This is a genomic window from Tychonema sp. LEGE 07196 (assembly GCF_963890365.1).
Lineage (GTDB): Bacteria > Cyanobacteriota > Cyanobacteriia > Cyanobacteriales > Microcoleaceae > Microcoleus.
In genome coordinates, this window is sequence record NZ_CAWPRX010000097.1 from 1 (window position 1) to 57362 (window position 57362).

Annotated in this window: 58 protein-coding genes (1 of these 58 running past the window's edge); 23 read left to right on the top strand and 35 right to left on the bottom strand. The window is 46.4% G+C overall.

Translation table 11 applies throughout. The annotated features are described in order from the left end of the window. Positions 1-158: 158 nt before the first annotated feature. Positions 159-2411 carry a transglycosylase domain-containing protein gene (locus AACV78_RS11805; RefSeq protein WP_194009019.1) on the bottom strand — a complete coding sequence of 751 codons (2253 nt, stop codon included), beginning with the start codon at positions 2409-2411 and terminating at the stop codon, positions 159-161. 57 nt (positions 2412-2468) lie between these two features. Between AACV78_RS11805 and AACV78_RS11810 the strand changes: the two genes are divergently transcribed. Beyond that, a complete protein-coding gene (locus AACV78_RS11810; RefSeq protein WP_194009018.1) occupies positions 2469-2675 on the top strand; it encodes a hypothetical protein in 207 nt (68 codons plus the stop codon). A gap of 180 nt (positions 2676-2855) precedes the next feature. Here AACV78_RS11810 and AACV78_RS11815 read toward each other — a convergent pair whose 3' ends face one another. The 6 genes from AACV78_RS11815 to AACV78_RS11840 form a co-directional block, all read right to left on the bottom strand. Next, complete coding sequence (locus tag AACV78_RS11815; RefSeq protein ID WP_006635506.1) at positions 2856-2978, bottom strand: photosystem II reaction center protein J; 123 nt, start codon at positions 2976-2978, stop codon at positions 2856-2858. Between the two features lie 69 nt (positions 2979-3047). Then, complete coding sequence (locus AACV78_RS11820; RefSeq protein WP_194009017.1) at positions 3048-3170, bottom strand: photosystem II reaction center protein PsbL; 123 nt, start codon at positions 3168-3170, stop codon at positions 3048-3050. A 9-nt stretch (positions 3171-3179) separates the two neighbouring features. After that, positions 3180-3317, bottom strand: coding sequence for a cytochrome b559 subunit beta (gene psbF, locus AACV78_RS11825; RefSeq protein ID WP_194009016.1), 138 nt, complete (start codon positions 3315-3317; stop codon positions 3180-3182). A gap of 20 nt (positions 3318-3337) precedes the next feature. Then, entirely contained in the window at positions 3338-3586 is a 249-nt protein-coding gene (gene psbE, locus AACV78_RS11830; protein WP_194009015.1) for a cytochrome b559 subunit alpha, read from the bottom strand. A gap of 56 nt (positions 3587-3642) precedes the next feature. Beyond that, positions 3643-4659 (bottom strand): photosynthesis system II assembly factor Ycf48, encoded by a 1017-nt coding sequence (locus AACV78_RS11835; RefSeq protein WP_194009014.1) that lies wholly within the window; start codon positions 4657-4659, stop codon positions 3643-3645. Beyond that, positions 4646-4981 (bottom strand): rubredoxin, encoded by a 336-nt coding sequence (locus tag AACV78_RS11840; protein WP_194009013.1) that lies wholly within the window; start codon positions 4979-4981, stop codon positions 4646-4648. Before AACV78_RS11840 ends, AACV78_RS11835 begins: the two co-directional genes overlap by 14 nt. A 161-nt stretch (positions 4982-5142) precedes the next feature. Between AACV78_RS11840 and ndhC the strand changes: the two genes are divergently transcribed. From ndhC to AACV78_RS11865, 5 genes are all read left to right on the top strand, one after another. After that, the gene (ndhC, locus tag AACV78_RS11845; protein ID WP_006635500.1) at positions 5143-5505 is read left to right on the top strand and encodes a photosynthetic/respiratory NAD(P)H-quinone oxidoreductase subunit C; all 363 of its coding nucleotides are present in this window, start codon (positions 5143-5145) and stop codon (positions 5503-5505) included. Further along, positions 5496-6221, top strand: a complete 726-nt coding sequence (gene ndhK, locus AACV78_RS11850) for a photosynthetic/respiratory NAD(P)H-quinone oxidoreductase subunit K (RefSeq protein ID WP_194009012.1) — start codon at positions 5496-5498, stop codon at positions 6219-6221. The genes ndhC and ndhK overlap by 10 nt, the downstream gene beginning before the upstream one ends. Then, complete coding sequence (locus AACV78_RS11855) at positions 6214-6717, top strand: NAD(P)H-quinone oxidoreductase subunit J (RefSeq protein WP_194009011.1); 504 nt, start codon at positions 6214-6216, stop codon at positions 6715-6717. Before ndhK ends, AACV78_RS11855 begins: the two co-directional genes overlap by 8 nt. A gap of 395 nt (positions 6718-7112) precedes the next feature. After that, a complete protein-coding gene (locus tag AACV78_RS11860; RefSeq protein ID WP_194009010.1) occupies positions 7113-8207 on the top strand; it encodes a hypothetical protein in 1095 nt (364 codons plus the stop codon). 56 nt (positions 8208-8263) lie between these two features. Next, complete coding sequence (locus tag AACV78_RS11865; RefSeq protein WP_228042198.1) at positions 8264-8593, top strand: DUF4926 domain-containing protein; 330 nt, start codon at positions 8264-8266, stop codon at positions 8591-8593. Between the two features lie 37 nt (positions 8594-8630). Here AACV78_RS11865 and AACV78_RS11870 read toward each other — a convergent pair whose 3' ends face one another. Both AACV78_RS11870 and AACV78_RS11875 read right to left on the bottom strand, forming a co-directional pair. Continuing rightward, the gene (locus tag AACV78_RS11870) at positions 8631-9050 is read right to left on the bottom strand and encodes a helix-turn-helix domain-containing protein (protein ID WP_194009009.1); all 420 of its coding nucleotides are present in this window, start codon (positions 9048-9050) and stop codon (positions 8631-8633) included. Next, a complete protein-coding gene (locus tag AACV78_RS11875; protein ID WP_194009008.1) occupies positions 9034-9333 on the bottom strand; it encodes a type II toxin-antitoxin system HigB family toxin in 300 nt (99 codons plus the stop codon). The genes AACV78_RS11870 and AACV78_RS11875 overlap by 17 nt, the downstream gene beginning before the upstream one ends. Before the next feature lie 274 nt (positions 9334-9607). Here AACV78_RS11875 and AACV78_RS11880 point away from each other — a divergent pair, with 274 nt between their 5' ends. Next, entirely contained in the window at positions 9608-10987 is a 1380-nt protein-coding gene (locus tag AACV78_RS11880) for a class I SAM-dependent methyltransferase (RefSeq protein WP_228042199.1), read from the top strand. Between the two features lie 17 nt (positions 10988-11004). Here the strand turns inward: AACV78_RS11880 and AACV78_RS11885 are convergent, their stop codons facing one another. From AACV78_RS11885 to AACV78_RS11910, 6 genes are all read right to left on the bottom strand, one after another. Next, complete coding sequence (locus AACV78_RS11885) at positions 11005-12270, bottom strand: ABC transporter permease (protein ID WP_194009006.1); 1266 nt, start codon at positions 12268-12270, stop codon at positions 11005-11007. A gap of 477 nt (positions 12271-12747) precedes the next feature. Next, the gene (locus AACV78_RS11890; protein WP_194009005.1) at positions 12748-14565 is read right to left on the bottom strand and encodes an efflux RND transporter periplasmic adaptor subunit; all 1818 of its coding nucleotides are present in this window, start codon (positions 14563-14565) and stop codon (positions 12748-12750) included. A 249-nt stretch (positions 14566-14814) separates the two neighbouring features. Beyond that, positions 14815-15417, bottom strand: coding sequence for a hypothetical protein (locus tag AACV78_RS11895; RefSeq protein WP_194009004.1), 603 nt, complete (start codon positions 15415-15417; stop codon positions 14815-14817). Beyond that, the gene (locus tag AACV78_RS11900; protein WP_194009003.1) at positions 15414-15707 is read right to left on the bottom strand and encodes a hypothetical protein; all 294 of its coding nucleotides are present in this window, start codon (positions 15705-15707) and stop codon (positions 15414-15416) included. The genes AACV78_RS11895 and AACV78_RS11900 overlap by 4 nt, the downstream gene beginning before the upstream one ends. Positions 15708-16108: 401 nt before the next feature. Then, entirely contained in the window at positions 16109-17377 is a 1269-nt protein-coding gene (locus tag AACV78_RS11905; protein WP_194009023.1) for a M16 family metallopeptidase, read from the bottom strand. Between the two features lie 487 nt (positions 17378-17864). Further along, positions 17865-19130: a M16 family metallopeptidase gene (locus AACV78_RS11910; RefSeq protein WP_194009002.1), complete on the bottom strand. Its 1266-nt coding sequence runs from the start codon at positions 19128-19130 to the stop codon at positions 17865-17867. Positions 19131-19468: 338 nt separating this feature from the next. On the opposite strand from AACV78_RS11910, the gene AACV78_RS11915 reads away from it, so the two are divergent. Continuing rightward, entirely contained in the window at positions 19469-20497 is a 1029-nt protein-coding gene (locus tag AACV78_RS11915; protein WP_194009001.1) for a hemerythrin domain-containing protein, read from the top strand. 385 nt (positions 20498-20882) lie between these two features. Here the strand turns inward: AACV78_RS11915 and AACV78_RS11920 are convergent, their stop codons facing one another. The 4 genes from AACV78_RS11920 to AACV78_RS11935 form a co-directional block, all read right to left on the bottom strand. Next, on the bottom strand, positions 20883-21743 hold the full coding sequence (locus AACV78_RS11920; protein ID WP_194009000.1) for an SDR family oxidoreductase: 861 nt from the start codon (positions 21741-21743) through the stop codon (positions 20883-20885). Positions 21744-22241: 498 nt separating this feature from the next. Further along, positions 22242-24815, bottom strand: a complete 2574-nt coding sequence (locus tag AACV78_RS11925) for an MSCRAMM family protein (RefSeq protein WP_194008999.1) — start codon at positions 24813-24815, stop codon at positions 22242-22244. 318 nt (positions 24816-25133) lie between these two features. Next, complete coding sequence (locus AACV78_RS11930; protein ID WP_194008998.1) at positions 25134-25328, bottom strand: hypothetical protein; 195 nt, start codon at positions 25326-25328, stop codon at positions 25134-25136. Between the two features lie 147 nt (positions 25329-25475). Further along, positions 25476-27476, bottom strand: coding sequence for an SdrD B-like domain-containing protein (locus tag AACV78_RS11935; protein ID WP_228042200.1), 2001 nt, complete (start codon positions 27474-27476; stop codon positions 25476-25478). A gap of 223 nt (positions 27477-27699) precedes the next feature. Here AACV78_RS11935 and AACV78_RS11940 point away from each other — a divergent pair, with 223 nt between their 5' ends. Next, on the top strand, positions 27700-28386 hold the full coding sequence (locus AACV78_RS11940) for a peptidoglycan-binding domain-containing protein (protein ID WP_194008997.1): 687 nt from the start codon (positions 27700-27702) through the stop codon (positions 28384-28386). Positions 28387-28612: 226 nt separating this feature from the next. On the opposite strand, the gene AACV78_RS11945 is transcribed toward AACV78_RS11940, so the two are convergent. Then, positions 28613-28840: a hypothetical protein gene (locus AACV78_RS11945; RefSeq protein WP_194008996.1), complete on the bottom strand. Its 228-nt coding sequence runs from the start codon at positions 28838-28840 to the stop codon at positions 28613-28615. A gap of 888 nt (positions 28841-29728) precedes the next feature. After that, entirely contained in the window at positions 29729-31426 is a 1698-nt protein-coding gene (locus AACV78_RS11950) for a DUF1565 domain-containing protein (protein ID WP_228042201.1), read from the bottom strand. A gap of 402 nt (positions 31427-31828) precedes the next feature. Between AACV78_RS11950 and AACV78_RS11955 the strand changes: the two genes are divergently transcribed. Next, entirely contained in the window at positions 31829-32911 is a 1083-nt protein-coding gene (locus AACV78_RS11955; protein WP_194008995.1) for a thiamine phosphate synthase, read from the top strand. Between the two features lie 180 nt (positions 32912-33091). Further along, the gene (gene thiS, locus AACV78_RS11960) at positions 33092-33304 is read left to right on the top strand and encodes a sulfur carrier protein ThiS (protein WP_194009021.1); all 213 of its coding nucleotides are present in this window, start codon (positions 33092-33094) and stop codon (positions 33302-33304) included. 237 nt (positions 33305-33541) lie between these two features. Here the strand turns inward: thiS and rpmA are convergent, their stop codons facing one another. From rpmA to AACV78_RS11985, 5 genes are all read right to left on the bottom strand, one after another. Beyond that, the gene (gene rpmA / locus AACV78_RS11965) at positions 33542-33838 is read right to left on the bottom strand and encodes a 50S ribosomal protein L27 (RefSeq protein WP_194008994.1); all 297 of its coding nucleotides are present in this window, start codon (positions 33836-33838) and stop codon (positions 33542-33544) included. A gap of 27 nt (positions 33839-33865) precedes the next feature. Further along, positions 33866-34258 (bottom strand): 50S ribosomal protein L21, encoded by a 393-nt coding sequence (gene rplU / locus AACV78_RS11970; protein ID WP_194008993.1) that lies wholly within the window; start codon positions 34256-34258, stop codon positions 33866-33868. Positions 34259-34613: 355 nt separating this feature from the next. Next, complete coding sequence (locus AACV78_RS11975) at positions 34614-34829, bottom strand: hypothetical protein (protein ID WP_194008992.1); 216 nt, start codon at positions 34827-34829, stop codon at positions 34614-34616. Between the two features lie 337 nt (positions 34830-35166). Next, on the bottom strand, positions 35167-35679 hold the full coding sequence (locus AACV78_RS11980) for a DUF3122 domain-containing protein (RefSeq protein WP_194008991.1): 513 nt from the start codon (positions 35677-35679) through the stop codon (positions 35167-35169). Positions 35680-35789: 110 nt separating this feature from the next. Further along, positions 35790-36734 (bottom strand): hypothetical protein, encoded by a 945-nt coding sequence (locus AACV78_RS11985; RefSeq protein WP_194008990.1) that lies wholly within the window; start codon positions 36732-36734, stop codon positions 35790-35792. A 464-nt stretch (positions 36735-37198) separates the two neighbouring features. On the opposite strand from AACV78_RS11985, the gene AACV78_RS11990 reads away from it, so the two are divergent. Next, complete coding sequence (locus AACV78_RS11990) at positions 37199-38749, top strand: NB-ARC domain-containing protein (RefSeq protein ID WP_194008989.1); 1551 nt, start codon at positions 37199-37201, stop codon at positions 38747-38749. Positions 38750-38764: 15 nt separating this feature from the next. Here the strand turns inward: AACV78_RS11990 and petJ are convergent, their stop codons facing one another. Continuing rightward, positions 38765-39142 carry a cytochrome c6 PetJ gene (gene petJ, locus AACV78_RS11995; protein WP_194008988.1) on the bottom strand — a complete coding sequence of 126 codons (378 nt, stop codon included), beginning with the start codon at positions 39140-39142 and terminating at the stop codon, positions 38765-38767. 74 nt (positions 39143-39216) lie between these two features. After that, positions 39217-40704 (bottom strand): glycerol kinase GlpK, encoded by a 1488-nt coding sequence (gene glpK, locus AACV78_RS12000; RefSeq protein ID WP_194008987.1) that lies wholly within the window; start codon positions 40702-40704, stop codon positions 39217-39219. Between the two features lie 100 nt (positions 40705-40804). Here glpK and AACV78_RS12005 point away from each other — a divergent pair, with 100 nt between their 5' ends. Beyond that, positions 40805-41389 carry an endonuclease dU gene (locus AACV78_RS12005; RefSeq protein ID WP_194008986.1) on the top strand — a complete coding sequence of 195 codons (585 nt, stop codon included), beginning with the start codon at positions 40805-40807 and terminating at the stop codon, positions 41387-41389. Positions 41390-41502: 113 nt separating this feature from the next. On the opposite strand, the gene AACV78_RS12010 is transcribed toward AACV78_RS12005, so the two are convergent. Continuing rightward, the gene (locus AACV78_RS12010; RefSeq protein WP_194008985.1) at positions 41503-42711 is read right to left on the bottom strand and encodes a hypothetical protein; all 1209 of its coding nucleotides are present in this window, start codon (positions 42709-42711) and stop codon (positions 41503-41505) included. A gap of 660 nt (positions 42712-43371) precedes the next feature. Between AACV78_RS12010 and AACV78_RS12015 the strand changes: the two genes are divergently transcribed. The 5 genes from AACV78_RS12015 to AACV78_RS12035 all read left to right on the top strand — a co-directional run bounded on the left by AACV78_RS12015 (position 43372) and on the right by AACV78_RS12035 (position 47070). Continuing rightward, positions 43372-43527 (top strand): hypothetical protein, encoded by a 156-nt coding sequence (locus AACV78_RS12015; RefSeq protein WP_194008984.1) that lies wholly within the window; start codon positions 43372-43374, stop codon positions 43525-43527. A 70-nt stretch (positions 43528-43597) separates the two neighbouring features. Beyond that, on the top strand, positions 43598-44083 hold the full coding sequence (apcA, locus tag AACV78_RS12020) for an allophycocyanin subunit alpha (RefSeq protein ID WP_194008983.1): 486 nt from the start codon (positions 43598-43600) through the stop codon (positions 44081-44083). A gap of 176 nt (positions 44084-44259) precedes the next feature. Beyond that, entirely contained in the window at positions 44260-44745 is a 486-nt protein-coding gene (apcB, locus tag AACV78_RS12025) for an allophycocyanin subunit beta (protein WP_006634930.1), read from the top strand. A gap of 332 nt (positions 44746-45077) precedes the next feature. Then, a complete protein-coding gene (locus AACV78_RS12030) occupies positions 45078-45281 on the top strand; it encodes a phycobilisome linker polypeptide (RefSeq protein WP_006634929.1) in 204 nt (67 codons plus the stop codon). Between the two features lie 568 nt (positions 45282-45849). Beyond that, positions 45850-47070: an FtsW/RodA/SpoVE family cell cycle protein gene (locus AACV78_RS12035; RefSeq protein WP_194008982.1), complete on the top strand. Its 1221-nt coding sequence runs from the start codon at positions 45850-45852 to the stop codon at positions 47068-47070. Positions 47071-47426: 356 nt separating this feature from the next. Here the strand turns inward: AACV78_RS12035 and AACV78_RS12040 are convergent, their stop codons facing one another. Next, a complete protein-coding gene (locus tag AACV78_RS12040) occupies positions 47427-47603 on the bottom strand; it encodes a helix-turn-helix domain-containing protein (RefSeq protein WP_333418825.1) in 177 nt (58 codons plus the stop codon). 190 nt (positions 47604-47793) lie between these two features. On the opposite strand from AACV78_RS12040, the gene hslO reads away from it, so the two are divergent. The 3 genes from hslO (at position 47794) to AACV78_RS12055 (ending at position 52367) form a co-directional block, all read left to right on the top strand. Further along, positions 47794-48693 (top strand): Hsp33 family molecular chaperone HslO, encoded by a 900-nt coding sequence (hslO, locus tag AACV78_RS12045; protein ID WP_194008981.1) that lies wholly within the window; start codon positions 47794-47796, stop codon positions 48691-48693. A 203-nt stretch (positions 48694-48896) separates the two neighbouring features. Beyond that, positions 48897-50093: an RNA-guided endonuclease InsQ/TnpB family protein gene (locus tag AACV78_RS12050; protein WP_194008980.1), complete on the top strand. Its 1197-nt coding sequence runs from the start codon at positions 48897-48899 to the stop codon at positions 50091-50093. A gap of 207 nt (positions 50094-50300) precedes the next feature. Further along, a complete protein-coding gene (locus AACV78_RS12055) occupies positions 50301-52367 on the top strand; it encodes a hypothetical protein (protein WP_194008979.1) in 2067 nt (688 codons plus the stop codon). Positions 52368-52489: 122 nt separating this feature from the next. Here AACV78_RS12055 and AACV78_RS12060 read toward each other — a convergent pair whose 3' ends face one another. From AACV78_RS12060 to AACV78_RS12080, 5 genes are all read right to left on the bottom strand, one after another. Then, positions 52490-53245, bottom strand: coding sequence for a tRNA(His) guanylyltransferase Thg1 family protein (locus tag AACV78_RS12060; RefSeq protein WP_194008978.1), 756 nt, complete (start codon positions 53243-53245; stop codon positions 52490-52492). Next, positions 53226-53711, bottom strand: a complete 486-nt coding sequence (locus AACV78_RS12065) for an AAA family ATPase (protein WP_194008977.1) — start codon at positions 53709-53711, stop codon at positions 53226-53228. The genes AACV78_RS12060 and AACV78_RS12065 overlap by 20 nt, the downstream gene beginning before the upstream one ends. A gap of 6 nt (positions 53712-53717) precedes the next feature. Beyond that, on the bottom strand, positions 53718-54191 hold the full coding sequence (locus AACV78_RS12070) for a TspO/MBR family protein (protein ID WP_194008976.1): 474 nt from the start codon (positions 54189-54191) through the stop codon (positions 53718-53720). Positions 54192-54425: 234 nt separating this feature from the next. Beyond that, positions 54426-55007, bottom strand: coding sequence for a hypothetical protein (locus tag AACV78_RS12075; RefSeq protein ID WP_194008975.1), 582 nt, complete (start codon positions 55005-55007; stop codon positions 54426-54428). 39 nt (positions 55008-55046) lie between these two features. Next, positions 55047-56456 (bottom strand): RNA-guided endonuclease InsQ/TnpB family protein, encoded by a 1410-nt coding sequence (locus AACV78_RS12080; RefSeq protein ID WP_228052071.1) that lies wholly within the window; start codon positions 56454-56456, stop codon positions 55047-55049. Between the two features lie 451 nt (positions 56457-56907). On the opposite strand from AACV78_RS12080, the gene AACV78_RS12085 reads away from it, so the two are divergent. Then, positions 56908-57222, top strand: a complete 315-nt coding sequence (locus AACV78_RS12085; protein ID WP_194008974.1) for an FmdB family zinc ribbon protein — start codon at positions 56908-56910, stop codon at positions 57220-57222. A gap of 117 nt (positions 57223-57339) precedes the next feature. Continuing rightward, positions 57340-57362 carry the 5' end (the start) of an NAD-dependent epimerase/dehydratase family protein gene (locus AACV78_RS12090; RefSeq protein WP_194008973.1) on the top strand. Its footprint extends 802 nt past the window's final position, so the window shows 23 of its 825 coding nt (coding positions 1-23); the start codon lies at positions 57340-57342; its stop codon lies beyond the right edge, outside the window.

The following is a 57362-nucleotide window of genomic DNA, read 5'->3' on the forward strand; positions in this document are numbered from 1 at the left end:
TTTTTGCAAGAGTTCTAATGTTTATTTGCACAACAGCTTATCAAATAAACTTTTACTCTGGTGGGGAGTAGGGGTTGGACAGGAAAGCCAGCCCTCAACATACAATTTAAATGCACAACTGACAACTAACAACTAACAACTAACAACTAACAACTGACTTAACGCGCCACCTGCCGCATATATTCCCCCCACAACTGAGCAGCATTTGCACTACCTCCTGCAGTCGGAGAATTATCATCATTCCCCAACCAAACTCCCGTCACCATTTGCTGGCTCGGAATATAACCGACAAACCACAAATCTTTATTATCATTAGTCGTGCCTGTTTTTCCAGCTTCTCCCAACCCCAAAGCAGCACTGCTCCCCGTACCTCCCCGCACCACACCTTGCAGCATATCAGTCATGGTATCCGCTACAGCTTCAGAAACTAACTGCCTGTTGGCAACGCCATCTTTTTGATAGTCATAAATCACCCGACAACTGTTAAAATCATTTCGATCTTTGCAATCGCTGCTGTCAATAATTCGCTTAATTACGTGGGGGCGGTTTCCCAAACCGCGGTTCGCCAAAACTCCGAATGCACCCGTTAATTGCAATACGTTAACTTCACTTTCACCTAACACCAAACCAGGAGAAGAACGCAGCGGAGATGTAATGCCCAAACGTCTGGCCATTCCCACTACATTGTCTAAACCGACATCTTGTGCTACTCTCAAAGCAATTACATTTTCCGACTGTGCTATGCCCCGATACATATCAGCACTGCCGCTGGTTCTTTCGCAGCCGCTGTAAGTTTGTCCGCCCCAGGAAAGCGGCTCGCAAGAATAGGTTTTGGTGGGGGGAATTCCGCGTTCTAGGGCTGCTGTATAGGCAAAAATCTTAAATGTAGAACCGGGCTGTCTCAATGCTTGGGTAGCTCGATTAAACTGACTTTGCAAGTAACTTACGCCCCCAACTAATGCTAAGACTTCCCCGGTGGCAGTATTGAGAGTTACTACGGCTCCTTGAGAAAAACCTGCACTGGCTCCGGCATTTTCTACGGCATTTTTGAGGGAAGATTCGGCTACTTTTTGCAGGCTGGGATTCAAGCCTGTTTCTACTATAAAATTGCCTTCTCTGGCTAACTGTTCTCCCAGCAAAAACTCCAATTCGTCAAATACATAACTGTAGAAATAAGGAGCGATCGTACTTTGCAGATATTGGCGGGCTTTGGGATTGATGTCGATTCTCGATCGCCTCGCGCGATCGGCTTCTTCCTGAGAAATTGTCCCCAGTGCCCGCATCCGTTCGATCACCCGATCGCGATACTGCACAGCCAACTGATAATTTTGAATCGGATTGAAGCTATTTGGTGCAGGCAAAATACCCGCCAAAGTCGCCGCCTCCGACAAAGTTAAATCCTTAGCGGACTTACCAAAATAAAACCGAGACGCATCCTCAAAACCGTACAGGTCAATTCCCAAAAACACGCGATTCAAATAAGTCAGCAACAATTCGTCTTTGCTGTAATAATTCTCCAGTTTCAAAGCTACTACGGCTTCCCGCAACTTGCGTCCTGCGGAATCTTGAGTTCCCACATAATCGCGAAACAAACTCCTCGCTAACTGCTGCGTCACTGTGCTGCCGCCTTCGCGAATTCCTCCCCCGCGAACATTGGTCAACAGCGCCCGCAAAACCCCGATCGGATCTACGCCCAAATGCCAATTGTAGCGGCTGTCTTCGGAAGCAAGTACCGCCTGGGATAAATAAGGCGAAAAATCCTGCAATCCCTTTAATTCTACGTGAGCGTTATTCTGAGGAGGGCGCAGGGGAGTTTGTCCGTCGCGGGCGTAAACAATCACGGGGCCGTTGATGCTTCTCGGCAGAGGCCGCACTTGAAACTTGGTCGATTCAACACCTACCAACACCGCAATCAAAGCGGTGATGCCGCTGACTCCGTAAAAGCTGTAGCGCACAAGTTCCAAATACCAAGGCGGCGGATCTACGTACTGAACTCTGACGGCGGCGGCGAGTTCCGGCGGGCCCAAGGTGAACACGTCTCCGTGACGCAGGGACATACTTTTAACTCGCCTTTTGCCGGAGTAAATGCCGTTGGTTGAGTCTTCGTCTTTGATGACAAAAGGAGTCCGCCGCCGAGTATCCCGCGACAGGGATAGGTGGACGTGACTGACAACGGGATTGCGAACTACAATATCTGATGATTTGGACGATCGACCTAACAAATATCGATCGCCCAATAGCGGATAAACCTCAGCTTTAGCTGCACCCGCATCTTGTACCCACAGTTCGGGTACTTTGGCATTCGGTTTCAGGGCTAGCTGGTTAAAATTAACCTTGGCAATAGTCTGGACTGCTTGGGTGATCGCACCCAAGACGGTTTGAGGTTTGCGGGGCGGCTGCGGTGGGGTCATATTTCGCTATGGACTACGATCGAGCGATCGGCTCTTGCACTATTCTACTCGCAACTTTTGGCTAATTCCCAAAGCAGGCCCGATGAGATAAAAATCCAGTTTTTATGGATCTATCTCGAAATCAACCGGATTTCGGGCGAGATGGCCCCGGGGGCTCAGAAACCTGGTTTCTGGGAAAATCTCGGTTTGGTGGCGAAATATCTCGAAGGAAACCCGGTTTCGGGCGAGATTTTCTCGTGGGTTCGTAGTGTGGACATGATATGAGAGCGTGATTGGTTAACCCGTCCCTACAAGTTTATTGACCAAAAGCAGTTTTATATCATAAACTTGCCAAATAATCAACACTTTTTCTAATATTTATCCCGGATTTACCAACCAAATTCGCATAATTAAACCCCCCTTTTTTTTAGGGGGGTTTGAGGCGTAAAATACGCGAGATTCTCCTTACATCGAAGAACCCAAACCGGCATAAGCGCCGTAGAAGAAAAGGCTCACAATGCTCAGAACACCTAGGCCTGCGACAGTAGCTACCAGCCACAAAGGAATTCTGCCACTTTCACTAAACATAGCCATCACCTCATTAATTCACAGCAAAACAAATTCATCGAACTGCAGACATCAAACTAGCGTCACCAGTTAGTTAAAGAAATAACTGGAGAACAAAATACCCAGACAAAAAATCATCAACAGACCCAAATAAAGGGAAGTCCGATTTAACTCGACGGGTTGTTCGTTGGGATTAGGAATGCGTTCAGGCATCGTAAACTCCTATGGTTGAATAAATTGCATTGCTGCGATCGCGCCCAAAAAGAAAATTGTTGGGACACCTAAAGTATGAACTGCCAACCAGCGTACCGTAAAAATCGGATACGAAATCGGCTCATTGTTTGGCGTTCTGCTAGTCATTTTTCCAACTCCTTGTTAAATTACTTGGCAATGAACTGATCTACTTGTTGTTTAGCTTCAAAGCGATCTGAGACAATCGGGATTTCTTGGCGCTGCTCTGTGAAATACTGGTTGGGGCGAGGAGTGCCAAAAGCATCGTAAGCCAAACCGGTTTGCACAAACAACCATCCAGCAATAAACAAAGCCGGAATGGTAATGCTGTGAATTACCCAATAACGGATACTTGTAATAATGTCCCCAAACGGACGCTCTCCAGTTGTACCTGACATTTAGAATCCTCCTTTCAACAACAAATCGACAGACAATCTCTATTACTATTCTACTATCAAGCAGCTTGTGCTGAACCTTGATATTTCAGTAGAGTGCCCTTAGCGCCGAGCACAAATCCGCGATCGGGCCCCATGAAGACAATTTTGTAAAAATTAGCGGGAACATCCTCAACTTCGCGGTCTTTTTGCCAAGTTTTCCCGCCATCTAAGCTGCACAGCAAATTGCCGCCGCCGCCGGCTACCCAAACTTCATTATCAGTCCGGTAAGCCATGTCTAGCAAACCCCAACTAGCCTTGCGATCGGGAAAAAACGGTTCTCCCCAACCTTCAGCACTCTCCGGGTCCTCAAACTGAATTTGACCGCCGCGGGCGAGCATCCACAAACGTCCGTCCTTGGTAAAGCCCATATTTTGCAGGCGGCGAGAACTGTTGCGGTTGCTAGGTTCCCAAGCTTCTTGTCCGGGTTTCCACACCGAATAGAAATTGCCCCTTGAGGAAACTGCCACATATTGGCCGTCTTCAAAACGGTTGATGTTGCGAACTACCCCAAAGGAATCCTGAACGATAGCTTTCCAATTTTTGCCACCGTCAGAAGTCCGGTAAATCGCCCCCACATCCGTCGTCATCTCGGCAGACTTCGGGCCCAAGGCGGCGATCGTACTTGGAGAACCCGGTAACTGAGCACTCAAAGCAATCCGCGTCCAAGAGTTGCCCTCATCGGTAGTGTGGAGCAAAACCGAAGGCTGGCCGACAATCCAGCCTTCGGAACCGGAAAAGCTCACCGACGAAAAACGCGACCTCGGCTCATCAAGATCCAGACCGATCTGCTTCCAGTTCGTGCCGCCGTCAGTCGTTTCAAACAGATTCGCCTCCGAACCGACAACCCAGCCGCGATCGGGATTGCTGCCGGTAAAGGCAACATCCTGCAAATTAGCTTCCGTCGGCAAGGATATCACCTGCCAGGGGTTGTAACTCACAGAACCGATCGTGCTGCAACTCGTACAAATGAGCGCAGCCGCCAATAACATTACAATTCGTTGCCAAAATCTCACAATCGTCCTACTGCAAACCATACATACTAAGTAAAAACAAGAAACCAACGACCAAGCCGCCAAAAATCAGCAAACTTTTCTGACCTTCGGTCATACCGTTGACACCGACACCGTAGCGCTGATTTGCCTTAAATCCCGAAACCCCTTCCTGCTGACCGAGATTTTGAAACATGGACTTGCGCGCCGCGCAAACGGGACAGACCCAAGTTTGGGGCAAATCTTCAAAAGCCGTGCCAGGGGCAATGTCAACTTTAGGATTTCCCTTTTTCGGATCGTAGACGTAGCCGCAGGCGCGGCACTCGTGCCGATCGAGGGTTTTAGTCTCAGTGGCTGGATCGCTCATAGCTCCAAAAGGGTACGTAAGCTAATCTTAAAAGATACATTAAAAATTATTGCAGAATATGGACGATTAATCTCAACTAATTCGTAATTCTAGCTACGCAGAATCCATATAATGTAAAGATAGAGTTACAAACCCTTTCACCGAGGCAGTAATTATTCACCGTGTTTGCACTCAGCGGCTACGAGTATTTTTTAGGCTTCCTGCTAATTTCGAGCCTAGTACCTATCCTCGCCCTCACGGCGTCTAAGGTACTACGGCCCAAAAGTCGTCCCTACGACCGACGCACTACCTACGAATCTGGCGTCGAGCCGATCGGCGGAGCCTGGATTCAGTTCAACATCCGATATTATATGTTCGCCCTGGTCTTCGTCATCTTCGACGTAGAAACTGTCTTCCTATATCCTTGGGCGGTAGCTTTCAACCAGCTAGGACTCTTGGCTTTTATCGAAGCCTTGTTTTTTATCACGATCCTCGTTATTGCTCTTGTATATGCATGGCGCAAAGGAGCCTTAGAATGGTCTTAAGTTCAGACACATCACAAAAATCGCTAATTGTCAATCCGGCAGAGCGCCCGCAAGTCACATCCGAATTATCAGAGAACGTCATCCTAACCACGGTTGACGACATCTATAACTGGGCGAGACTTTCGAGCCTGTGGCCGCTGCTTTACGGCACGGCTTGCTGCTTCATCGAGTTTGCAGCTTTGATCGGATCGCGCTTCGACTTCGACAGATTCGGCTTAGTACCCCGATCGAGTCCCCGGCAAGCCGACTTGTTAATCACCGCCGGCACAATCACCATGAAGTACGCCCCCGTTTTGGTGCGGCTGTACGAACAAATGCCCGAACCCAAATACGTCATCGCGATGGGCGCTTGCACCATCACCGGCGGAATGTTCAGCGTAGACTCCCCCACAGCAGTCAGAGGCGTTGACAAACTGATTCCCGTAGACGTGTACATACCAGGCTGTCCCCCGCGTCCAGAAGCGATTATTGACGCAATTATCAAACTGCGGAAAAAAATCGCCAACGACTCGATGCAGGAACGTGGCAACTTGCAGCCCACCCACCGCTACTACACCAGACCCCACAAAATGAAAGTAGTAGATGACATTTTGGACGGCAAGTATTTGTCAGTTCCCGGCCGGATAGCCCCGCCGAAGGAATTGACGGAAGCAATGGGAATGCCAGTACCGCCCGCCCTGCTTGCAGGACAAAAACAGGAGGTACAACGTGGCTGAGACAGAATCTGCGATTGTGGAAGCCGGGAAGGTTTCTCAGTGGCTGACTCAAAATGGCTTTGAACACGAAGCTTTGGCGGCCGATAATTTGGGCGTGGAGATATTAAAGGTCGATCGAGAATTCCTAATTCCGATGTCAACAGCACTGTATGCCTACGGCTTCAATTATATGCAGTGCCAGTGCGCCTACGACCAAGGGCCGGGAGAAGATTTAGTCAGCGTCTATCACTTAGCCAAGCTGACAGATAACGCTTCCCACCCCGAAGAAGTCCGCGTCAAAGTATTCATTCCCCGCGAAGATCCGAGAGTACCATCAGTCTACTGGATTTGGAAAGCGGCAGATTTCCAAGAGCGGGAATCCTACGATATGTACGGCATCGTCTACGAAGGACATCCGAATCTGAAACGGATTTTGATGAACGAAGATTGGGTAGGCTGGCCGTTGCGGAAAGATTACATTTCCCCTGATTTTTACGAACTGCAAGACGCTTATTAAGGGAGTTTTGCGAGGGCGGGTTTAGTGCATAAAATTGGACTTTTGCGGTTAAGTTTTATGTGAAACTCGCCCTCTGTTTTTTTATTAACTGCTTCCTCGCCTCTGCCGGGGAACCGATGTCCAAAAACGCAATTTTCAAAAAATTATTCGTATGGTTTACGAAACTGCGGGTTTAATAGCATTACTTAAGTATCGTAATAATTTACCTGCAACTTCGCAGGGGTAAGAACAAACCGGATGATAACAGGCTCGAAGCACAGACAGTTGAGCTTAGGCAAATAAACAAGCAGTTACAACAAGGAAATAACCTATTTACCGCCTTTATAGTTCAAATCCTTGCAAGATTTAAGCAAACAGAGGCAGAACTCAAGGCAGCTACTACTGAGAACAATTCTTTGAAGCAGACGGTTCAAAAGCTACAACAACAGTTAGCAAGCGTTGAGAGCGAAAGAGATGAAGTAAGGAAAATTTCAACAAATCTTCGTATTGAAAATGTTTACTTTGAACAAAAAATTGAAGAACTAGAAGCTCATAAAAAAGTTCTTATTCAAGAATTGGGTGGTTCTCTCAGTAGTCAAGATATAGAGTTTATAACGTGGGAATTTTTAATCGAGAAAGTTAAAGAGGTTACTAGACAGCTTAATGAAGTCATAGCCCAAAATCAATCACTCATTAAAACAAATACGGATTTACAGCAAGAAAGAGACGTTCTGAGAAGAGACTTAAATCAAGTTAAAGATAATAATACTAGATTGACGCAAGATAATCTACAACTCCTAGCTAGCAAAAATTATTTAGAGTCAGAACTAAGACGATCACTAGACCTAATTCAACCTTTAGAGATAGATAATAACCAGCTAGAGCAAGAAAAAAAACAATTAGAAATAAAACTTTATGAGTTAAATTCATTAAACTCCAATTCACGTCAATTAGAAACAAAAGTTAAGGAACTAGAAGAGAATGCCAGAGAGCTAGAAAAAGCCAAAATAAGTTTCGAGCTACAGCTTAAGGACGAGAAAAATAGAGTTGCACTTCTTCAGCAAGAAATTGAGAGTAGGATAATTATAACTCCGGATGAGGAAATTAATCGGCTGCTTGCAAAAATAGCTCAACAAAAGGAGTTCATAAAAGAGCTACGAGAAGAAATTGAGAGTTTGAGGATTATAAATCCGGATGATGATGGAATAATCTTCTTAGAAGATTATAATGATTTAAGTTTATTAGAATATTATAATGATTTAGTTTATTTCGTTCAAACATCTTTAGGAACTTCAGGTATAGAGGAATTAGAGGATTGGGGAAAAACAGAAGAATTTTACATAGAACTTATCAGTAGACTTTGTTTTATCGATACTATACTCATAACAAAAATAAAATCCTTGGAATATAAATTCCATCCCGTTTATAAGGAATATACTGCTGCGAGTTTAGATATTAGCTTTAGCTATCCCGGTGATTTTTTGTTTTGGAGTAATGGCGAAATGTGGTGAGAACTAAGTTATTTCTTCAATAATAAGTTGTAATTAAGAGTTTATCAATATAAAAGATGAGTTCCAACGATCGCCAAACAAAACTAGAATACGGGAATTTTCCGACACCCTATTATAAGTGCCTGGAGGTAATAAAAGTGGCAAAAAATACAATTAAATTACTAGATGTTGTTGCCTTGACAGTTGACATTCCTGAATACAACCTGTGGCGCGGACAAGTAGGGACTGTGGTTGAACTGTTGGCTGATGGTGCAGCGTTTGAGGTTGAATTTAGCGATCGCAACGGACGTACTTATGAGTCTGTCGGGCTGCATCCAGAGCAAATCATGGTGTTGTACTTTGAGCCAGCATCACCCGATCGCAAACCCGAAATGGTTACAGCATAAATAAAACAACTTGCGGGCTTTTTGCTTACTTTTGCGGTTAGACAGGGTGCGAGCGCAATTCGAGAAACAAACTAATATCTACTCCGAAAAAATCAGCTAGTTTTCTGGCTTCATCTATGGCGATCGCCCTTCGACTGACAAGAATCTTTTCAACCTCTGTTTCCGTCCCCAAAAGTGGAATTAAATCCGACTTGTCCAAATCTCTTGCATCCATTAGATGTCGCAAAATTGAGGCAGCATCCCCCGCAGGAATTGGATAAGTTTCAGCTTCAAATTTTTCAATCAACGTTATCAAAAGCTCCAGAAATAGCTCTTCCTCCGGCGATCGCATAGGGCGGTGTTCCAGTTCGCTAGCGAGAGCGAGTGCGGCATCGTTTTCTGCTTCATTTGCGATCGGTTTTGGTTGATACCGAATCAGTAAATTTGTATAAGATTTTGCATCAAAAGTACGGATCATTTTTCCACTCATCCTTATCATACTCAGCGTGAGTCAAAACATATTTGATGTAGATTCTTTGAGAAACGTAAACCAGATCGACTATCAGCCGATATCGATTTCCTTTTATATTAAATACGGTAAAATTCCCTACAGCCTCCGCTTTTGGATAAGTCTGCTGAACATCAATTAGGTTTTGCCATTGGGCTTTACTTGACACTCTATACCACTCATAAAGTGCCTCACAGGAATCTGCATGGCTTTCACAGAAATCTCGCAGAACTTTTCGGCTAATAACACGCATCTGAGCCTTTTTTTCCAAACTACACCAGATTTTGTTCGTGACTTACGTACTTGTCATATTATAAACATTTGTAAGTGCGATCGCAACATCATAGCCGTAGAAATTCTTTACAATGGCGACTTCAGTATGGCAGAGTAATTGAGCGTGCCGGACAACAAGACGGCGTTATCGCAGTTTATAGATTTAACTTATGATTTCCACAGTTCGCAAAACAAAACTAGAATACGGAGATTTTCAAACACCCCCAGAATTAGCTGAGATGGTGTGTCGGAAATTGATAGAACTTGATATTAACCCCAAAGTCATCATTGAGCCAACTTGCGGGATAGGTAATTTCATTCAAGCTGCTGTAAATTCCTTTCCATCCGCCAGCAAGATTATCGGAGTTGAAATCAATCAAATTTACTTAACAGAATTACGAGCCAAACATGAATTGTTACAGGATGAGAGATGTGAGGTTAAGCACGGAGATTTTTTTGAGTTTGACTGGACATCATTAATTAAGCAATTCAATCATCAGGTGTTGGTACTTGGTAACTTTCCTTGGGTGACAAACTCACACCAAGGAACTATTGGTAGTGAAAATTTGCCTAAAAAAAGTAATTTTCAAAAGCACGCTGGTTTAGATGCACTCACAGGTAAAAGTAATTTTGACATCTCAGAATGGATGCTAATTAAAGCAATTCATTGGTTGCAAAATCGTGACGAAACTCTGGCAATGCTTTGCAAGACTTCTGTTGCCAGAAAGTTATTGAACTACATTCATTCAAAAAAACTTAATCTCGCTAGGTGTGCAACTTACAAAATAGATGCTAAAAAGTCTTTTAATGCAAATGTGGATGCCTGTTTGTTATTTTGTCAGTTTGACTCAATCTCGCAGAACTACTTTTGCGATGTCTTTAGCAGTTTAGAAAGTTCAGAATCCCACCGCATAGGCTATCAAAATAATCTTCTAATTAAAGATATAGATTCTTTCAATAAATTGAGGAATTTATATGCTGTTAAATCAGGTACGAAATGGCGATCGGGCGTAAAGCATGACTGCTCGAATGTGATGGAGTTTCGGAAAATTGATAATCTTTTTGTCAATGGATTTGGGGAAGCTGTCGAGCTTGAGGAAACTTATCTATTTCCGTTACTTAAAGGCTCGGATGTCGCTCAAAATCGCATTAATGCCACAAATCGCTATATTTTAGTAACTCAAAAATTTATTGGCGAATCAACCGAATATATCAGCCAGATAGCTCCTAAAACTGGGTGCTATCTCGAAAAAAACGCACAATATTTAGACAATCGCCAAAGCAAGATTTATCAACAAAATCCTCGCTTTTCTGTTTTTGGAGTTGGCGATTATAGTTTTAAATCTTGGAAAATAGCCATTTGCGGACTTTATAAAAAATTGAATTTCAGATTAATTGGTGCAATTGCTAATAAACCTGTAATATTTGATGATACTGTTTATTTTGTCAGCTTTGAAGACGAGGGAATCGCACGTAAAACTTTTGAGCTTTTGAATTCATCTGCTGCAATTAGCTTTTATTCATCAATGGTATTTTGGGATGAAAAGCGCCCGATTAAATCTAGTATCTTAAATTGTCTCAATCTAACATTGCTGGCAGATTTGGAATCTTTAACCGCAGATGCACGCAGATAAACGCGGATGAGTACAATTCAATCATTGCGTAAAGCTGCGATCGGATCTAAGCGAGCCGCATTCCTGGCCGGCAATACTCCTGCTAATAGCCCGACGGTAAAAGATAGCCCAAAACCGGCAGATATCGACCATACAGAAACCACAAATGGAAATTTGAAGGCTGTCGCGGCCCCAAAGGCGATCGCAATTCCCAACCCAATACCCGCCGTTCCCCCCACGGTGGACACTAAAATAGATTCCGCCATAAATTGAATCAGAATTGCTGCATTAGTAGCGCCAACCGCTTTGCGAATTCCGATTTCCTTGGTGCGCTCCACAACCGACACCAACATAATATTAGCAATACCGATGCCGCCAACAACCAAAGAAATTCCGGCGATCGATCCCACCATAACTGTAAATAAACCTATCACATTGCTGAAAGTATTAACAATCTCAGTTTGATTGACAACTCGAAAATCATCCGCTTGCGGCGGATAAATATTGTGGCGCAAACGCAGGATATTTTCCACTTGAAATTGAGCATCCGCTAAATCCGCTTCGCCGGCAGTTTCCAACCAAAAACCAGAGATTGCAATCCCCGCTAAAGAATTTCTCCCCACAATCCGCGAAGACATATTTTTGAGGGGAATATACACTCTATCGTCCTGATCGGTTCCCCCTACAGACCCCTTAGTTTCCATCACTCCAATCACCTTGTAGCGGTTTCCCTGAATGCGAATATCGGAGGAGAGCGCATTAACTCCGGCTCCAAAAAGTTCGTCCCGCACCTTAGAACCGAGGACGACTACTGGCTCAGCAGCATTCAATTCATCCTCAGTAAAAAACCGTCCTTGCTGGGGTTGAATGTTCTTCACATCTGGATAGTTTAAATCTGTTCCCAAGATAGCAGTAAATGAATTTTGTCCGCCGTAAACGATTTGCACTTGGCGCTGCAAATAAGCGGTAATTGCTTTGACTGCAGGAGCTTGTTTGCCGATCGCCTTTGCGTCATCCCAAGTCAGGGTAGTAGCAGAACCGCTTCCCAGACTGACACCGCCCGATCGCGAAGCACCGGATAACACCAACAGCACATTTGTACCCAAAGATTTTAACTGTTCTTCAGTTGATTTTTGGACTCCTTGTCCTACCGAAGTAATGGCAATTACTGAAGATATCCCAATAATTACACCCAGCATGGTTAAACTGGTACGCAATTTGTTATTCCACAGCGCTTCTGTCGCCATGAAGGCGATTTGAACGTTGGATATTTTCTTAATAGGTGGGGGAGTCTTTAATTTCATTAGGTAGTTGGGAATAGGTAATTAGTTAGATTAATTCCGGTTGTACGTCAGGTGATTGTTGACTGTTAACTGTTAACTGTTGACTGTTAACTGTTGACTGTTAACTGTTGACTGTTGACTGTTGACTGTTGACTGTTAACTCGATTTTATCATTCCGATGCAAGCGCAAACGATATTATTGAGAGATTGAAGGAAGAAGGAAGAAGCAGCGGGGAATAAAAAAGCAGGAAGAGGCGGGAAAAAACAGCTATTTCTATATCCGTGATTTTTTTGACGTGTTGGTGATCGGTAATTGGTAATTGGTAATTGGTAATTGGTAATCGGTAATCGATAATCGGTAATCGATAATTGTTAACCACTAACCACTAACTGCTAACCACTAACTAATGACTAATGACTAATGACTAATGACTACTGACTACTGACTACTGACTACTGACTACTGACTACTGACTACTGACTACTGACTACTGACTATTAACGCAATCGCGTTCTACCACCTGGTTGCAAACCCGGAATTCCGCCCGACGATGGATTTTGGGATTTAGGCCGCAATCCGGCGGGTACACTAATCAGCACTTTTTCATCTCCTTTCAAACCCGATCGCACTTCTGTCTTGTCATCCACCGTCATACCAGTTTTAATCGGCATAAAAGCAGGTTTGCCATCTTTTCCACCGGGAACAAATACCCCGGTTGCCCTTTGTTGGCGGACAATTGCCGCAGTGGGGACTACCAAAACATTTTTGAGCTCGCCTGCTTTAAACTCCACGTTGACATTCATCCCAGAACGCAGCATTTGTTTGTCATCAATAATTGCGGCTCTTACCTCAAAACTCGTCACATTTTGCTGGACGATCGACTGAGGCGAAATTTGAGTGATTTTACCGGCAAAAGTCTTTCCCGCAAAAGCATCAGCTTGAATAGACGCAGCTTGGCCGATCTGAATCTGAGCAATATTAGTTTCTGCTACGTTTGCGATTAATTGATTTTTTGAAGCTAAGGACAAAATCGAAGAAGAAGTCGCCGAAGAAACCGCACTTCCCGCCGTCGTGGGAGTCACGAAAGCGCCCGGATCTGCGTATTTGCGGGTGACAGTGCCACTAAAAGGAGCCCGCAACACAGTGTCATCGATCAGGGCTTGAACGCTTTGCAGGCTGCCTTTAGCGGAGAGAACTTGGGCGCGGGCTTGGTCGATTTCTTCGGGGCGAGAACCGGCTTCTAGCAGCGCCAAAGCTTGCTGTTTTTGCTCGACAGCGGCGCGGGCTTGGGCGATTTCTTCGGGGCGCGCGCCCGATCGCACCAAGGCCAAAGCTTGCCGTTTTTGCTCCACTGCAGCCCGTCCTGCAGCGATATCTTCGGGGCGTGCGCCCGATCGCGCTAGGGCCAAAGCTTGCCGTTTCTGCTCCACTGCAGCCCTCGCTGCTGCGATTTCTTGAGGGCGAGCACCCGCTTTCAGCAAAGCTACAGCTTGTTCGGCTTGTTTGACTTGCGTGCCGGCTCGATCGCGCGCGGTGCGGGAATTGTTGACAACTTGCAAAGCAATCGCCCCAGCATTATAAAGTTCTTGATTTCTCTGAAACTCTTCCTCTGCCTGATTTTCAGCGTATTCGGCATCTTTGAGTTTGGCAGTTGCTTGGGCGATATCTTCAGGCCGATTTCCCTCAAGCAATTTTTGTAAATTTGCCTGTTGTTCAGCTAATTGTGCCTCGGCGACGACAATCTCCTGAGTTCGATTGCCATTGAGCAATTTTTGTAAATTTGCCTGTTGTTCTGCGACTTGCGCCTCAGCGACAGCAACATCTTGGGTTCGATTACCGTTGAGCAATTTTTCCAGACTTGCCTGTTGTTCAGATAAAACTGCCTTAGCCGAAGCAATATCTTGGCTTCGATTACCGTTGAGCAATTTTTGCAAGTTTGCTTCGGCGGCTGCGAGTTGTCCGCGAGTTTGAGTAAGTTGGCCTTGGAGGTTGGAGTCGTCCATGTAGGCGAGAATCTGCCCTTTTTCAACGCTATCTCCTTCGTTGACAAGCAAACTTTTGAGCATTCCTGAAGTTTTGGGGCTGACGTTGACGGAACGTTCCGGCACAATCGTGCCGTTTGCCGAAATTGTAATCGGCAGGTTGAGCCTTTCTACAGCAACGGTTTTTTCCTTGCGCCCGGTTTCGCTACGCTGTTGGACTGCGAATTGGCTGTAAGCTGTGTAGCCTGCTCCTGCAATCAATCCGGTGGCGAGAAGCCCGCCCAGCCAGGGAGTCAGCTCTTTTTTAATGTGAAAGTTTTTTACAAGGTACATATTCTAAAAAAGTACATATAGATTAGACCTGATGGGCCTGTATGTGATTTAGACCGATCGCGCACATTAAAGGTTCAATGGCAGCGTGCTGATTTTTTTATCGCTTTTATCGCTTTTAATGCTTGCGGGCGATCGTCCCAGAAATCAGTAGAATTCATCAGTTCAAAATTTTGGGCGATCGGCAAATCACCCAATCTGCCGCAGCCGAATCAACTTAAAAAGTTAAATACACAACTTGGGAGAATGTGACTACTCTAATCCAGATTTCTGCAACGCTTGTGCTAGCAAATCTACAACCTTTAGACATTCCCCCCATTCGTTTAAATAATTAAAATTTAGCCGATCGCCCTGTACCTTCACAACACCCAATACATCTTTCCACTGCCTCTTAAAAACAGCCCCATTCTGTTTGTAGAAACAGAGTTTTTGCAGAATGATATCTTCGGCTGAATAAATATAAATTCCTCGTTCCGATCCAGCACTCGTAACGTATAACTGGCGGCGGTTCATTACAGAAACCGAAAAAGGATCGTTATTACTCATTACAAAAAAATGAGCCTTTTCGATAGCAGGCAAATAAATCACATTAAAAGACGATTGGCGAGGTAAACTTTTAGATCTAAAAATTGCTTCAAATACCGCCGATTCGCTAATATAAAACTCGTCGGACATGGCACCGATTAGTTGTGGCGCTTGCTGTGGTAAAATATTAATTATCAAATCTAAATTTTTTGTAGCTCTGTTTTCTCCCAGCAAAGAACTTGCTACCGAGCCACCAACTAAATAGGAAATGCCTAACGGTTCCAGAATATCTGCTATTTTTCGCGCCAACCAAATTGGATTTTGAATCACGAAATCACCCAATTATAAGTATAAGATAAAATATTTATCCAATTAGAACCCAAGCGCAGTTTGATAAATTCCTGCCTTTTTAATACAGGAGTTGCACTATTGTACTGGCTTTCTATTCCCGATATTACTAGGCTTCGCACGGCTCGATTAAAGTTGATAGTGCGAGTTACTTTTTTTTGTGGAGTCAGCCGCTGCAACAGTTGAAACATCAGCACGTCGGCTTCTATGCTGGTGTCAAATGATTGCGGCTTGTACCCAGATTTGACTTGAGTTACTGGAATTAACATCATTTTGACAAATTGTTGCTACGGTTACTAATCGTATATGAATTATCTGTCAGAAGCATAAATTACCGGATACGGCAGTGCCGTGTCCCTACAGGTAAAAACCTCTAATTTATTTGGTGTAGCAAGGTTTTTTAAAATTGGTATAACATCATTTCTTTTGTGTAGTAAACTTATTGCATAAATTTTTTAACTGTCAAAAACCGCAGATAAACGCAGATAAACGCAGATATTTTTTAGATAAACTAATTCCCAGACTTTGCCTAAGAATTAATTTTACTTTTGAATAGTTAGGCTGGCTTGGAAGTTGAATATTTGAAGATTGGATAACAAACATTTAATGGAGGCAGATCCGGAGGCTCTGCATTACCAGGCTCTGCCTGGTAACGAGTAAAATCACAAATTTATCAACAAACAGCCATCACACCCAATTCCTGAATCGCCGCTTCCGGGCCCACCAGAGAAATATAAGGTTCGATGAAGTATTTCTTAGCAGCTTCCTGAGCTTGGGCCGTCGTAACTGCAGCAATTTCTGCTTGAAATTGCTCGTCAAATTTAATTCCCAATTCCAAAATTTCGTACCAGCCTAAAACTTGGGCAATTTGCGAATTAGTTTGTTTTCCTAAAGCATATTGACCGAGCATTTTATTCTTGCAATCTTGCAATTCTTCTTCGCTTAGTTGGGTGTTGGCTAGCCGATCGACCTCAGTACGCAATCCTTCAAAAGCTGTCACCGTATTTTCCGGTGCTGTACCCATGTACGCCACAAACTGAGCCGCGTCTAAGCGTGTCGCGTAGAGCGCGGAAACATCGTAAGCTAAGCCCCGTTTTTCCCGCAATTCCACAAACAACCGGCTCGACAAACCGTTACCCAAATAGGTATTGAGCAACTTAATTGCTGCGTAGTCGGGATTTTTTACCGAGGGTGCGAGGTAGCCGAGCAAAATCACTGATTGCTGGGTATCTTGCGCTTTAGCTACGGTTTGAGGGGAGGGCGTGAGGGGGGAGAAGTTTAAGGTGGGTAGGGGTGTTAAAGGTGCTTTCCAGTCTCCAAAAGTGCGATCGATCAGGGCGATCGCATCTTCGGTCGATATTCTGCCGGCTACAGAAATAACTACATTGTCGGGACGAAAATAGGTTTTGTGGAACTGTTCGAGATCGTTTCTGGTAAGCTTTGACATCGTAGCTTCCGTGCCCAAGGTAGAGAAAGCGTAGGGATGTTCTTTGTACATCGCCTGTCGCAATTGCTCGAAGGCGATCGCAAATGGCTGTTCTTGCTGCGATCGAATTGCTGATATGGCGATGCGGCGTTCGAGTTCGACTTCAGCTTCCGGGAAAGTGGGCGATCGCATTAATTCCGCCGCCAATTCCAAAATGTCTTGAAAATCGGCAGCAACCGTCTTCACACTGACTAAAAAATAATCTGTAGTCGAGTCTGTACCCAATCTCGCTCCCACCGATTCTACACGTTCGGCTATTTCCAGCGAAGAATGGCGATCGGTTCCCTTAGTCATTACCGCCGACAGCAAGTGACACAATCCTGCTTGTTCCGGCTGTACGCAGCGGCTACCGGCCCGCAGGAATATCCTAGCTGAAATAATATCTGCGGCAGGATTTTCTGCTGCTAAGACAACGATACCGTTATCTAAAATAGTGCGCTGGATTTCATTTTTCATCATTAATTTAGTTGATAATTGGGAATTGGGAATGTGTAATTGGGAAAAAGATAAGTTGGAATTACTCGATCGGCATTTTGCTATTTTCCATTTGGATCTTTTGACGATGGCGACTTACGCACGGGTGCTCAGAAACCGGGTTTTTCACGAAAAGACGCGCTGTAGTTCACAGATGAAGTAAAAAAACCAGTTTCTTTGATAGTGGTGCGTTCCAGACTGATGCTGTCAGACCGGCTAGGGTTGGACGCACAATATCTAAATGTAACAAAATCTACTCGCTCCGGCTGCGCCGCCAGCGCAAAAAACCCCGGACAAACGAACATCTATCCGGTACAAAAGATATTAGACCTCTTTGGCAAAATCGGAAAATACCCTGAAATCATCTGGGTGAATCAGTGTTTATCTGTTTGATATCTGCGGTTTGTCGATCGAGTCCGTGACTTCTCCTGTGAAATCTGAAGTCTATTGATATTCACTTGCTTAACAATCAAACAGGCTTGAGCACCACAGCCGCGTAGCGACGGGGAGATAAATATTGTTGAGCTAGGCGTTGCAGGTCTAATGGCTTAAATGCTTGAATCGTGGTGGGATAGCTGAGCGCTAATTCGGCAGTGGCGATCGTACTGTAATATCCGTAAAGACCGGCTAACTGTCCCGGCGTTTCGATCGAAAAAGCGAAGTCATTGCACAGCAAACGCTTACAGCGCATCAGTTCTGCCTCCGAAACCGGCTCCGATTGCAATTCCCAAAGCCGATCGCAAATCCGAGATTCCACCTGTTCGATATCATCCGCTTCCAAGACTGCACTAATAGTAAACAAACTAGATTCCCGTTGTAGCGAGAAAGAGCTTTCTATCGCCTCTACCAATTGTAATTCTTCGCGCAGTTCCCTGACCAAACGCGAAGTCCGCCCGTCTGCGAGCAACACTGAGAGCAAATCCAAGCCGCAAGCATTTTGCAACTGTTCAACTCCCGGCCCAGTCCAGGCCATCATCAGCCGCCCTTGTTCCAGTCGGGGGATGCGGAGTTCCTGACGGCGGATTTCTACCAGTGGCGGTTCCGCTTCTGCTGCAAATTTGGGACATTCCCACGGATCGGAAAATCGATCGAATGCTTTCTCTGTGATGTCTCTGGCTTGTTGTTCATCAATTCCCCCGACTATCACCACAGTCATATTATCCGGCTGATAGTGCCACCGATGAAAACACCGCATTTCGTGGGGAGTTCGCGACATCAGCAACTCTTCGGTTCCTAGTACCGATCGCCTGTAGGGATGTCGCTGGTAAACTGTTTCCATCATTGCTTGGAAACCCAGCCAATCGGGACTATCTTGAGCTTGGCGGATTTCTTCGAGCACCACGTCTCGTTCGCGATCGAATTCTGCATCGGGAATCCCAGCGCGCAGCAGCAATTCTGCCAGTGGCTGCGCCGTTTCTGCTAAATAATCAGCCGCAGCGTTGACGAAAAAATGGGCGTAGTCGTGACTTGTCGCTGCATTGGCGACACCGCCGCGATTTTCGATTACCCGGTCAAATTCTCCAGGGGCGATCGAATCCGTCCCTTTAAATATCATGTGTTCGAGAAAATGAGCCATTCCCGACCAAGCATCGGTTTCCCGCGTAGCGCCAGCCCTCACCCACACGTCTAGCGCAACCACAGGTGTGGCCGGCATCCGTTGGTGAATGACCGTTAACCCATTGTGCAGCTTCCAGACATTGGCTGGGAACTCTAAAGCAGCGAGCAGTTGAGACAAGCTAGTTATTCTTAAACTTTAGTTAACTTCGGCTGCAACTATCGTAGCGCTTTACTGATTTGCGATCTGGATTAATTGATACAAAACTCAGTTGACTGTTGACTGTTGGCTGTTGGCTGTTGGCTGTTGACTGTTGGCTGCTATTAAGGGTAATTTTGGCTTTTTTTAAAACGACCTTAGCCTTAAGCTGTTACCATTTTTTGGTTTAAAAGTCAATAGGTTGCGCGGGATATTAATGAATCAGTCGGGAGAAAGAGGAAGCGATCGGAATATTCCAATAAATTAAAAGATATAAGAACACGAAAGAACACTAAAGACATCGAGAGGAGAAACGACAGATGGTAGCTACCTTAGAAGATACCAAGCGCCAAGCGATCGCAACTAAATTAGCAGACATGAAAGCAGTGCAAAATCTGCTGATTGCTAACGAACAATTGTTCATCAATGCCTGCAACGATTCCGAACTGTGCGATCGCTTCCGCGATATGCTCGAAGACGATCGCAAAAACTTGGGCGTACTGGAAACTACGATCGTCCAATACGGGGTTCAAAGCGAACCGAAAGAAACCACCACAAAAATGATCGAAGCAGTTCAGAAACTAATGAAAGGTTCTGAACTCACAATGTTTGAAAAAGTCGGTCAGCACGAACTGCTCAAACACCAACAAACAATGGCCGGGATGTTAGTTCACAAAGCCGCTCAAGTAGTCGGCGCAGACATCGAAGCAGCCATTACTCCCCTCAACACAGTTAACTTTGAAAACCGCGCTCACCAAGAACAACTCAAAGGAGTTCTCGAAATTTTGGGCGTGCGCGAACTCACCGGAAAAGACCCCGACCAAGGCGTTTGGGCTCGCGTCCAAGATGCTGTAGCTGCTATGAGCGGCATCATCGGCGGTGCAGTTACCCGCACCAAAGATGAGATGAACATCGTCGAAATCATCACAATGGATCACCGCAAAGTCGATACCCTATTTATGGAAATCGAAAAAACCGACGATCCTCAAAAACTGCAAGAATTCTTCGGTCAAATTTACAAAGACCTCAGCGTTCACGCAGAAGCCGAAGAACAAATTGTTTATCCTGCAGTTCGCAGCTACTACACCGATACCCAAGAACTGTACGACGAGCAAGCCGAAATGAAGCAGATGCTCGCCAAAATTAAGGCTATGAACCCCAGTTCGGCAGATTTCAAAGCCCAAATCAAACAGCTCAAAACAGCGGTTCAGGATCACGTCAAGCAAGAAGAAGGCGATATGTTCCCTCAAATTCGCCGCAACCTGAGCGAAGCCCAAATGGAACAAATGGCTACTCAATTCAAAGAAGCCAAAAGCAAGCTCCAGCAAGAAATGGCTAAGAAGAGCTAATTTAGCAGTCCGCTAATTTCTACTCTGGCAAAACTAGAGAATAGCTAAACTGCAACCTATCAATCCCGCCACCTTGGTAGCGGGATTACTGTTTTTTGTAACCTTATAAATCTTCACAAACTAATATTAAATCTATTCGCATCGGAATTATTTATATATCTCTTCTCTAAATCTCCGTGAATCCGCGTTCATCAATTGTCATCTGCGGTTGCAAAATTATCTTTTTTTAACCGCAGATACCAGCAGATAAACACAGATTAACGCAGATTATAGGTAACGCGGTTGTGGGGGGAGGGTTTATTTAGATTCTGAGTTGCAGTCAGAGATTGTGAGTGAAAGTCCCCCCCACAAAATGCGGTTATTTATAAATTAACTCGCGACAAATCTATCCGTTAATCACAGAGCCGCCGTTGGGGTGCAAAATTTGACCCGTCATGTAAGACGAATCTTTTGAAGCTAAAAAGACGTAACAGGGAGCAACTTCATCGGGTTGACCGGGCCGTCCCAAGGGCGTGTCTGCACCAAATTTCGCAACTTTTTCTTCCGGGAAAGTTGCAGGAATTAGAGGTGTCCAAATCGGGCCGGGGGCGACTCCGTTGACGCGAATTCCTTTCTCAGCTAAACTTTGAGACAAAGAGCGGGTAAAGGCAACAATTGCTCCTTTTGTGGAGGAGTAATCTAGCAATTGTTGGTTGCCTTTGTAGGCGGTGACTGAGGTAGTGTTGATAATTACACTTCCTTCTTTGAGGTGTTTTAGAGCCGCTTTTGTCAGGTAAAACATTGAGAAAATGTTGGTGCGGAAGGTGCGCTCTAATTGTTCGGCGGTGATGTCTTCGATGCTTTCTTGGGGATGCTGTTCGGCGGCGTTGTTGACGAGGATGTCGAGGTGGCCGAATTCTTTCACTGTTTGTTCTACAAGGTTTTGACAGACGCTTTCTTCGCCGATGTCGCCGGCGATCGCCATACAGCGGCGGCCGAGTTGTTCGATCGCCCCTTTAGTCTTGTTAGCATCTCCATCTTCGTTGAGATAGCCGATCGCCACGTCCGCCCCTTCCTTAGCAAATGCCATAGCCACCGCGCGCCCGATACCGCTGTCTCCGCCGGTAATTAAGGCTACTTTGCCGCGCAGTTTGTCGCTGCCGCGATACTCGGAGGCAAAGGATTCAGGTTGCGGAGTCATTTGAGCTTCGATGCCCGGTTGCTGTTCTTGATGTTGAGCCGGATTGGTTTGTTGTTGAGCTGGCATAACATATTCCTCTCAGTTCTACCTTCATAAATAAAGGTTTTTTCGAGGTAGCGAATCCTTCTTTTTGCCGATCGCACTCTACTACTAAAGACAGTTTGGGCGATCGGCACCCGCTTGTGAGGCTCTTGACTAGCACCCAGTCGCGATTTCCGTAGGGACTCGGGTCACCAACAATACCGACCCATAATTGAAAATCTCAAAAAGCCTTGCCAAGCCTGGATATTGCCGTAGTTCGATCGGACTTGATATCATACCAAATCCGGGTAACGTACCTCCTTTACGATCGGGCGGTTGAAACCGCATCTACACAAACGATGTCGGCAGAATGCCGACTGGTTCACAAAGGGTATCCAAAACCCGGACTTAATATAAATCCTAAAGGTATTTATTCAACAACTCCTAACAAAGCAAACTGCACCCCAAAATTATATTTTGACGTGCAGTTTAAACCAACTAGCTGCTAATTGCTGAGTCTGAAACTAAAGACTCAAACTAACCTTAAAACAGCGGAGTCGAAGTTGGAGCGCCCAACATTAATTTAGGTTCATCAAGCTTCTGAGCTTCTAAAAACGATACGATCGAAGCTTCCGCCGCGTCTTTCAAAGCGTTGAAGTCAATAAAGCTACTTACGCCAGCAGTTTCAGGAGCGAGCAAGCTATCAACACTGCTGGCTTGCACCACAGCGGAACCGCCACCGTTAGTCAAAGGATCGGTGCTAGCAGCCGCAACACCCGTATCGCCAGTCAGCAAATCGATGCTTTGACCGACTCTTTGCGGAGTTGCCGCTGGTAGAGGCACCGAAGGCGAAGTATTGGGGCCTGGCACGTCAAAGCTAACAGGATTGGGCCCGGTTGCGATCGGGAACGGGTTGGGAACACTCGGATCGAAGACTTCCAAAACCGAGTAGGCAGCCGGGAACAAATTGGGAAATAGAGCAATCCCGTTAGCATCCGTTCTTACCAGAGGTTCAGTTGCCGGATCGTAGCGGCCGTTCTTGTTCAAATCCAGAGTAAATGGGATATCGACCAGGGGCGGTTCGCCTGAATCTTGTATGCCGTTGCGGTTGTCGTCTCGGAATTTAGGAACCCGTAGGTCATAGGTGCGAGAGTTGCCAATCAAAGCGCAGGTAAAAGTTTGATTGGGCCCCAGAACAATATTCAGCGCTGGAGTAGTCTGGAAGAAACCAGGAGGAGGTACTTCTCGAAGGTTGTAAGTACCGGGAGTCAAATTGTTGAACGCAAAGCGACCAAACTGATCGGTAACGGTAGTGGGTTCCCCTGCATCCAAAGCACCGTTGTTATTGGTATCGAGATAGATGCTAACGTTGGGAATCGCCGGTTCATTTCCGTCTCGATAGCTGTTGAGGTTAAAGTCCTCGAATTTGCAACCGGTGATGTTGCTGTTCGGCGTGTTGGCAAAAGTAACGTTAGCGTCCTGAGTGCTCAGAGTCACGGGAACGGCAACAGATGTAGAAGGCGAGAAACCAGCCGGTACGACTTCTCGCACGGTGTAACTGCCCGTCGCCAAGTTGGTAAATGCTCCTCTTCCTTGGGCATTAGTCTGTATTTGTTGTTCTCCGGTGTCAGCAACCCCATTATTGTTGGTGTCGATGAAGACGTTAACACCGCTAAGAGGTGCTTCACCCTGAATTGGCTCGTAGCGACCGTTTCCGTTCAGGTCATTGTATTTGAATACAGTGATATTAGGTCGAGTGTTGCCCACACCAGCATTCGTTCCAGCGCCAGTATTAGCTCCCACAGGAGTAAAGGTAAGTGCCGGTGAGGGGTTAGTCGCTGGGAAAGCCAAAGGCGTGTTCGCAAAAATCGGTCGTACACCCGTGACTGCAATAGAAGGTTCCCCTGGCTGTTGGATGCCGTCTAAGTTGTTGTCTACGAATTTAGGGTCGTTTGGTTTCAGCGTATAGCTTGAGTCTGCTACTAACAGCGGTTGCTCTCTGCTGATCGAGGCCTGGAACCGTGCCTGCGGGCCTGGTGCAGAAACCAAAGCGGGGTTGGGAGTGGTTGATACAGGAGCATTGAGATTGCCGGGGGGAATGTTAGGCCCACCTACTTCGCTCAGAGAGGTTCTGGGAAAAACTTCCAAAACTGAATAATTGGCCGCTCGCAAATTTTTAAAAGTAGCCACTCCGTTGGCATCGGTGATGGCAACTGGTTCAGCGGCGGGTCCATCCCAGCGACCGTTCCCGTTCAAATCTAAAATGAAGGGTACGTTAGGAATGGGGGATTCCAAAACTCCACTGACCACATTTCGCGTGCCGCTGCGGTCTAGATCCCGAAATTTGTTAATTTCAATTTGATAGAGCGGAGTGTCACCAACTTGAGCGCAGGAAAAGGTTTGGCCGGCGGCTACCGTTACGTCGAGTACGGGAATGTTGTTGGGTGGGGTGCTTTGGGGGAAATCTTGTGTTTCTAAAGGTTCTGCAGTCGGACTGTTAAGTCTTAGTCCGTTTGCATCAACTTGTGATGCGATCCGTTCTTCCCGAACTTTGTAGGTTCCGGGCGCTACGTCAAACAACCACTCACCATTTTTGTCTGTTAGGGTGTTGGGTTCGCCTGCATCGCGTTGGCCGTTGCCATTTATATCAAGATATATCCTGACATTTTTAATGCCCGGTTCATTCCCGTCTCGAAAGCCGTCGCCATTTACGTCTAGGTATTTGCATCCAACGATCCGGCTGCCCACAACTTGGGTGTTGCCAAAGAAAACGTTGGCGTTTGTGTTTCCAACAGTTACAGCGAGGGGATTGGGAGTCGTACTACGGAAACCTGCGGGTACTGTGGTTTCTGTGAGTACGTAGTTGCCGGGAACAAGATTGATGAATGAGAACGATCCGTTGGCGTTTGTCAGTACGGAGACATCCCCTGCATCTAATGTGCCGTTGCTGCCGACCGCAGGTTCGAGGAGAATCGGGACGTTTGCCAGACCCGGTTCATTTGCCTGTCTGATCCCATCCGCATTCAAGTCATTGAACTTGATCCCTAAAATTGCCGGGCCTGCATTCCCAACCTGTAATTGCTGGGCAATCCGCTCTTCGTTAGTTAAATCTGCCATGATTTCTCTCCTTCACACCTAAATCCACGTTAATTACAGACTACTGTATGGGTTTGTCAATAGCTGAGTAGCTTTTGCTAGTCGCTGACAATTGCCACTCGATTTTACATACGTCTGCGCTTGAGGTAATGTTCCCCATCTCACACAACAATGCCTCAAGCTTTGTCGCTGGCAAGTATATCAGGTTTTGAAGAACCCTGGCAATTTGAGGGCAACCTCTTCAAGATTTGCACGCCTTCTGTGTCCCTACGTACTTGCTGTTTCGAGCTTTAAAAAGGCTAAGACTTAGTGTTCTCCCCGATATCTAGTCAGGCTGAATCATTCAGGTTTGTCAAGGTTCGCTGTGAAGAGGCGATCGCAGCCTCTGGGATTGCCAACCTGAACAAACTTTAGACCGATCGAGCGATCGGACTCGAACTGACTTGCTTTGCCTGGAAATATGTCGGTCGGCGTTGGGGAACTGCCTGATAGTTTCTCACTCACGATCGATCCTACAGCCTCTGAATCTTGCATCCAATATACAAGCCTGCTTCGGAGTTGCCGGAACTCAGGCTTGAGTGTTGGAGGTTGCCAACAATACGGTATCACGCGATCGCCCTTTAACCACTTCCTGATTTTGATCTGCTGTTTGGCATTCCGGCGATCGAGCTTTTTTTCACCCTACATCACCGACAAATCTCTCGCACCCGACGGCACGAAAGAGTTTCCGAGATTCCAATTAATTAATTCGTTTTTATTGACAAATTCACCCACTTGTGCATTTAGCTCCCGACCGACATTCTGTTGCACCAAGTTAGGAAGATTGCCTAAACTCGCCGCTTGTCGATCGACCAAAAAATCACTAATTGGATAAATAGCACGACCAGCGCTCGAAAGCAAGTTATCCGCCGGCATCAAACCCTCCGGTTCCGCCCCCGCAGAGTTGCCCCCATCCGTCAGCGAGTCGCCATTCAAAGATTTAGCCGATCGACCCTCAGCCTCTCCCGTCAGCAAATCGATGCTGCTAGCCCGAACATCTGACGAGACAACAACCACCGCAGGCGGAGTCGTTTGAATGAAGCCCGGAGGCTGAACTTCCCGGATTACGTAACTACCTACCGGAACGTTGCGGAAACTGTAATTCCCCTGACTGTCGCTCAAGGTACTCGCTTCGCCCGGATCTAGACTGCTGTTGTTGTTGAGGTCGATGTAAATTTGGGTATTGGCGATCGGCGGTTCCCCGGCATCGAGGCGACCGTTGGCATTAAAATCGTTAAATTTCACACCGCTAATCGTCCCCGTTACCAACACGTTACCAAAGCTGAGGTTAGTCGCATTTGTGCCGTTACCCACGGTAATCGGAGTCGGACTTGGCGTAGTTTGTCGAAAACCCGGCTGCGGGACTTCCCTCACGAAATAAGTGCCTTGGGGCAAGTTGATAAAAGAGAAATTGCCTTGGGGGTTGGTTAAAGTCGAAGGTTCATTGGGATCGGGAGCGTTGTTGTTGTTGAGGTCGATGTAAATCGGCCAGTTGGCAACTCTCGGTTCCGTCGGTTCGTTGATACCGTTAGCGTTGAGGTCGTTGAACTTGAAACCGCTGATGCTGCCGGTGGGGAAATTGTTGCCGAAGTTGACGCCGACAGCGTTAGTGTTGCCCGTAATGTCGATCGCCCCTGGATTTGGCGTAGTCTGAACCCATCCGGGCTGCTGAACTTCCCTCACCAAATAGCGGCCGGGGGAAACATTGCCAAAAGTGTAGTTACCTTGTGGGTTAGTGATGGTATTCGGTTCGCCCGGATCGAGGCTGTTGTTGCCGTTGAGGTCGAGATAAATTTGCCAGTTAGCCAGAGGCGGGTCAGTCGCGTCTCGGATGCTGTTGGCATTCAGGTCATTGTACTTAATACCGCTGATGCTGCCGACAAAAAAGACATTGCCAAAATTGACGTTGTTGATATTGGCATTGGAAGTAACGTTAATCGGGCCAGGGTCGGGCGTAGTTTGGCGAAAACCCGGTTGCTGGACTTCTCTCACCAAATATGTATCTGCGGGAATATTGACAAAAGCGTAATTGCCTTGAAAGTTTGTCAAGGTAACAGGTTCGCCGCCGTCTAGCCTGTTGTTGCGGTTGAGGTCGAGATAAATTTGCCAGTTTGCTAGGGGCTGTTCCCCTGGGTCTTGGCTGCCGTTGCTGTTGATGTCGTTGAATTTTGTCCCGGCGATCGTCCCGGCGTTGAAGTTGTTGCCAAAATTAATATTGCCAGCAAAAGTCCCGCTGTTAATCGTGATGGGCGCGGGATTGGGCGTAGTTTGGCGAAAGTTCGGCTGCTGGACTTCCCTAACTTGGTAAGTCCCAGGCGGCAGGTTGGCGAAGGTGTAGTTGCCTTGGGCGTTGGTGACGGTGGAAGGTTCGTTAAAGTCAAGTCGATCGTTGTTGTTGAGGTCGAGGTAGATTTGCCAGTTAGGAATTGGCACTTCTGGGAGATCCGGGCGGCCGTTGGCGTTGAAGTCGTTGTATTTATTGCCGCTGATGCTGCCGACTTGGAAGTTGCCGATGTTGACATTGCCGATGTCTATTTGGCTGGCGGTTCTGGTGGGGATGCTGGATTCGGTCATGGTGTTGCTGTGGCCCAATGAACGCAATTCAATGTTTGCTCTACGGCAATCTAGCAGTTTTTTTGCCAATTGCAGCTATTTCAGGGGATTAATTTTTCGATCGGAGGGAAGCGCTGAGAATCAAAAATGCCCGATGCCCGATGCCCTGCGCGGGCCGATGCCCTGCGCGGGCCGATGCCCTGCGCGGGCCGATGCCCTGCGCGGGCCCATCCCTCCGCAACGCTAGAGTCCAATTTTTGCCAGATTTGATGTACGATCGCCAAGAGTTGTGCAGACAGAGGTCGAATTTTCCATGTCCCGAAACCAGACAGCACGCTGGAATGAAGCTCGCGAGGTTCTGAGTTGGCCCCTAGGCTGGGGTTTGTGCGGTTTTTTGGCAATAAGTTCGATCGCCTCTACTCCTGCTGCTGCACAGCTACCGGCCTCCGAACCCGCTAACAATAATAGCCCGATCGCCCAAACAGCCCAAACAGGCGCGATCGTCCGTCCGGCAATCAAATTGGGCAGCCGCGGCTCGGAAGTGCGCGAACTTCAAGCTGCTCTTGCGTTGTTGGGATTTTACGCTGACAGTGTAGACGGGATTTTCTCGCAAAGCACCGCTAAAGCTGTGTCTCAGTTCCAGGAAGCAGCAGGCATCGCCCCAGACGGTATTGTCGGTCAAGATACTTGGAACCGGCTGTTTCCTGCGACTCCTGGGGCGATCGAAAGCCCGATCGCCAACAATCCTGCAACGGCAGAAAACTCAGAGATTAACCCACAACCGCAGCCCACCAATTTTCCGGTTTTGAGAAGAAGGATGCGGGGCCCGGCGGTTAGAGATTTGCAAGAACGACTGCGGGCGAAGGGATTTTTGCGCGTTAGTGCTGACGGCGTGTTCGGGCCGGAAACTCAAGCTGCTGTCAAGGCTGCTCAGCTACAATATCAACTACCAGCAGACGGCATTGTCGGCCGCGCTACTTGGGAAGCTCTGCTGCGCTGAAAGCCAGCAAATACTGTCGGATATAGCATTTCTCATAAAGATGAGGTGCCGCTGGGCATAGGGCATGGGCCCGCGCAGGGCATGGGCCCGCGCAGGGCATGGGCCCGCGCAGGGCATTGGGCATTGGCCCGCGCAGGGCATCGGGCATTGGCCCGCGCAGGGCATTGGGCATACCTCACGACGGTTGACAACCGCTATATGCACGTTGCGCGATCCTCTTCTAGGGCTAACGGGCGATCGTACAAATTGTTAAGTCCATTAACCTAATTAAACATACAGTATGGATCGCTAAAAAGCCTGCTGTATATACCTTCTTCCTTCTTCCCTCTTCCTTCTTCCCTCTTCCCTCTTCCCTCTTCCTTCTTCCCTCTTCCCTCTTCCCTCTTCCTTCTTCCTTCTTCCTTCTTCCTTCTTCCTTAAAAAGTGTCAAGTTTAGTAAAGAAAGTATTGTCATGGCGGAAGTTGGTGTTATGTTAAATACATGAGGGGCAGAACCAAGAAGCAAAAAAAACTTGGATAAAAAATTTGAAATTAGAGTATTTGTCCCGATCGACTCTAGTTCGCAGGCAATGCCTGAATCGTATAGTTTATTAGCAAAGACAAGGTTGATCTTGCGATCGAGATTTGTGAAATAGCTTGAGGCGATTTGAGAAATCGAATGTCAACAAGTTAGAATGGCGATCGCGCAGTCAAACACAGAAGTCTGCATAGGCTCCGCTATTAGCTATATCGCCCGCAGAGCAGTTGCCAAAAAGTACACCTTAGTAGTAGTTTTGCTGGATTTCAGCACAGCTAAAAACCCACTTGAATCAATTTAACTCACAAATGTTTTAGGGTCTGGCATCCGATATGCTAGGCCCTAAAATTTTGCGTGCAGTTGTTTGTTGTCAGTTGGCAGTTGGCAGTTGGTGGTTGGCAGTTGGTGGTTGGCAGTTGGTGGTTGGCATTAGCTAATAAGCTGTTGCGGCATTTAAACTGTATATCAAAAAACAATAAAACAATGAGTGGGGTGTCCCGCCCGCCCTGAATATGCAATGTTTATTTGCGCCACACGCTACAGCTTATTAATAATATCGTTTCCGGCTGCATCGTCAGGTGATAAATTAGAGGGCAATTCATGAATGATTTTTACAAATCACCACCTCTGTCGGTGCAATTTTAAGTTGTTCGATTCACAGTCAACAGCGTCGCCCGCTCGCGTAGTCGAAGGGTCAACAGTCAACAGTCAACAGTTAACAGTCAACATCATGAGGAATGCAACCGAATTGATATAACAACAAACAACTGCCAACTGCCAACTGACAACAAACAACTGACAACAAACACCTGCAAACTGCCCATTTCATTTAATATCTTCAATGCGAGCATTCAAACCGTTAACGGTGAGAATTTGGAGCAATTCGTCAGCTTTTTCGCGCTCCCGAAAAGCACCGGCTTGCATTACCGATCGCCCGTTGGTAAAAGTCCGAAAAGCATCGGGAACCAAGGAGAGTATTTTTTGTCTGTCGCCGGAACTCTGGGCATCCACCACAACTCGATACCGGAAACCCAAAGCAATAGCTCGATCGAATGACGGCGAATTCTCCAAACCTGCTACAGAATTCCCCCCTAAAATAGCAGGTACGTAGCCGCCCCTCCCTAGAGGAATGTTGCGGCCAGGAACCGGCAATTTACCCTCGGAAGAAACCGAACTAGAACTATCAAAATTGGGCGAAATTATTGGTTGCTCTACTGAACTTTCTCGAACAGATCTAGCATCGGGATCTGGTACGGGAATTGCGATCGCCCCTGGAACAATCGATGCAGCAGTGGCATTTATCGGAGCAATTTCTGGCCGCAACTGAGGGTTAGACGACCTTATGGAAACAGGCTGTGGTGGCGCAATTAGCGCTCTTTCAACTCGGGGAGTTAACCGCCCCGGATTGTAAACAGGGAGAGAAGTTTCAGGGCCGCCAATACTCGCAGATCGATCGGACGTTAGCAGCAAACCACGGCCCGCAATAGGCGCAGGCGGGCTAAAAGTTCCAGCCACATCTACCGAACCCGTCGTGCGATTGCTCAACAATTGATTGCCGTAAGCTGGGATTACTTGACCTTTCGCCGCATTGTTAACATCGTACTGACCGTTGTTGCGAATGACATTGCCTCCCGGTTCGGCCGCAGTTCCCAAATCCGGCAGAGCTCGGGCGATCGCCACAATTCCGTCCCGCTTGTTACCTTCGATATAATTGTTACGCAGCACCGGTCTAGCATCAGCTTGCACCACTACGCCGTCCTTATTCCGAGTAATTTTGTTACCGATCAGCAAAGGCGAGGCGTTCTGCGCTACATTCACGCCAAATCCAGTGTCTTCAAACACATTATCTCGAACTTCCGGCCGGGAACTGCCAAAAATCGTAATCCCGTTAGCTCCATTTTTCGAGAAAACATTGCCGCCAATCGTCGGCCTTCCAGTTCCCACTACCGAAATCCCGTCGTGAGTGCTCCCCGAAAAAGTATTGTTGACAACCGTCGGAGAACTCGATTCGATCCACAAAGCGTAACCGCGATAGTTGGTATTTGTCACTGTCACCCCGCTGAGTCCCGCCCCGTCTGCGCCTAAAATTGCGATGTTTTGACCCGCCGAAGTCGGGCTGAGGAATTCTCCTCCGCCTTTGATCACAATATTCTGGCCGCGAGTGTTGGGATTTCCCTGTACCGTCACGTTTGACCTGAGCATTAATGGAAATTTTTCGCCGCTTTGAGCGCTGTAAGTACCGGGCGCTAGTAAAATTGCTGTTTTGGGCGGGGCTACGCTTAAGGCGTAAGTGAGGGTTTTGAATGGCGATCGATCGCTCCCGTTACCTCCTGTGTCGCTACCGCCGCTAGAACTCACGTAGAGTATGTTAATGTTGCTTTCTGGCGCTTGAGAAAGAAGCTGCACCGGGGGGATACCCGCAGCGATAACTGAGGCTTGAGGGCTATAAAAAGCTGTGCTGGCAAAGACGAGCAGCAAGCAAGAACTTAAAGCTTTCCTTGGCGATGGCGTTGGGCCCGGCAAGCTACGATTTTCTTTGCACTCGCTCTGTTTTGAATTTAGGAACATAAAAAAACACAATTTATCTTTGAGTCAAATTTCGCATTCCCTGTTTCGTGTCTGGTTTTGGCGATCGCAGTTGAATTTCACCCGCCTGCTGGCGTTTTCTGCTGTTAATGTTTTGTTTTACTGTGCGTCAACCTCACGGCTCTCCTCCAAGTGTGGTATGCAGGTTAACGATTCCACTTCTATACGAGTTTGATCTATTATGCTTTGTTTTTTTGAAATTCCCTAAAACTTAAAAATTTGTCAAATTTAGATCCGTTGATGCGAAAATTAGGTCGGTCGCTTTTGCCACAATCTTGACGGTGTGGGAGAATGTAGCAGTTTGAAAGGTAGGATTAATTTTAATTAAGGTGGTTCTGAATGACCGAGAAACAAAACAGAACTTTACCGGCACAGCCGGCCCTCTGCCGGATTTTAGATGCAAATCTAGACCGCGCGCGCGAAGGGTTGAGAATTATTGAAGAATGGTGCAGGTTTGGTCTTAACAATGCCGAAAAGGCCCTGGCGTGCAAGCAACTGCGTCAGGAATTGGCGGCTTGGCACACGGCCGAATTACGCAGCGCTAGGGATACGCCTGCAGATCCGGGGACGGAGTTGACTCACCCGCAGGAAGAGCAGCGATCGAGCATTCAGCAGCTACTGGAGGCGAATTTCTGTCGGGTGGAAGAAGCTCTGCGGGTACTGGAAGAGTACGGCAAAGTTTACGATCCAAATATGGGCAAGGCTTTTAAGCAGATGCGCTATCGGGTGTATACTCTCGAAAGCGATTTGCTGGCTTACCGGCGCTACCAGCAGTTACTTCGATCGCACTTATATCTGGTAACTTCGCCCCGAGACAATTTGTTACAAGTCGTGGAAGCTGCTTTGCAAGGCGGGCTGACTTTGGTGCAGTACCGCGACAAAACCTCTGACGATGCGGTAAGGTTGGCCAACGCGCGGCAGATGAGCGAACTTTGTCACCGCTACGATGCTTTGTTGATTGTGAACGATCGCGTGGATTTGGCGATCGCAGTGGATGCCGACGGCGTACACTTAGGGCAGCAAGATTTGCCTGTAGCCGAAGCGCGCAGGTTGCTCGGCCCGGGACGGATTATCGGCTGTTCGACTACCAATGGCGAGGAAATGCAGCGAGCTATTGATGCGGGAGCCGACTATATTGGAGTTGGGCCTGTCTACGAAACTCCCACCAAAGCAAATAAGCCGGCGGCGGGTTTGGACTATGTGCGGTATGCTGCTGATAAGTCGCCTGTTCCTTGGTTTGCGATCGGCTCAATTGATATCAACAACCTCGATCAAGTATTGAATGCTGGAGCTCAAAGGGTTGCCGTAGTGCGATCGATTATGGAAGCAGAACAGCCTACTTTAGTCACGCAGTTTTTGATCTCGCAGTTGATTCGGATGCAGAATCTGAAAGCCCAGAAAGCTTTGCAAAGGACAAGCTAAGTTTATTAGCTTAGTTGATTAGCAATTTGTCGGGCGGGTTTCGTATACCGATATAACCCGTCTGAGTTCGGGTTTTGTCTTACTTTCTGGCGGTTCAAACCGGCGAGTCTTTTCAATTCAAGCGTATTGAAATATAATTTTGGTACCGAGGCAGCTCTAAAAACTGATAATATTTAAATGATGACAAATCAAATTGCGCTGGAAGTTAACGGAGAAAAACGCAATTGTGCGATCGACACACCGTTACCAAAATTACTAGAACAACTAGGATTAAACCCGCGCTTAATAGCTGTGGAGTACAACGGCGAAATCCTGCACAAACAATTTTGGGAAACCACAAACATCCAAGAGGGTGACATCCTAGAAGTAGTCACAATCGTCGGAGGAGGCTAGCCACAAAGCGAGCGAATCATATCAAATCCCTTGGCATCCAAATGATTCATCTCTCTCTTCTCTTCCTCTGCGGCCTCTGCGGTTAAATCATTCCGAATTTCTCACAAAAATTTTCTACCAAACATGACATCCCCGACTTCTTTAAGAAGTCGAGGATATGGGTATATTGAGATATGAAATCAGGAAACATATCCCCAATTATATACGTTCCCAGGCAAAACCCAGGAACGCATAAAATTAAACTGCGACAGCTTCAGCCACAGCTTCAGTCGCCGCTGCAACCACAGGATAAACACTGAGTTTCTTGCGAGTTTTGCCCTTTCTTTCAAAAGTCACAACACCATCAACCAAAGCAAACAAAGTATCATCTCTGCCGATACCAACATTATTACCGGGGTGAACTTTCGTGCCGCGTTGACGAATCAAAATGTTGCCAGCTTTGACAACTTGACCGCCGTACTTTTTGACACCAAGACGCTGGGAATTAGAGTCGCGTCCGTTACGTGTGCTGCCTGTACCTTTCTTATGGGCCATAATGTCCTCAACTTTATTTACTATTGTTTATTCTGATTCAATTTCGCCAGTTTGGGGAGTTTCCACAACTGCTTGAGACAAATCTCTCGCGGCCAAAACAACACCATTGACTGTAATAGAGTCAATCATAAACCGAGTTGTTTCTTGGCGGTGTCCTTTTTTCTTCCGAGTTTTCTTTTTCGGCTTCATCTTGTAGACGAGGACTTTGCGGCCCCGGAAATGCCGCAGCACAGTTCCTTCGACTGTGGCATTTTCTACTAGAGGCTGACCGATATGAACGTCGTCTTCGTGCTGGATCAGAAATACTTTGTCAATGGTGACTTGTGATTCAGCTTCCACGTGAAGCAGTTCGATGTCGTAGAAGCGGCCCGGTTCTACTCGAAATTGTTTGCCGCCGGTCTCAATAATTGCGTAGGTCATGGGATAGTCGTTGGGTTTGCCGTACAGGTAGCTGGTTAGTCATTGGTCATTAGTCATGGACTTTTGACGGCTGCTCTCCAGCTTTTGGAATGTCTCGACCTGATCCGAGCAGGATTTAGACAGACAATCTACAATTATTGTTGATTTGGGTATTTTTGTCAAGTTCTGCCGTGCGCGAGATTTTCTAATTAGGTAGTCTTGCACGCAAAGGCGGTCATAAACCGGGTTCTTTTACGAAAAGGCGCGTTTTCACCCAAGGTAAGGATAAAAAACCCGGTTTCTTTGGTCTTAATGTCGCGAACTGTTAGGGATAAAAACAGAAGATGCTGAACATTTTTATCCAATTTATCCAAATTCAAGCAGTCGCAGAACATCTGCTACTTCGTAACAATTCTAAAGCCTGATGTCTTACCCTGCCTTCCATCACCTCTTTTTGTAAAGTAATAAAAGCCTCAAAATCTTCTAAACCGTACTTAGTCATCTGCAACTGCTGTCGCAACATTTCTTCTGCCTCAACCGTTAAATAACCTGTTTTTAAAGCTTTTTGGACAATGGTACTGATTAAAGTCATAGTAGATTCACCCTGCAGGCACGCACGTAAACAGTGGAGTTTTGTCACCAGACTAACTCAGATTTTAGTTTGTTTCCCCGATCGCCCTTCAAATAGGTCAAATCTACCTTAAGGCATATTTTAATCTATCGATTTGTCAGTGGAGAATTGTATCAATTTTTACTCAAAAATGCGATTCAATTGATGATTTAACAGCTATTCTTGAAACTCAAGCTACACATAAGCAGTGTAGGATACTTTGAAAAAAACTGGCAATCCGTTGCCGTGCCTAGGAATCATCTAATTTTAAAAAATGATATTAAATTTAAAAATGTAGCACAATTTATTGTCACAGGCATTAGTTGGTTTCTAACAACAGCCGCCATTCTCTGACAGCAAAGGGAGGAACCAGCAACGCAGCTTTTTTTTCACCTTTCACAGGCAAGTTCAACCGCAAAGGCTGATTACTTTCGACTTGTGTAATGATTGATTTAAAATCATATTCTCCGACATTAATCGGCAAATCCGACTCGCTCCAAATATCATTAGCCATGCCCATTGCGCGACTTCCCGCAGCCACATTCAGCGGCACAGGGTGCTGCAATTCTGTTCCTGGAAACCCTACCAATCTCAGATTAAAAGAGTTTACTACTCCCGACTTTACTCGTTTGTACAAAACAACTTGCCACGCTTTGTCATCAGTATCGCGCAAGCTTTGTACGGAACGAAACATTACTCTGTCGCCCGCTTCTGGATACTTGTGAATCGAGGCAAAAGCGGGCGGGCTGAGAGTTAAGGTTAGTAGATACAAACACAAGCTAATGATTGTTAAAGCCTTGAAAAAGGAAGGTTTTTTACTGAGATTGTTCATAGGATGACCAAAATATCGCTTATTACCCAAAAGTTTAATACATAAAAAAGTAGGATGCGTGCGACGCGCCCTACTACTCATTTTAAACCTAGATGAATCCAACTGCCTGCTTAGGCAGGAGGAAGAGCATAAAAAGCAACTCCCTCATCCCGGAAATCTGACCTCCCCTGTACCGCCCGTCGCTGCTCTGCGCTTGCGGTGAAAAAGTGTGTAATATTTTGCGAATTTTCCCGTTCCCTCGCCAGGTTGGTAAAACGATAGACGGGTATTGCACCCGGAACAGCCGTGCTATATGAATTGAAAACCTCCCCCTGATCGCGGAACTGGGGTAAGGTGCGAACAAAGCTTATCTCACCAGGTTTATTCGTAAAGAAATAGGTTCCTGATGCCGTATTTAAGAAGCGTTGAACCTGTGCGTTACCGCCATTTGGAGCAATAAATTCATCGCCTTCACTCTGGAAACGAGCAGGGTTGGTTAGTCGGTCACTTTTCTCGATCGGGTCTGTAGTATAAAAATGCCCTCCTGCCGTCTTGTCAAAGAAACGCGCGACGGGAACGCCACTACTGCCTCCTGGATTTACAGGCGCACCTGTTATAGGGTCATTCAAGGTGACATTGCCACTGGGAGTTGAAACCTGTAATGTGAAAGGCTGAGGAAGTTCGTTTAACGTATTATAGCTAGTCACGCGGACTACATAGTCCACACCAGGCACACTTGTAAGCGGGTTAGAAGCACCATTGGAGTATATGGTACCAAAACCCGGTATTTTTGGGTTTGGGAAGCCGCCGCTATCATCATCCTGAGCAACAAGAAGACCCCTCGTATCAGCGAGATTCGCACCCGTGCTGTCTTTGGGTACCTGAAAGACTTGCACGTAAGGGTCGAAGCCAGTGCTTAGATCTTTAAAAAGATCAATTGATATAGGCTGATTAACTAAATCTACTTTTAAAAGGTAATCTTTAGCGCGAGTTCTTGCCGAACCATCGTTAGGATTAGGAGTCGGGATATCCTTGTCAGTTGTAGTTAACTGATTTGTCACTTGAACTGATGCCATTTAAGCTGTCCTCTTAACTTTTTTGATAGCAGGTGTTATAAAATACTGCCTTCTACATTTATAAAACACTCAAGACTGATAAGTTACCTAAGAGCTATTAGTATTTTTATTAGGTATTTTTGTGAAAAGTATACCAACGCGGGAATTAATTTTATTTTAAATAAATTTAACAATTTATGTAAAACATTGTCTGACATCAGTAAAACCCACATTCCGCACCCTACGGTGTCACACAGCATAATTACTTATAAAAATCAATTTTGCAAGTAAAAAGTTATATATTATTAGAAAAATATTTTTTATCTACGGTATATCAGTATAATTTATAGCTTGAGGGTTCGATAAAAATAAGTAAAAACCGACTGCGACAGTTGAGGGTGCGGAATGTGGGAGAAGAATACACAAAAAGTTAGTGCCTTAAGCAGATAAAATTGTAAATAATTATAAATAATTATAAAGATACCATGACACACCTAAATAAACCCTTACACATATCAGAACAGAAGTTTATAGAGGCTGCGGCTTGCTGGAATCTCGAACAGTTATATGCAGACTTGACAGCAGCCAAACAAGAGTACGCTAGCAGTACAAAGCAGCGACTCACTCCTTTAGAAAAAACTTACCTGCGAGGATTGCTTTGCAATTATAGTCCCCCGGAAATTGCCACCGCACTCCACCGCGAATGCGCCGGTATTAGAGTAGACTTATCGAGAGGGCTGTATCGCTACATAGAAGTTTTGACGCTCCAACAACCCAAAGACTGGAGAGAAATCCCCAGTCTCCTAGAAATATTTGGTTATAAACAAAAGGGGAATGTAGAAACATTACATCCTACATTGATAAGTTATATCCAAACTCCCCAAACTCCCATTGAAAATCAAACTGAATGGGGGATGTTGGCTGATACGTCTATTTTCTACGGGCGCGCAACAGAACTTGCTAACTTAGAGCAATATATTTTACAAGAAAACTGTCGTTTAGTTGCTATCTTGGGTATGGAGGGCATTGGCAAAACTTCTTTAGCATCTAAGCTAACAGATGCGATTAAACACCAGTTTGACAGATTAATTTGGCTCAACCTAAGTCATGCACCTCTATTGGCAGATACTTTAGTAAATTTGATCGAATTCTTATCAGACAAACCACTAAGCGGTTTAGATAAATTGCGGTTAATTGCTCGCGATCGGGAAAAAAAAGTTTTTCTTCAAGCTGCGGTCGCTCTCAAAGAGCGACCGCAGCTTGAATTTTATCTAGAAAAACTAATCGCTTCTACAACTGCAACAGAACAGACAATCATCACTGATGGTATCCAGCGGTTGATTCAGTGTTTACAAAAGCGTCGATGCCTAATAATTTTAGATGAGTGGGAAGCTGTTTTCAGCATTGAGCAGTTAACAGGAAATTATCGAGAAGGATATCAAGTATATGGGGAATTTATGAAACAAGTAGCAAAATCGCAGCATCAAAGTTGCTTGCTGTTGACTAGCTGCGAAAAGCCTAAAGAAATTGCAGCGTTAGAAGGTCAAAATCAAGCTGTACGGTCATTAAAATTGGGTGGTTTGGGAGAGGCGGCTGTGGAAATCCTTAAAAACAAGGGTTTGTCTGAAGAATGTGAATACTCAGAACTGATAGAAGCATACAGCGGCAATCCTTTAGCGTTAAAAATAGTCACAACAACTATTAAGGATATGTTTGGCGGCAGCATTGCTAATTTTTTAAGAAATGGGCTGTTGCTGGGAGATTATAGCGATACGTTATCTCGGCAGTTTGATCGCTTATCATCCTTAGAAATCCAGCTATTGCACTGCATGGCGAAAGAAGTCAAGCCTGTTGATATTGAAAAATTGTGTTCAAATATTCAGCAAGATCGGGACTCGGATTTTTTTAAGACGTTGGAATCGCTTTTCAGGCGATCGCTAATTGAAACAGTCCCAGCAGAAACTGAAACCCTGTTCGCGCTTCAACCTGCGATCAAGAAATATCTGATGTCTGTAGCAAGATTGTCTAAGCCATAAATAATAACCGAGGTTCTATTTCCAATCGGTTTCAGCTTGGGATAGCACGTAGGCTGAAACATCGATAATTTGTTGTTCCGACAAACGATCTTTGTAAGCGGGCATAATACCTTTGCCGTTGCTTACTAAGTTGGAAATATTGGCGATGGAATCCATGTCATATTTTTTTAAGGCTTTTTGTTTCAAGTTTTTGCCGCGCCTGATAATGTTGCTGCCGTTGATGTGACAGGCGGCACAGTTGGCGCTGAAGACTTCGGCGGCGGTGGCAGTTTCGGGAGTTGTAGCTGGATCTGCGATCGCGATTTGGGAATTAGTAGCGATTCCTACAAATGCCAGTGTCAGTATTAATACAAAGGCGGTGAAGCTTTTTTTAAAATTATTTAGAGAAATCATCTATTTGCAATTTGAAAAATAGTGCTGGATTTCATGATATCACTAAATACGGGTTTTGGGGTTGACTCACCGATTCATTCTTCCCAGTCGAAGGTGCGGGTAACTGCTTTTTTCCAAAAGCGATATTTTTGCTCTCGAAGTGATCTCGGCATTTGCGGTTCCCAAATACAATCCACCGCCCAATTATCCCGTAATTGAGCTAATTTACTCCAAAAACCCACCGCCAAACCAGCCGCATAGGCAGCGCCCAAGGCAGTAGTTTCTGCTACCACAGGCCGCACCACAGGCACTCCCAACACATCGCTCTGAAACTGCATCAGCGTACTATTTCCCACCATCCCACCATCTACTTTTAAAGACAAAAGCTGCACAGCAGAATCCTGATTCATCGCATCCAATATTTCCCGCGTTTGCCATGCTGTCGCTTCCAATACTGCGCGGGCAATATGTGCCTTAGTCGCGTAACGAGTTAAACCTACAATTACTCCCCGCGCGCTGTCTTGCCAATAGGGCGCGTAGAGTCCAGAAAATGCCGGCACAATATAAACTCCGCCACTATCTTCGACAGTATTTGCTAATGTTTCTACTTCCGCAGATGTGTTGATGATGCCCAAATTGTCCCGCAGCCACTGTACTAATGCTCCGGCGATCGCAATACTGCCTTCGAGAGCATACACAGCGGGCGATTCTCCCATCTTGTAGGCAACAGTTGTCAGCAACCCTTGCTTTGAAGGAACGATCGCCTCACCAGTATTCAGCAGCATAAAACAGCCCGTACCGTAAGTATTTTTTGCCTCCCCAACATTGAAACAAGTTTGCCCCACCAGAGCAGCCTGCTGATCGCCCAAAGCAGCAGCAATTGGAACACCATCTAACAATCCTTTTGCAGTACCAAAAATGTGACTAGAAGGGCAAATTTCTGGCAGTATACAGCGGGGAATTCCCATTATTTCCAAAGTTTCAGCATCCCAATCGAGGGTTTGCAAATCCATCAACATCGTGCGGCTGGCATTGGTAACATCGGTAATATGCGCCCCGTCAGTCAGATGCCAAATTAGAAAACTATCGACATTCCCAAAAATCGCATCGCCTCGATTTGCAGCTTCCCGCAATCCTGCAATATTGTCCAACATCCACTTGATTTTTGGCCCGCTGAAATAAGTCGTCAGCGGCAAACCGCAGCGCTTTCGCAATCGATCTTTGCCGTCAACTTCTGCTAAGCTAGTACAAATTTGATGAGTCCGGGTATCTTGCCAAACAATCGCATTGCCGTAAGGTTTACCAGTTTTTCGGTTCCAAACAATTGTAGTTTCGCGCTGGTTGGCAATACCGAGGGCAGCAATATCTTGCGGGTCAATATTGCCGATTTTAAGTGTATTTTCGATCGCGCTTTGGGTGCGCTGCCAAATTTCATCGCAATCGTGTTCAACCCATCCCGGTTGCGGGTAAATCTGCTGGTGTTCTTGTTGGTTGCTGGCAACTATCTGTCCCCGGCGATCGAATACAATAAACCTGGTGCTAGTTGTTCCTTGGTCGATCGCTGCTACGTATTTTTTTACCAATTGCCTAAAATATGTTTAGTAATCAGGTCTTTAACGTATATGATACTATATCTAGAACTCCAATTAATGTCAAAAACTTTAGCTTAGGGAACTCAACAAGTTGAAACTGGCAGATTTGCTGAGGCTCGATCGCACAATTAAGGTTATTGGCTTTGACGACGCTCCATTTTCTCGTACCAGCGGCGGTCTGGTGTCCGTCGCCGGAGTAGTCTGCGGGGGTACCAGATTTGAAGGAATGGTCTGGGGACAAGTCCTCCCAGACGGATTAGATGCCACTGATGCTATTTGTCAGCTACTGATCGGAGGTAAATTTCTGCCGCAATTGCACCTCGTTTTGTTAGACGGAATTGCTTTCGGCGGCTTCAATATTATTGACCTTCAGGAGTTAGCATCGCGGCTGCAAATTCCTTGCGTTGCTGTGATGCGCCGCCAACCAGATTTAGCTGCTATTGAAAAAGCTCTCGGCTATTTACCAGACTTGGAATACCGTTTAGAATTGTTGCGTCGGGCTGGAAAAATTTATGCTTTTGAACCTTTCTTTTTTCAGGTATGCGGCGAACAACCGGAAGTAATTGCGCTGGTACTCCAGCGTTTGACTGATACTGGTAAGGTTCCTGAAGCTTTGCGTTTGGCTCATTTGATTGGTGCGGCGGTTATTACGGGTGTTAGCGGTAGTTCTGCTTGAATTTATTATGGGCGATTTGATTGATCTGAAGTCAAAAAGGTTGGTAGTGAGGAATACGAGTCCGCTAATTTGGATGCGGAATCGCATTGCGAACGATCGAACCAAATAATGATTTAGCTTCTAACAATTTCGCCCTCGATTTCACCGAATTCGATTTTAGTTCCTAATGCCAAAGTTAGGGTGCTTTCAGGTTCAATCATTTTTATGTCGCCTTGAATGTCTGTGGCCCACCAAGCCCGATCGCTCAAATTGGTCAATCCCAATGATAGCTCGTTTTGGGATCTAGAATTAACCAGCGCTACAACACCATTAGACGCGGTAGCTGTTAAACTAGGGATGTCCGATGTTAATAGCTGAGTTCCCGCAGTCAGAGGCATCACTCGACTTCCCAATTTCAGAAAAAATTGACCGTTGTTAGAAGAATCGGCTGGGGATTTGTGTGATATAATAGTCGGGCCCACAGGAGGCGAATTTGCAGCGGGCAAGTCAGAGTTTCCGACGGTAATTGTACAGTTTCCGATTCTCTTTTGGTCGCCCGATCGCAAATAACTCACCGCCCCGCGATCGACATTCTCGCAAGCAATTTGACCGCCTTCTAATTGAAACCGCATCGCTAAGGGCGAAACACCAGGAATATAGATAATAGACAAATTTTCATCACTACCAAAAGTCACCGGTTCGGCACCAATAGTCAGAGTGCGATTCGCTCCATTATCGTAACTAATTACCAGCCAAGCTTTGTTAAACAAAGTTTCGGCTACAACCAACATAATTCCAATCCAAAAGCCGATCGCAGCACAGCCAGCTAAACGGCCCGCCACACCGGATAAATTGTAAGCAAACAGAATAAACAAACAACCGCCCAAAAGCCCGCCAACAACGCCACCTCCCGCGCCGCGCGGCACTCCCAAATTAGGAATTCGTTTGGAAAGTCCAAGTCCTAACAAACTGCCGGCTATTCCCCAGCAAATGACTCGCAATATTTCGTTTTCGCCGTCGCCAATCCCGCTAAAAATACCTTCGGCAATCGCTCCAGAAATTGCCCCTGTTATCAAACCAAACAATCCGCCATTTTTTAAAGCTTGTTTAATTTGGGGCTTGCCTTTAATGTAGTAATAATAGCCGATCATAATCGCAGTAGCAATCCCGCCGCCTACCAATCCAAACCAGCGAGTTGTGGACAATACACTGTCAAAAACAGATGTTGAATTATTGAGCCGCTGCATGAAAGGTTCGGTGATGAGATTGCCGGCAAAACCGCCGACAGCACCGCTAATCCCAAACTGCAAAGCTTTTTTAATGGCTGATAGATTTCTTTTCACGGCGCACCTGAATTGTAAAGTGAGACTCAATCGATTTGAGATTTGAGATTTTAGATTTGGTTGGGGGAGCATCTGTAGTTTTGTATTTTTAGCGAGCTGTGGCGATCGCCAGCCGTCAAAAAATACTGACGATCGAAGTGAGATGCTCCGTCAATGTGGGAGTTTAACTTCGATCGCGACGAGTGTACGTGGCACGGTCTCCGTTTTTGGCAGAGTCAAATTTAGCTACAAGCGAGAAAGTCACGATTTCCGATCCGCACCAGTCGCCACCCTGTCTCCTCCCCGTCTCCCGCACCTTTTTTTGACACAGAAGTCTCCGATCCTCCCGCCGTCGCCTTCGGGACAAACCAGTCCCTAGAGCGATCGCCTGCAACCCTTGCTGCGAGATAATTTGATCTATTTTTATTTGTGAAAAATTTGCACCGGTCGGAGCCCAACCGAGGCCCCAACATGAAAAGGAATGTTACAAACTATTACAGTAACACTCAGAATGTGAACATAATGCCTCAAAATACTTGCCAGAGGTAGTTGCGTCAGACAAGTAATATTCTGACTAACTGCCCAACAGTTACTCGATCGCCACTTAGCGATCTGCTGCAATCTCGATCGTAGATTTAAAGATCGCATCAGTCATTTGTGGTATTCTAAGCGACAGGCACTGTGCGGGCATCAGCCAAGCGCACCGGCGTGAAGAACCAGCGCCGTCAAACACCGAAGGCAGTCACCAGCAAGCAAATTCAACACTTGCTAGCTCTGGAAAGTCCGCCCTTCCCCGTCAAAGCTCCTGCGACCAGCGAAGCGAAAGGTACGGGATGAAAGCGCCCGCCGCCGCTAGCTCAACGCAGAGCAGTTCGCAATTGCAAAATATCCAGCGGGTACACACAAGATGAGTATCGTCACCAAATCAATCGTCAACGCAGATGCCGAAGCTCGCTACTTGAGCCCAGGTGAATTAGATCGGATCAAGAGCTTCGTCACCTCTGGTGAACGCCGCGTCCGCATCGCCCAAATTTTGAGCGAATCCCGCGAACGCATCGTCAAGCAAGCCGGCGACCAACTTTTCCAAAAGCGCCCTGATGTTGTTTCTCCCGGCGGCAACGCTTACGGCGAAGAAATGACCGCAACTTGCTTGCGCGACTTGGACTACTACCTGCGTTTGATCACCTACGGAGTAGTAGCTGGCGACATTACTCCGATCGAAGAAATCGGTATTGTCGGCGTCCGCGAAATGTACAACTCTCTCGGAACCCCGATTGCAGCCGTCGCCGAAGGCGTCCGCGCTATGAAGAGTGCAGCTTCCTCGCTGCTGTCTGGAGAAGATGCTTCCGAAGCTTCCTCTTACTTCGACTACGTTATCGGTGCGATGCAGTAAGGAATTTTGATTTTTGATTTTTGATTTTTGATTGAAGAATCGGGGGTTGCTGACAGCAAGCTAAAAGCTTTTGCAGATAACCAACCACTTAAAAATCTGAAATCCCCAATCCCAAATCCCAAATTCTAGCTCCAAAATTGGACTGACTCAGCCACTTTCTAGGAAACAAGACAACCATGCAAGACGCAATTACCGCCGTAATCAATTCCTCTGACGTTCAAGGTAAGTACCTTGACATCAGCGCATTAGACAAGCTCAAGAACTACTTCGCTTCTGGCGAACTGCGCGTCCGCGCCGCTACCGCTATCAGCGCCAATGCAGCCACAATCGTCAAAGAAGCAGTTGCTAAGTCTCTGTTGTACTCAGACGTAACTCGTCCCGGCGGCAATATGTACACCACTCGCCGTTATGCAGCTTGCATCCGCGACTTGGACTACTACCTCCGCTACGCCACCTACGCAATGCTAGCTGGCGACCCTTCCATCCTCGACGAGCGCGTGCTCAACGGTTTGAAAGAAACCTACAATTCCTTGGGCGTGCCCATCGGTTCTACCGTACAAGCAATCCAAGCAATGAAAGAAGTCACCGCCGGTTTGGTTGGTTCTGACGCTGGTAAAGAAATGGGCGTCTATTTCGACTACATCTGCTCTGGCTTGAGCTAAATCGAAGGAAAAAGGAAGAAGGAAGAAGGAAGTTCGGCAACGGATTCTGTAACGGATGTAACGGATGTAACGGATGTAACAGATTTCAGTCCGATGGAAGTCGGAAGAAGGAAAAAGATTTATTTCTTGCCTTTTTGAACTTTTAACTTTGGACTTGCTACCTTTAGCTTTCAAAGAGGTCAGGGAAGTTACGAGTGATTGCTAGACCGTCAAAGGCCAGTCGAGAAAGCCCGACAAGTTTTAACGAGCTAGTTTTGACTCCTAACTCCCTGACTTCAATCTTTTTAAAATCCATCTAAAAATCTGTAAACCTACTCAGGAGTTAGTTTCCCATGAGAATGTTTAAAGTGACTGCTTGCGTCCCCAGCCAAACTCGCATCCGCACTCAGCGCGAATTGCAAAATACCTATTTTACTAAGCTGGTTCCCTATGACAACTGGTTCCGGGAACAGCAAAGAATTATGAAAATGGGCGGCAGAATTATTAAAGTGCAATTGGCTACTGGTAAGCCCGGAGCTAATACTGGTCTACTTTAAGATCCGAGAATGGATTTGTAGAGGGCAAGAGGTCGATCGCGGCCTCTTTTTTTGTTTGTTATGATTTTATAGCAGAAGGAAGAAGGAAGAAGGAAGAAGGAAGACGGAAGAAGGAAGAAGGAAGACGAAAGAAGGAAGTTCGGCAACGAGCAATGTACGGGATGTAACGGATGTAAGTCCGTCGGAAGACGGAAGAGGAAGACGGAAGACGGAAGAAGGAAGAAGGAAGACGGAAGAGGGAAGAATGTAGTAATTTGTTGGGTGTGCACTGTACACCGGTTGACTTCGTAGCCCATTCCCCCAGCGGTTGACTTTTCTAGTCGTTACCAGGAAGAGCGAAAGTAACGCAGATGGGTGAGGAAGAGCCTCCTTAATCCTCTGCCGAGGCAGAGTAAGAGTGAGATGGGTTCCCAGGTAGAGCCTTGGAACCAGTTAACAGAAACCGGGTTTTTTCATCGAGATTGAGGGTTTTAAGCAAATATTGGGTGAAAAAACCCGGTTTCTAACAGTCTGTGCGATCGCAAACTAGACTAAGAACTAATGACAACTGACAACTGACTAATGACTAATGACTAATGACATTCGACGCTTCATTCCATTTTTAGACCCCAGCGCGTCTCAATGGGCCGCTGAGGCCCGCTGGCTCAGGTGGCTGACTTTTTTGTGGCTGTTTGTAGGGCTGACAGCATTGTTTTCGGCTTCCTATCCCATTGCAAATTCAGAATTTGGAGACGGCCTTTACTATTTTAAACGACAGCTAATCGCAGTGGCGATCGGGCTGGCCGGCTTTAACTTAATGGTATACTCCCCCCTGCGCTACCTGCTCAAATCAGCTCAATTAGGCATCCTGCTGCTGCTGGGATTGCTCTGGTTGACCTTAATTCCGGGAGTGGGAACCACCGTCAACGGGGCGACTCGCTGGATATCTCTGGGCCCGGTGCCGATTATTCAACCTTCGGAATTGATTAAGCCGTTTTTTGTGCTCCAAAGCGCCCGCATTTTCGGCAACTGGCCCCGGTTGACAAATAAAGTTCGCCTTAGTTGGCTGTTAATTTTCGGCGCAATGCTGTTGGGAATTTTGTTGCAGCCAAATTTGAGCACCACGGCTTTGTGCGGAATGACTTTGTGGTTGGTGGCTTTGGCGGCGGGTTTGCCTTACTTGCAGTTGGGCGCAACGGCTTTGGGGGGTATGATGTTGGCGGTTTTAAGTATTAGTTTTCGGGAATATCAGCGCCGCCGGATTATGTCTTTTCTCAATCCTTGGGCCGATCCGATGCAGGATGGCTATCAGTTGATTCAAAGCCTGCTGGCTGTGGGTTCTGGGGGGATTTGGGGTGTTGGTTTGGGGATGTCGCAGCAAAAGTTATTTTATTTGCCGATTCAGTACAGCGATTTTATTTTTGCTGTGTTTGCTGAGGAGTTTGGTTTGGTGGGAGGTTTCTCGCTGTTGCTGATGTTGGCGGCTTACACTACTGTCGCTTTGAGGGTGGCGACGAGGGCCCGGAATATTGAGAGTCAGTTGGTGGCGATTGGGGCGATGGTGGTGATGGTGGGACAGTCGCTGCTGAATATTGGGGTGGCGACGGGGGTTTTGCCGACTACGGGTTTACCGCTGCCATTTTTTAGTTACGGGGGCTCATCGATGGTAGCGAGTTTTTTGTTGTCGGGGTTGCTGATTCGGGTGGCTAGGGAGACTTCTGAGGCTGATGTTGTTTCTTTGGAGGGACGCAGAAAGATGCCTGGAAAGCCGAAATTGCGATCGACCAACGGCAATGCACAAACCGAATAATTTATCAAATCATTTCCGGGAAACGCGGATAGCTAGAAACCGGGTTTTTTTACCAAAATATTTGCTTAAAACCGCAATCTTGGTAAAAAACCCGGTTTTTGCTTCCAAGACTATATTTATTTCCGCCCGTCACCCTTATTTGGCGGTTCTTCTTGTTCTTGAGGTTTAGCTGTGATGTCAATTAATTCTTTTTTGTCTGGTTTTGGTGTTTCTTGAGTAGAGTTAGCCATTGAATTTCTTCCTAAATAAATGCACCGCTTAATTATATCTTTTCCGGCTACAAATCTATAACTCTAGATAGCGGGAGCAAGAGCAACACAAATAATTCTCAGGTAGATGCAAATTCCTGTCGCTTGCTACACTCCTTGAGGATTGCAGCCAAACAAATCCGAGGTAGAGGCAAAAACATCTTTGTTAAGTATTAAATGCCGATCGCCCGATCGACTAATTAACCCCTGCTGCTGCAATTTTCCCAGCATTCGCGTTACTGTTACCCGCGTCGTACAAATAGCATTAGCAATATCTTGATGAATGTATTTTTAATAATTAATCAGACTATTTGTTAAAAAATAGTAGATGAAGGTTTTACCTTTAAAAATACGGGAGTTGTGAAGTTCGATCGCCCTTCCATACCGGCCGAGTCTGCTGCTACCTGCTGCGACAACCTTTAAGAGCTTCTAAAATAGTTGAAGGAAGTATCAAAAGAGAAAAGTAAGGTTTTTCATGGCCGATCAATTAATTCGCGCTAGAGCAGCAGATGGTGGAATTCGCGCTGTAGCCGTCATTACCACCCGTCTGACTGAAGAAGCAAGAGGGCGACACAACCTCTCCTACGTGGCTACAGCCGCCCTCGGACGCACGATGTCGGCGGGGCTGTTACTCGTATCCAGCATGAAGCGCCCCGAATCGAGGGTAAACATTCGCATCAAAGGAGATGGGCCGCTGGGCGGACTTCTGGTTGATGCGGGACTTGATGGCACGGTTCGAGGTTATGTGAGCAATCCCACAGTGGAATTGCCGCCCAATGCCAAAGGTAAACTCGATGTCGGCGGGGCCATCGGTGAGGGCTATTTGTACGTGGTGCGGGATGTTGGATACGGGTTCCCTTACTCAAGTACGGTAGAATTGGTTTCCGGCGAAATTGGCGACGATCTGACTCACTATTTGGCAACCTCGGAGCAGACTCCTTCGGCTATGGTTTTGGGGGTGTTTGTCGGGGCGGGCGGTGTGCAAGCGTCTGGGGGCGTGCTGTTGCAGGTGTTGCCGAAGGCTGCAGCGGACGAAGAACTGGTGCGAACTCTAGAATCTAGGGTGGCTGCACTGTCGGGCTTTACGCCACTGTTACGATCGGGCAAAACGCTGCACCAGATTCTCGAAGAGTTACTGGGTGATATGGGGCTAGAAATTTTCCCGGAAACTCAGATGGTGCGCTTTCACTGCGGCTGTTCCTTCGAGCGAGTTTTGGGAGCTCTCAAAATGTTGGGCGAAGCCGAACTCCAAGACATGATCGAAAAAGATGGCGGGGCTGAGGCTACTTGCCATTTCTGCAACGAGGTTTACAAAGCTAACAGCGACGAATTGGCTGAACTGATTGGCGATTTGCGCTCTGACTCCGGTTCTTGAGACGATAATGTGTAATTGGCTCTATTGAGTGCGAGTTAGGGATGACGGCCTTGACCAATTGCCAATTACGCATTATCAATTACCAAAAAATTGGGTCTAAAGCCCCGTCCTTATAGGACGGCTTTAATTACAAGAAGTGTGAAGACTTGTTAAATATACAGACCTATAGGTAAAAGTTTTAGCAAAAGTGATAAAGTATTCCAATGATAGTTTTAGAGTTTAAGTTGAAAGGCAAAGCGGAGCAATATCGAATCATCGACGACATGATTCGGACGGCTCAATTTGTCAGAAATAAAACTCTTAGATATTGGATAGACAATTCCAGGATTAAGTTAGTAGACCTGTACAAACAATGCGCCGTTGTGGCGAAAGAGTTTGAATGGGCAGGCAAGCTTAACTCAACGGCACGTCAAGCGATGGCCCAACGTGCTATTTTTGCTATCCAACGTTTCTTCGCCAATTGCAAAGCCAAGAAGCCCGGAAAAAAGGGCTACCCACAGTTCAAGAAGTACACTCGTTCCGTCGAGTACAAGCAATCCGGCTGGGCGCTTTCTAGCGACAAAAGATGCCTAACATTTAAGGATGGTTTTGCTGCTGGAAAATTTAAGTTAATTGGTAGTCGGGACTTGCATTTCTCGGCACCCGATGAGATCAAGCGAATTAGAGTGGTTCGTCGTGCCGACGGCTACTATGTCCAATTCTGCATCAATGTGGAACGCACAGAGAAGGTTGTGCTCACGGGTAAAGCTATTGGTATAGATGTGGGATTAAACCACTTCTATACTGACAGCGACGGCGAAACAGTTCCCAATCCTCGGTATCTCCGCAAAAGCGAAAAAGCTCTGAAGAGATTGCAGAAGCGAGTTTCTCGGAAAAAGAAAGGCTCCAAAAGCCGGAAAAAGGCAATCAACAAGTTAGGAAGAAAGCACCTAAAGGTTAGTCGGCAGCGCAAAGACTTCGCCATTAAGACGGCGTTGTGCGTGGTGAAATCTAGCGATTTTGTAGCCTACGAAGACCTTCAAGTGCGTAACATGGTTAAGAACCACAAGCTTGCTAAATCAATTAGTGATGCTGCGTGGTCACAGTTCGCTGAGTGGCTGGAATATTTTGGGAAGGTGTATGGAAAAACAGTTATTGCTGTTCCGCCACAATACACATCTCAAAAGTGTTCAAACTGTGGTGATATTGTTAAGAAGACTTTATCAACCCGAACACATATTTGCGGTTGCGGAACGATATTAGATCGCGATCACAATGCCGCGTTAAACATTCTAGCTAAAGGCTTGAAAGCTCATACAGGAATTGATTTAAATACGGTGGGGCACACCGGAATTCACGCTAGGGGACAGACTGATCTCTACTCGCTGGTGGTGACATCAACGAGCAAATCAACTGGATGATCCAAGAATCCTCGCGCCTGATAGCCGGGGAGTGTCAACTAATCGCAAAATTAAAATTTTGGCAGTTTGGGGATCGGCCCAAAGCAGTCTTGGGCCGACGGGAGTATGTAAAAGTATGAAGACATTCTATAGAGCAGTAGATAACAGCGATCGCAGTTTTGAAATAATTAAGATAGGCTGGTTGCTGTTTGTGGTGAGCGGAGATTTATGAGTCAAGATCGCAAAACACCAGACCATTGGTCTGCATCAGAATCCTTCGAGTCAAAAAAGGATACTTCCTCGCTAGTGCCAGTTCCCGCCAGGAAAAACCGCGCTGAGCGACTTAAAGAAATCCGTGAGTTGGTGACTTCGGGAAAACAGCCGGGAGGGTATCTGGAACAGCGGCCCAAAGAGTCTGGGGAAAACTGGCAGCCGGAGGAACATAATCCTTTGTGGCGGAAGTGGTTGAAGAACTGGCAGTTTTGGCTGGCGGTGAGTTTGATGCTGTCGGTGGGTATGGGGTTTGTGGCAATTGCGTCTTTGCTCAACTTGACTGCGGAGTCGAATTGCTCGAAGGTTTTTTGGCCGACGGCTTCTGCTAACGATCGCTTTTTTTGCGCTCAAGAAGCAGCTAGCAAGCGGACGGTGGATGATTTGCTGCGCGCGATCGAATTAGTGAATGCTTTGCCGTCAGATCACCCCCTGCGACCGAGAATTAACGGTCAAATCGATCGGTGGTCGCAGGATATTCTCAAGTTGGCAAATGCTAGATTCCAAGAAGGGAAGCTGGAGGAGGCGGTCGCGATCGCCCGCAAGGTTCCTCAAAACGTTCCCGCTTACCCGGCGGTGGAAAAGCAGATTCAACAGTGGCAGTCGATATGGAACGATGCAGAGAAAATTTATGCTGCCGCAGTCGCCTACTTGCGTCAGGAAGAGTGGGGCCAAGCTTTCCGCCAAGCTAATCTGCTGTTGGATACGGGAAATACCTTCTGGGAATCGACTAAGTACGAAGAACTGACGAGGGCAATTGACACGACAAAGGCTGAAGGCAATAAGTTGATCAAAGCCCGAAATACAGCCTCGGAGGGAGGGCTGGACAATCTGGTGACGGGTATTAAGCTGGCTCAGGGAATCGATCAAAACAGTTATTTGTATCAGGCTGCCAATAAGCTGATCGCGGAATTTAGCAAAAAAATTCTGGATATCGCCCAAAAACGCTTGCAGGCCGGCGATTGGCAGGAGGCGGTCGCGATCGCTAACAAGATTCCAGATGCGGCAAATTTAAAAGCACAAGTTGAAGATTTTAACCAGTTGGCGAGTGCTACGGCTCAGGCTTTGACTGGCTCGGTTGAGGGTTTGTCTAAGGCGATCGAGATTGCTCAAAAGTTGAAGGACGGTCGCCCTTTGTACAAACAAGCTGCTGATTTAGTCGGCCGCTGGCAGCAAGAAATTGCTGATGTGAAAACTTTGGATGTGGCAAGCAGGCTGGCGGCGCCGGGAGGAGTGAATGATTTGAGGGCTGCGATCGCGCAATTGCAAACAGTCCCCCAATCAAATCCCCGTTCCGGGGAAGCTCGCACTCAAATTATTAACTTGAGCCGTCAAATCGAGCTGCTCGAAGACAGTCCGTACCTCCAAAGAGCTAACGATTTGGCGAGCGCGGGCGATCCGAATTCTCTGGAGGCCGCCGTGGCTCAAGCTTCTCGGATCGGTCAAGGTAGGACGCTTTACCGGGAAGCTCAAACCAAAATTCAAGCTTGGATCGAGAGAAGACAGCGCCTTCAAGACCAGCCGTTTTTGGATAGAGCTCAGCAGCTAGCAGCAAGCGGCAATTTGGCGGGGGCAATTGAGATGGCGCGCCGGATTCGATCGGGAAGGGTGCTTTATGAGGAAGCTCGATCGAACATTCGGACTTGGCAGGCTCAATTTTTGGGCGAGCAAGGTTTGCAGAGCGCCCGTCAGGCGGCCATACCGGGGACTGCTGACGCTTTGGAAACGGCAATTTCCCTTGCTCTTCAGGTACCAGAGTCGAGTTCGCTCCGCTGGCAGGCGAGTGAGGCGATTGATGAGTGGAGCCAGCGGATTTTGGGGCTTGCTGTGGAACAGTCGTCGTCGGATCTGGCTGGGGCGATCGCCACTTTGAAGAAAATTCCCTCGGGAGCTAGGGCTTTTGAGCAAGCGCGATCGCAAATCAAAGTTTGGGAAGAGTCCCTGAATCCTCCGCCTGCTGAATCTCCGGCGGTGGCTCCCGATCCACCGGAAACCGAGCCTCCGATCCCGTCTCCGAGTCCCTAGGCTAACTCGCTTGCCCGACTTTGAGCAGGGGGTTGAAACCCCCGTCTCAAAGCTTGCATTCGGTTAAAACAGACTGAGCATTCATCAATTGCCACTAGATTTAACAAGATATCCTTGGCGAGTTAATGGTCAACATTTAAAAATTGGTAAATAAATTCTTTGTATTCCTCTTTCATGGGCAGCTCTTCATTAACTTTGAGTCGTCGGCGCACTGCCACAACTTCTTTGCCTTCGATCGGGTTATAACCTGGTTTATCGTATTTTTCCCAATACAATCCCGTTCCCCGGCGCTGCCAAGCCGGCAGTTCGTTAAAATTAATTCCGTTTTGAAACAGCAATTCGTTTTTGAAAGCCACCGATTGTTTGTCTAATATAACTGTTGCATTTTCACCCGTTTCGCCATTTTTTCGCAGCATCCAATAACTCCAGCCATTCAAAGCGCAGCGCGCTGCATCTGCTTGGCGCCATAGAAAATAATCTACTACTTGCGATTTGTTCGCTGCGGAACAAATGCGGGTGTCAAAATTGACTGTTGTTTGGGCGGCACAAGTGAAAGTTGCACTGGCAATACTGGCAGAAATAGAGACAATTTTTTCTAAGCTGCGGTCAAATAAATCCCAATCTGGAGGAAACAAAACTGAGATTTCGTCACTTTCGGTATAAGCGTAAATGCCACCTAGTTCTGACAGGAGCGCTTTGGCGGTTTCCACCATTAATTCGTGGAATTTTAAGTCGAAAGGCTTATCAAAACTTGAGGAAGTAAATTTTGAAAAACTGCGACCGTCGGCGCGAATTACTGTGTGAGTTTCCGGCAATAAACGCAAGCTATGAAAGTATTCTAGCTCCCGCATTTTTTTTTCAAATATCTGATTGTCCATGAATAACTTCCTCTGCTGGCCAGGTTTTTATGTCTAAGTTAAAGTTGTCTGCTATGCGGACGGAAAACAGCCGATCGAACCCTTCGTCGTAACTGGGCACTACCATTTTTTTTATAGTAGCATAAATTGCTATGTCTGGAACTTGAGATTTGCCCGATCGCTTTTGATTTCTAGCTAAACAGTCGCTGACTATTGATTCAAAGTAGTAACCGATGATTTGGGCATGATAGGTGCGACCGATATCAATCAGCGGTCTGCGATCGAGAACTTCGGGATTGGTGTTGTCAACTGCGACTGAATGACCTGCTTGGAGTGCATTTTCAATTAATTGAATTTGTCGGCGCGATTTATTTCTATTGTTTCGCATTAAATCTTTGCTGACCAAAACGTGCGTTGCAGCTAAATAGTCGCGGCAAAAGGTGCTTTTTCCCGATGCTTGCAATCCCATTAAAATGACTAATTCCATGAAAGGCTAAACATCCGCCGGATTGAGGTGCATCATCGCCCAAGTCGTGTAAGTGCCGATCGGACTCCAGAGTATGTAAGGTAGCAATAACAGGGCCGCAGGCTGCGAAACTTGCAACACGCTTAAAGCTAGTATTACGCTTAAAATAGCGCCCGATCCGCCGATGATTGTGCCGACTTTTAGGCTCTTAAGTTTGCACATCACAGAGGTATAAGATATGGTTACTATTTCTAAAAGTAGGTACAAACCCATTCTCAGCCAAGTCTCCTGAGTTCCCGGTTCTTTTTCCCAAACAATCACTGCTGACCAAGCTGCACAAATAAAAATTACTGTCCAAATGATGGGAATTGCTTTTTCAAATACTAGCCATTTCGGACGCTGCAAACGGTTGAACCACTGAATGTCGCGGGGCGAGAGCAAGTTAGCCAAAAGTGCTACCGCAAAGGCGACACCTCCAATTACCATCCAAGATTTAATCATTTCTCTACCTTTAGTTAGATTGACGGTTGAGATTCAACTCTGATTTTATGTAGATGTGGCACAAAATACATCTCTCTCCAGTCTTAAATTTATAATAATTTAAAGTTGAATTAGAGTTGTCAAAAACAGCAAATTTATTACTTTCCTGCTCCTGGGGCACAACTTAATTATGTAGGGCGAAGCACACTGCACCCTACCGCTATAAGTAAAACTTCACCTGGCCACTTTTCCAGGCTAGCCTAGCCGGTGATGCTGTTCTAGTTCTAAACTAGAGTCGTCATCTTTTCTGGGGACTAGAAGCGTATTTTCGCTGCTCGGTTGCAATACGGCTTTAATCACTTGCAGAAAACGGTTTGGTTTTTTAGCTTGACCGTTGAGAGCGCGGCGGTCTTTAACTTTTTGAGAAAGGTGTCGCATCACTGATAAATCTAGTTCGTCGATAAAATGATCTGCTATACGTTCTCCCATTAAATCAACTGCTTCAGAATACTGTTCTTTCAGCATTTCTATGGCATCGTATGCTTCGTCAGCAACTTGAGTTGCTACTGTTTTATGGCGATCGCCCGATGTGTCGGAATTGCTGCGGCGGCGGTCTAAAAGACTTTGATATTCACCAATGCTCATTCCCAAATTATAAATGTGGTGGTGAGCGTGATCCATCAAATCTACTTCACCGGGATAGAAGAAACCGCGAGTGCTGTTGATACCGTGCAGTTTGGCCCAACGCCGCAGAATTGTCTCGTCTTGCAGTTGGTATCTCTCCAACATTTGAGCCATGTTCAGCTCTACTTCTGGTGTAACTTTGAAATCGCTCATCGGTAAATCCTCGCTGGTGAGTAGATGAATAAACGTCAATTACCCGTCATCAATCGGGATACCGATATGATGAGGGCTTGTATCTACGCTCCACCGCAATTCTGAAAACCTTTGCAGGAGATCAGCTTTAGTTTCATCGCGCGACACATCGGGGGATACTGACAAGCTCCCCGTACTCGTCCAGTCTTGCCGAACGAGCAACGTTCTTAATGCAATATTTCTGCTTCCCACCAAATCAGCGTGTAATTCATGCCCACAACATTCACAACGAAACATTAGCCCCTTGTTCGATCGATTAGCCTTCGAGGTATGCCCACACTTAGGACAACTCTGAGAAGTATAATGTGCTGGAACTTTAGTTGCTAGGCTGCCAATCAAATTAGCTTTGTAGTCGATATAGCCATGCAATTCGGCAAATGACCATTTAGCTTTGTTTCGATTAGCCCTACGCTGTTTCTTGCTTGCCGAATTGCCAGACTTGGATTTTGTTCTCTCACGGATTCCAGTCAAGTTTTCTAGTCCAATCAAGCTGTTAGGCTTGGCAACTTCTTTACTGATTTGGTGGTTCACATCAGCGATAAACCGTCTCTCCCGTCCTGACAAAGCGATTAGTCGTCGCTTCGCCGAACGGGTGTCTTTACGCTGTAGACTTCTTCGAGCCTTCTGATATTGATTGGCTTTGTGTCGAGATGAAGCGCCAGAGTAGAATGCAGACCTATTGTTTAAATCTGTTTCTACTGCCAAATATCTCATCCCAACATCAACACCAGAAATTCGGGTAATACTTGTTGGGTCGATGTCCGGTAGTTCTATTTCAAGACTTACCATTAAATAGTAAATCTTGGAAGAACGCTGGTAGACTATCTTTGCTGCACCAATATTGGGACAGACTTCGATCAAATCTAAATGCTTATTCCAACCATCGTAAGGCACAACAATTCGACCGTTTAACGTTCCGATACTGACCTGTTGATCGGACTTAAACGTGTAATCTCGCTGATAATTCAAGGTCACAGTCCGAGATGCGTATTTAGGAGCTTTATCAAGCCCCTTGAAGCGCTTCTTGGTGTATCCCTTTTTAATAGCTTCGTTGTTCTGTTTAAGCTTGGTTGACAAGGATTTAAAGGTTGCCGCCACCTGTCTAGGTACGTTGCACGCCATCTGTGCACCTAGTTTGAACTCGGAGCGCAGGTGGGTATAGACGAGTTTTTGTAATTTAGTGCCATTATTAGACTTACTATTGCCGAAAGCAATCATGGCAGTATAGTTCAAAGCATCACGGTAAGCCAGCGCAGTATCACGCACCGCCAACTTCTGTTCGGCGGTAAGATTCAACCTTAGCTTTGCGGTTATAACTTGGCTCATGGGTTCACTAAACTCTAAGATAAATATAACTCGTGAAGTTTGAGAAAGCAACCACTTCGTAACAAATCTTGTTCGTTCACTCATGCACCGCATCGAGAGTCGAACGCTGCGCCGATCGATTCAATATGCGGTGCAATCACAAGCCTCACGCGCTTGTCCGACCCGCCACCAACCGAGGCGGTATGGTGGGAGAATCCTGCTGTTATAGTTGAAATCTAAAATGTGTTATTTGGGTGCAGTCTGAAATTGACGATCGCTCTTTTGACTGCATTTAGGGAAGTCTTGCGGGCATTTGCTAACCGTCGATCGAGCGATCGCGCGAGACGATTTCACGGTAGGGTACTTTTGGGTTCGGTCTCGATCGCATCCGGGAGCAACAGCACAGGGTTAATAATATAGCTGATTTTGTGTTTCAACAACCGTTAAAAATAGTAAATTTTATTTTTTTGGCTTGAACATTTAGTAATGTTGAGCTATAATACTTATTGTTACCGTGCAATTAATAATTTTAGTAGTAGTCAACGAGATTTTTAGTATGCCTGTATACGATTATTTTTGTTCAAAAAACAACCAGCAGTTAGAAGTTTCGCACAGCATGAATCTGGAAGTTTCGACTTGGGGCCAACTGTGCGAGTTGGCTAAGTGCGAACCCGGAGATACTCCCGCAGATGCTCCGGTGCGCCGTTTGCTGAGCGCTCCGAGGTTGATGAAGCCAACATCCGACACCGATTATAAAAATTCTGGTTTCAGCAAGTACGTGAAGCGGGATGAAGGAGTTTATGAAAATGTCACGGCTAAGGATGGTGAAAGCCGTATTGTGAATCGAGAAGGTAAGCCGCTTAAAAACTGAAAAATCCCAACTAATCCAGTTTGTAATGATGGCTTCAGGTGCGATCGTTCTGACTGACTAATCGATCGCCAAAATCGGTAATAATTTGAGATGGGATGATACAAGGGAGAATTTTTTATGAAAGTGGCGATCGTCGGCTG

Bases quoted from the DNA above. Each gene is read 5' to 3' on its own strand.
- AACV78_RS11805 (WP_194009019.1), bottom strand. From the start codon at position 2,411: ATGACCCCACCGCAGCCGCCCCGCAAACCTCAAACCGTCTTGGGTGCG.
- AACV78_RS11815 (WP_006635506.1), bottom strand. From the start codon at position 2,978: ATGTTTAGTGAAAGTGGCAGAATTCCTTTGTGGCTGGTAGCTACTGTC.
- AACV78_RS11820 (WP_194009017.1), bottom strand. From the start codon at position 3,170: ATGCCTGAACGCATTCCTAATCCCAACGAACAACCCGTCGAGTTAAAT.
- psbF (WP_194009016.1), bottom strand. From the start codon at position 3,317: ATGACTAGCAGAACGCCAAACAATGAGCCGATTTCGTATCCGATTTTT.
- psbE (WP_194009015.1), bottom strand. From the start codon at position 3,586: ATGTCAGGTACAACTGGAGAGCGTCCGTTTGGGGACATTATTACAAGT.
- AACV78_RS11835 (WP_194009014.1), bottom strand. From the start codon at position 4,659: ATGGTTTGCAGTAGGACGATTGTGAGATTTTGGCAACGAATTGTAATG.
- AACV78_RS11840 (WP_194009013.1), bottom strand. From the start codon at position 4,981: ATGAGCGATCCAGCCACTGAGACTAAAACCCTCGATCGGCACGAGTGC.
- ndhK (WP_194009012.1), top strand. From the start codon at position 5,496: ATGGTCTTAAGTTCAGACACATCACAAAAATCGCTAATTGTCAATCCG.
- AACV78_RS11865 (WP_228042198.1), top strand. From the start codon at position 8,264: ATGAGTTCCAACGATCGCCAAACAAAACTAGAATACGGGAATTTTCCG.
- AACV78_RS11870 (WP_194009009.1), bottom strand. From the start codon at position 9,050: ATGATCCGTACTTTTGATGCAAAATCTTATACAAATTTACTGATTCGG.
- AACV78_RS11875 (WP_194009008.1), bottom strand. From the start codon at position 9,333: ATGCGTGTTATTAGCCGAAAAGTTCTGCGAGATTTCTGTGAAAGCCAT.
- AACV78_RS11885 (WP_194009006.1), bottom strand. From the start codon at position 12,270: ATGAAATTAAAGACTCCCCCACCTATTAAGAAAATATCCAACGTTCAA.
- AACV78_RS11890 (WP_194009005.1), bottom strand. From the start codon at position 14,565: ATGTACCTTGTAAAAAACTTTCACATTAAAAAAGAGCTGACTCCCTGG.
- AACV78_RS11900 (WP_194009003.1), bottom strand. From the start codon at position 15,707: ATGATGTTAATTCCAGTAACTCAAGTCAAATCTGGGTACAAGCCGCAA.
- AACV78_RS11905 (WP_194009023.1), bottom strand. From the start codon at position 17,377: ATGAAAAATGAAATCCAGCGCACTATTTTAGATAACGGTATCGTTGTC.
- AACV78_RS11915 (WP_194009001.1), top strand. From the start codon at position 19,469: ATGGTAGCTACCTTAGAAGATACCAAGCGCCAAGCGATCGCAACTAAA.
- AACV78_RS11920 (WP_194009000.1), bottom strand. From the start codon at position 21,743: ATGCCAGCTCAACAACAAACCAATCCGGCTCAACATCAAGAACAGCAA.
- AACV78_RS11925 (WP_194008999.1), bottom strand. From the start codon at position 24,815: ATGGCAGATTTAACTAACGAAGAGCGGATTGCCCAGCAATTACAGGTT.
- AACV78_RS11930 (WP_194008998.1), bottom strand. From the start codon at position 25,328: ATGCAAGATTCAGAGGCTGTAGGATCGATCGTGAGTGAGAAACTATCA.
- AACV78_RS11940 (WP_194008997.1), top strand. From the start codon at position 27,700: ATGTCCCGAAACCAGACAGCACGCTGGAATGAAGCTCGCGAGGTTCTG.
- AACV78_RS11945 (WP_194008996.1), bottom strand. From the start codon at position 28,840: ATGACAATACTTTCTTTACTAAACTTGACACTTTTTAAGGAAGAAGGA.
- AACV78_RS11955 (WP_194008995.1), top strand. From the start codon at position 31,829: ATGACCGAGAAACAAAACAGAACTTTACCGGCACAGCCGGCCCTCTGC.
- thiS (WP_194009021.1), top strand. From the start codon at position 33,092: ATGACAAATCAAATTGCGCTGGAAGTTAACGGAGAAAAACGCAATTGT.
- rpmA (WP_194008994.1), bottom strand. From the start codon at position 33,838: ATGGCCCATAAGAAAGGTACAGGCAGCACACGTAACGGACGCGACTCT.
- rplU (WP_194008993.1), bottom strand. From the start codon at position 34,258: ATGACCTACGCAATTATTGAGACCGGCGGCAAACAATTTCGAGTAGAA.
- AACV78_RS11975 (WP_194008992.1), bottom strand. From the start codon at position 34,829: ATGACTTTAATCAGTACCATTGTCCAAAAAGCTTTAAAAACAGGTTAT.
- AACV78_RS11980 (WP_194008991.1), bottom strand. From the start codon at position 35,679: ATGAACAATCTCAGTAAAAAACCTTCCTTTTTCAAGGCTTTAACAATC.
- AACV78_RS11985 (WP_194008990.1), bottom strand. From the start codon at position 36,734: ATGGCATCAGTTCAAGTGACAAATCAGTTAACTACAACTGACAAGGAT.
- AACV78_RS11990 (WP_194008989.1), top strand. From the start codon at position 37,199: ATGACACACCTAAATAAACCCTTACACATATCAGAACAGAAGTTTATA.
- petJ (WP_194008988.1), bottom strand. From the start codon at position 39,142: ATGATTTCTCTAAATAATTTTAAAAAAAGCTTCACCGCCTTTGTATTA.
- apcA (WP_194008983.1), top strand. From the start codon at position 43,598: ATGAGTATCGTCACCAAATCAATCGTCAACGCAGATGCCGAAGCTCGC.
- apcB (WP_006634930.1), top strand. From the start codon at position 44,260: ATGCAAGACGCAATTACCGCCGTAATCAATTCCTCTGACGTTCAAGGT.
- AACV78_RS12030 (WP_006634929.1), top strand. From the start codon at position 45,078: ATGAGAATGTTTAAAGTGACTGCTTGCGTCCCCAGCCAAACTCGCATC.
- AACV78_RS12035 (WP_194008982.1), top strand. From the start codon at position 45,850: ATGACTAATGACATTCGACGCTTCATTCCATTTTTAGACCCCAGCGCG.
- hslO (WP_194008981.1), top strand. From the start codon at position 47,794: ATGGCCGATCAATTAATTCGCGCTAGAGCAGCAGATGGTGGAATTCGC.
- AACV78_RS12050 (WP_194008980.1), top strand. From the start codon at position 48,897: ATGATAGTTTTAGAGTTTAAGTTGAAAGGCAAAGCGGAGCAATATCGA.
- AACV78_RS12055 (WP_194008979.1), top strand. From the start codon at position 50,301: ATGAGTCAAGATCGCAAAACACCAGACCATTGGTCTGCATCAGAATCC.
- AACV78_RS12060 (WP_194008978.1), bottom strand. From the start codon at position 53,245: ATGGACAATCAGATATTTGAAAAAAAAATGCGGGAGCTAGAATACTTT.
- AACV78_RS12065 (WP_194008977.1), bottom strand. From the start codon at position 53,711: ATGGAATTAGTCATTTTAATGGGATTGCAAGCATCGGGAAAAAGCACC.
- AACV78_RS12070 (WP_194008976.1), bottom strand. From the start codon at position 54,191: ATGATTAAATCTTGGATGGTAATTGGAGGTGTCGCCTTTGCGGTAGCA.
- AACV78_RS12075 (WP_194008975.1), bottom strand. From the start codon at position 55,007: ATGAGCGATTTCAAAGTTACACCAGAAGTAGAGCTGAACATGGCTCAA.
- AACV78_RS12080 (WP_228052071.1), bottom strand. From the start codon at position 56,456: ATGAGTGAACGAACAAGATTTGTTACGAAGTGGTTGCTTTCTCAAACT.
- AACV78_RS12085 (WP_194008974.1), top strand. From the start codon at position 56,908: ATGCCTGTATACGATTATTTTTGTTCAAAAAACAACCAGCAGTTAGAA.